Source organism: Pseudomonas sp. NEEL19 (genome assembly GCF_028751975.1).
GTDB lineage: Bacteria > Pseudomonadota > Gammaproteobacteria > Pseudomonadales > Pseudomonadaceae > Aquipseudomonas > Aquipseudomonas juntendi.
On the sequence record NZ_CP081491.1, the window covers coordinates 228,353 to 283,871 of the forward strand.

52 protein-coding genes, 2 tRNA genes and 2 pseudogenes (2 of these 56 cut by a window edge) are annotated in these 55,519 nt (G+C 62.9%); 24 read left to right on the forward strand and 32 right to left on the reverse strand.

Going from position 1 to position 55,519, the window contains the following annotated elements; genetic code table 11:
• From ssuE to K4A76_RS01000, 6 genes are all read left to right on the forward strand, one after another.
• Positions 1-5, forward strand: partial view of an NADPH-dependent FMN reductase gene (gene ssuE / locus K4A76_RS00975; protein WP_029884767.1) — the 3' end only. It extends 589 nt beyond the left edge of the window; the window shows 5 of its 594 coding nt (coding positions 590-594); its start codon lies beyond the left edge, outside the window; its stop codon occupies positions 3-5.
• Between the two features lie 84 nt (positions 6-89).
• Complete coding sequence (locus K4A76_RS00980; RefSeq protein ID WP_029884766.1) at positions 90-1,055, forward strand: sulfonate ABC transporter substrate-binding protein; 966 nt, start codon at positions 90-92, stop codon at positions 1,053-1,055.
• 59 nt (positions 1,056-1,114) lie between these two features.
• Entirely contained in the window at positions 1,115-2,263 is a 1,149-nt protein-coding gene (ssuD, locus tag K4A76_RS00985; protein ID WP_274411360.1) for an FMNH2-dependent alkanesulfonate monooxygenase, read from the forward strand.
• Positions 2,264-2,273: 10 nt separating this feature from the next.
• A complete protein-coding gene (gene ssuC, locus K4A76_RS00990; RefSeq protein ID WP_054913222.1) occupies positions 2,274-3,071 on the forward strand; it encodes an aliphatic sulfonate ABC transporter permease SsuC in 798 nt (265 codons plus the stop codon).
• Positions 3,068-3,880: an aliphatic sulfonates ABC transporter ATP-binding protein gene (ssuB, locus tag K4A76_RS00995; protein WP_274411361.1), complete on the forward strand. Its 813-nt coding sequence runs from the start codon at positions 3,068-3,070 to the stop codon at positions 3,878-3,880. The genes ssuC and ssuB overlap by 4 nt, the downstream gene beginning before the upstream one ends.
• A 27-nt stretch (positions 3,881-3,907) precedes the next feature.
• The gene (locus tag K4A76_RS01000; protein WP_003255829.1) at positions 3,908-4,123 is read left to right on the forward strand and encodes a TOBE domain-containing protein; all 216 of its coding nucleotides are present in this window, start codon (positions 3,908-3,910) and stop codon (positions 4,121-4,123) included.
• 114 nt (positions 4,124-4,237) lie between these two features.
• Here K4A76_RS01000 and K4A76_RS01005 read toward each other — a convergent pair whose 3' ends face one another.
• The 4 genes from K4A76_RS01005 to K4A76_RS01020 form a co-directional block, all read right to left on the reverse strand.
• Complete coding sequence (locus K4A76_RS01005) at positions 4,238-4,870, reverse strand: TetR/AcrR family transcriptional regulator (RefSeq protein WP_182390237.1); 633 nt, start codon at positions 4,868-4,870, stop codon at positions 4,238-4,240.
• Complete coding sequence (gene gshA / locus K4A76_RS01010) at positions 4,870-6,447, reverse strand: glutamate--cysteine ligase (RefSeq protein WP_009682246.1); 1,578 nt, start codon at positions 6,445-6,447, stop codon at positions 4,870-4,872. The genes K4A76_RS01005 and gshA overlap by 1 nt, the downstream gene beginning before the upstream one ends.
• A gap of 153 nt (positions 6,448-6,600) precedes the next feature.
• A complete protein-coding gene (locus K4A76_RS01015; protein WP_009682247.1) occupies positions 6,601-6,984 on the reverse strand; it encodes a PaaI family thioesterase in 384 nt (127 codons plus the stop codon).
• Positions 6,984-9,308, reverse strand: coding sequence for a Tex family protein (locus K4A76_RS01020; protein WP_274411362.1), 2,325 nt, complete (start codon positions 9,306-9,308; stop codon positions 6,984-6,986). The genes K4A76_RS01015 and K4A76_RS01020 overlap by 1 nt, the downstream gene beginning before the upstream one ends.
• Positions 9,309-9,524: 216 nt before the next feature.
• On the opposite strand from K4A76_RS01020, the gene ompR reads away from it, so the two are divergent.
• Entirely contained in the window at positions 9,525-10,265 is a 741-nt protein-coding gene (gene ompR / locus K4A76_RS01025) for an osmolarity response regulator transcription factor OmpR (protein ID WP_009682249.1), read from the forward strand.
• 13 nt (positions 10,266-10,278) lie between these two features.
• Positions 10,279-11,592, forward strand: a complete 1,314-nt coding sequence (locus K4A76_RS01030) for an ATP-binding protein (protein WP_029887604.1) — start codon at positions 10,279-10,281, stop codon at positions 11,590-11,592.
• A gap of 111 nt (positions 11,593-11,703) precedes the next feature.
• Here K4A76_RS01030 and rimK read toward each other — a convergent pair whose 3' ends face one another.
• The gene (gene rimK, locus K4A76_RS01035; protein ID WP_009681234.1) at positions 11,704-12,609 is read right to left on the reverse strand and encodes a 30S ribosomal protein S6--L-glutamate ligase; all 906 of its coding nucleotides are present in this window, start codon (positions 12,607-12,609) and stop codon (positions 11,704-11,706) included.
• Positions 12,606-13,088, reverse strand: coding sequence for a retropepsin-like aspartic endopeptidase RimB (gene rimB / locus K4A76_RS01040; RefSeq protein ID WP_009681235.1), 483 nt, complete (start codon positions 13,086-13,088; stop codon positions 12,606-12,608). The genes rimK and rimB overlap by 4 nt, the downstream gene beginning before the upstream one ends.
• A gap of 109 nt (positions 13,089-13,197) precedes the next feature.
• On the opposite strand from rimB, the gene K4A76_RS01045 reads away from it, so the two are divergent.
• Positions 13,198-13,599 (forward strand): RNA-binding S4 domain-containing protein, encoded by a 402-nt coding sequence (locus K4A76_RS01045; protein ID WP_054913217.1) that lies wholly within the window; start codon positions 13,198-13,200, stop codon positions 13,597-13,599.
• 83 nt (positions 13,600-13,682) lie between these two features.
• Here the strand turns inward: K4A76_RS01045 and K4A76_RS01050 are convergent, their stop codons facing one another.
• Entirely contained in the window at positions 13,683-14,477 is a 795-nt protein-coding gene (locus K4A76_RS01050) for a phosphatase PAP2 family protein (RefSeq protein ID WP_009681237.1), read from the reverse strand.
• Between the two features lie 109 nt (positions 14,478-14,586).
• On the opposite strand from K4A76_RS01050, the gene hslO reads away from it, so the two are divergent.
• From hslO to K4A76_RS01065, 3 genes are all read left to right on the forward strand, one after another.
• On the forward strand, positions 14,587-15,486 hold the full coding sequence (hslO, locus tag K4A76_RS01055) for an Hsp33 family molecular chaperone HslO (protein WP_054905720.1): 900 nt from the start codon (positions 14,587-14,589) through the stop codon (positions 15,484-15,486).
• Positions 15,487-15,665: 179 nt separating this feature from the next.
• Positions 15,666-17,207 carry a phosphoenolpyruvate carboxykinase gene (locus K4A76_RS01060; protein WP_182390236.1) on the forward strand — a complete coding sequence of 514 codons (1,542 nt, stop codon included), beginning with the start codon at positions 15,666-15,668 and terminating at the stop codon, positions 17,205-17,207.
• Between the two features lie 263 nt (positions 17,208-17,470).
• Positions 17,471-17,911, forward strand: coding sequence for an acyl-CoA thioesterase (locus K4A76_RS01065; protein WP_054890281.1), 441 nt, complete (start codon positions 17,471-17,473; stop codon positions 17,909-17,911).
• Positions 17,912-17,965: 54 nt separating this feature from the next.
• Here the strand turns inward: K4A76_RS01065 and K4A76_RS01070 are convergent, their stop codons facing one another.
• From K4A76_RS01070 to fdhD, 3 genes are all read right to left on the reverse strand, one after another.
• Positions 17,966-18,445 (reverse strand): glycine zipper domain-containing protein, encoded by a 480-nt coding sequence (locus K4A76_RS01070; RefSeq protein WP_054890280.1) that lies wholly within the window; start codon positions 18,443-18,445, stop codon positions 17,966-17,968.
• Between the two features lie 294 nt (positions 18,446-18,739).
• Entirely contained in the window at positions 18,740-21,085 is a 2,346-nt protein-coding gene (locus tag K4A76_RS01075; RefSeq protein WP_274411363.1) for an FdhF/YdeP family oxidoreductase, read from the reverse strand.
• Between the two features lie 5 nt (positions 21,086-21,090).
• The gene (fdhD, locus tag K4A76_RS01080) at positions 21,091-21,921 is read right to left on the reverse strand and encodes a formate dehydrogenase accessory sulfurtransferase FdhD (protein WP_047150096.1); all 831 of its coding nucleotides are present in this window, start codon (positions 21,919-21,921) and stop codon (positions 21,091-21,093) included.
• A 178-nt stretch (positions 21,922-22,099) separates the two neighbouring features.
• On the opposite strand from fdhD, the gene lysM reads away from it, so the two are divergent.
• The gene (lysM, locus tag K4A76_RS01085) at positions 22,100-22,540 is read left to right on the forward strand and encodes a peptidoglycan-binding protein LysM (RefSeq protein ID WP_054913526.1); all 441 of its coding nucleotides are present in this window, start codon (positions 22,100-22,102) and stop codon (positions 22,538-22,540) included.
• 130 nt (positions 22,541-22,670) lie between these two features.
• Here the strand turns inward: lysM and yrfG are convergent, their stop codons facing one another.
• On the reverse strand, positions 22,671-23,333 hold the full coding sequence (gene yrfG, locus K4A76_RS01090; RefSeq protein WP_054913525.1) for a GMP/IMP nucleotidase: 663 nt from the start codon (positions 23,331-23,333) through the stop codon (positions 22,671-22,673).
• 64 nt (positions 23,334-23,397) lie between these two features.
• Between yrfG and nudE the strand changes: the two genes are divergently transcribed.
• Both nudE and cysQ read left to right on the forward strand, forming a co-directional pair.
• Positions 23,398-23,964, forward strand: coding sequence for an ADP compounds hydrolase NudE (gene nudE, locus K4A76_RS01095; protein ID WP_029885608.1), 567 nt, complete (start codon positions 23,398-23,400; stop codon positions 23,962-23,964).
• Complete coding sequence (gene cysQ / locus K4A76_RS01100) at positions 23,961-24,779, forward strand: 3'(2'),5'-bisphosphate nucleotidase CysQ (protein ID WP_274411364.1); 819 nt, start codon at positions 23,961-23,963, stop codon at positions 24,777-24,779. The genes nudE and cysQ overlap by 4 nt, the downstream gene beginning before the upstream one ends.
• Before the next feature lie 147 nt (positions 24,780-24,926).
• Here cysQ and K4A76_RS01105 read toward each other — a convergent pair whose 3' ends face one another.
• From K4A76_RS01105 to rfbC, 4 genes are read right to left on the reverse strand one after another with little or no spacing between them, the layout of a single operon-like run.
• Positions 24,927-25,382 carry a YiiD C-terminal domain-containing protein gene (locus tag K4A76_RS01105; protein WP_274411365.1) on the reverse strand — a complete coding sequence of 152 codons (456 nt, stop codon included), beginning with the start codon at positions 25,380-25,382 and terminating at the stop codon, positions 24,927-24,929.
• Positions 25,382-26,788 (reverse strand): sigma-54-dependent transcriptional regulator, encoded by a 1,407-nt coding sequence (locus K4A76_RS01110; RefSeq protein WP_274411366.1) that lies wholly within the window; start codon positions 26,786-26,788, stop codon positions 25,382-25,384. The genes K4A76_RS01105 and K4A76_RS01110 overlap by 1 nt, the downstream gene beginning before the upstream one ends.
• A complete protein-coding gene (locus K4A76_RS01115) occupies positions 26,785-28,599 on the reverse strand; it encodes a sensor histidine kinase (RefSeq protein ID WP_009684783.1) in 1,815 nt (604 codons plus the stop codon). The genes K4A76_RS01110 and K4A76_RS01115 overlap by 4 nt, the downstream gene beginning before the upstream one ends.
• 42 nt (positions 28,600-28,641) lie before the next feature.
• The gene (gene rfbC, locus K4A76_RS01120) at positions 28,642-29,187 is read right to left on the reverse strand and encodes a dTDP-4-dehydrorhamnose 3,5-epimerase (RefSeq protein WP_274411367.1); all 546 of its coding nucleotides are present in this window, start codon (positions 29,185-29,187) and stop codon (positions 28,642-28,644) included.
• 278 nt (positions 29,188-29,465) lie between these two features.
• Here rfbC and aguA point away from each other — a divergent pair, with 278 nt between their 5' ends.
• From aguA to K4A76_RS01135, 3 genes are all read left to right on the forward strand, one after another.
• A complete protein-coding gene (gene aguA, locus K4A76_RS01125) occupies positions 29,466-30,572 on the forward strand; it encodes an agmatine deiminase (RefSeq protein WP_009684781.1) in 1,107 nt (368 codons plus the stop codon).
• Between the two features lie 185 nt (positions 30,573-30,757).
• Positions 30,758-30,955, forward strand: a complete 198-nt coding sequence (locus K4A76_RS01130; RefSeq protein WP_082416218.1) for a hypothetical protein — start codon at positions 30,758-30,760, stop codon at positions 30,953-30,955.
• A 419-nt stretch (positions 30,956-31,374) separates the two neighbouring features.
• On the forward strand, positions 31,375-32,694 hold the full coding sequence (locus tag K4A76_RS01135) for an OprD family porin (RefSeq protein ID WP_029885603.1): 1,320 nt from the start codon (positions 31,375-31,377) through the stop codon (positions 32,692-32,694).
• Positions 32,695-32,881: 187 nt separating this feature from the next.
• On the opposite strand, the gene K4A76_RS01140 is transcribed toward K4A76_RS01135, so the two are convergent.
• Positions 32,882-34,258 (reverse strand): ATP-binding protein, encoded by a 1,377-nt coding sequence (locus tag K4A76_RS01140; protein ID WP_274411368.1) that lies wholly within the window; start codon positions 34,256-34,258, stop codon positions 32,882-32,884.
• On the reverse strand, positions 34,251-34,973 hold the full coding sequence (locus K4A76_RS01145) for a response regulator (RefSeq protein ID WP_274411369.1): 723 nt from the start codon (positions 34,971-34,973) through the stop codon (positions 34,251-34,253). Before K4A76_RS01145 ends, K4A76_RS01140 begins: the two co-directional genes overlap by 8 nt.
• Before the next feature lie 139 nt (positions 34,974-35,112).
• Here K4A76_RS01145 and K4A76_RS01150 point away from each other — a divergent pair, with 139 nt between their 5' ends.
• Complete coding sequence (locus tag K4A76_RS01150; protein ID WP_009684777.1) at positions 35,113-37,410, forward strand: TonB-dependent siderophore receptor; 2,298 nt, start codon at positions 35,113-35,115, stop codon at positions 37,408-37,410.
• Positions 37,411-37,574: 164 nt separating this feature from the next.
• Here K4A76_RS01150 and K4A76_RS01155 read toward each other — a convergent pair whose 3' ends face one another.
• From K4A76_RS01155 to K4A76_RS01165, 3 genes are all read right to left on the reverse strand, one after another.
• Positions 37,575-40,091: a TonB-dependent siderophore receptor gene (locus K4A76_RS01155; RefSeq protein ID WP_443218408.1), complete on the reverse strand. Its 2,517-nt coding sequence runs from the start codon at positions 40,089-40,091 to the stop codon at positions 37,575-37,577.
• A 98-nt stretch (positions 40,092-40,189) separates the two neighbouring features.
• Positions 40,190-41,173: a FecR domain-containing protein gene (locus K4A76_RS01160; protein WP_054914075.1), complete on the reverse strand. Its 984-nt coding sequence runs from the start codon at positions 41,171-41,173 to the stop codon at positions 40,190-40,192.
• Positions 41,170-41,685, reverse strand: coding sequence for a sigma-70 family RNA polymerase sigma factor (locus tag K4A76_RS01165; RefSeq protein WP_274411371.1), 516 nt, complete (start codon positions 41,683-41,685; stop codon positions 41,170-41,172). Before K4A76_RS01165 ends, K4A76_RS01160 begins: the two co-directional genes overlap by 4 nt.
• A 104-nt stretch (positions 41,686-41,789) precedes the next feature.
• Between K4A76_RS01165 and K4A76_RS01170 the strand changes: the two are divergent.
• Positions 41,790-41,912: pseudogene (locus K4A76_RS01170) on the forward strand (type II toxin-antitoxin system RelE family toxin); the annotation flags it as partial.
• A 1,351-nt stretch (positions 41,913-43,263) separates the two neighbouring features.
• Here K4A76_RS01170 and K4A76_RS01175 read toward each other — a convergent pair.
• Both K4A76_RS01175 and K4A76_RS01180 read right to left on the reverse strand, forming a co-directional pair.
• Positions 43,264-43,339 (reverse strand) — tRNA-Thr (locus tag K4A76_RS01175).
• A 98-nt stretch (positions 43,340-43,437) separates the two neighbouring features.
• Positions 43,438-43,686 carry a hypothetical protein gene (locus tag K4A76_RS01180; protein WP_009682865.1) on the reverse strand — a complete coding sequence of 83 codons (249 nt, stop codon included), beginning with the start codon at positions 43,684-43,686 and terminating at the stop codon, positions 43,438-43,440.
• A 503-nt stretch (positions 43,687-44,189) separates the two neighbouring features.
• On the opposite strand from K4A76_RS01180, the gene K4A76_RS01185 reads away from it, so the two are divergent.
• Positions 44,190-44,450, forward strand: a complete 261-nt coding sequence (locus K4A76_RS01185; protein WP_212623615.1) for a DUF3077 domain-containing protein — start codon at positions 44,190-44,192, stop codon at positions 44,448-44,450.
• Between the two features lie 230 nt (positions 44,451-44,680).
• Here K4A76_RS01185 and K4A76_RS01190 read toward each other — a convergent pair whose 3' ends face one another.
• From K4A76_RS01190 to K4A76_RS01210, 5 genes are all read right to left on the reverse strand, one after another.
• Positions 44,681-45,886, reverse strand: coding sequence for a methyltransferase (locus K4A76_RS01190; protein WP_274411372.1), 1,206 nt, complete (start codon positions 45,884-45,886; stop codon positions 44,681-44,683).
• Between the two features lie 128 nt (positions 45,887-46,014).
• Positions 46,015-46,704: an ABC transporter permease gene (locus K4A76_RS01195; RefSeq protein WP_054905008.1), complete on the reverse strand. Its 690-nt coding sequence runs from the start codon at positions 46,702-46,704 to the stop codon at positions 46,015-46,017.
• The gene (locus K4A76_RS01200) at positions 46,704-47,396 is read right to left on the reverse strand and encodes an ABC transporter permease (RefSeq protein WP_274411373.1); all 693 of its coding nucleotides are present in this window, start codon (positions 47,394-47,396) and stop codon (positions 46,704-46,706) included. The genes K4A76_RS01195 and K4A76_RS01200 overlap by 1 nt, the downstream gene beginning before the upstream one ends.
• 54 nt (positions 47,397-47,450) lie before the next feature.
• The gene (locus tag K4A76_RS01205; RefSeq protein ID WP_009682871.1) at positions 47,451-48,203 is read right to left on the reverse strand and encodes an ABC transporter substrate-binding protein; all 753 of its coding nucleotides are present in this window, start codon (positions 48,201-48,203) and stop codon (positions 47,451-47,453) included.
• Between the two features lie 11 nt (positions 48,204-48,214).
• Positions 48,215-48,988, reverse strand: coding sequence for an ABC transporter ATP-binding protein (locus tag K4A76_RS01210; protein ID WP_009682872.1), 774 nt, complete (start codon positions 48,986-48,988; stop codon positions 48,215-48,217).
• Between the two features lie 641 nt (positions 48,989-49,629).
• On the opposite strand from K4A76_RS01210, the gene gabP reads away from it, so the two are divergent.
• Positions 49,630-51,015: a GABA permease gene (gene gabP, locus K4A76_RS01215; protein ID WP_274411374.1), complete on the forward strand. Its 1,386-nt coding sequence runs from the start codon at positions 49,630-49,632 to the stop codon at positions 51,013-51,015.
• 179 nt (positions 51,016-51,194) lie between these two features.
• On the opposite strand, the gene K4A76_RS01220 is transcribed toward gabP, so the two are convergent.
• A complete protein-coding gene (locus K4A76_RS01220) occupies positions 51,195-51,635 on the reverse strand; it encodes a hypothetical protein (RefSeq protein WP_009682874.1) in 441 nt (146 codons plus the stop codon).
• Between the two features lie 164 nt (positions 51,636-51,799).
• Here K4A76_RS01220 and K4A76_RS01225 point away from each other — a divergent pair.
• Positions 51,800-52,089, forward strand: a pseudogene (locus tag K4A76_RS01225) (type II toxin-antitoxin system RelE/ParE family toxin).
• A gap of 9 nt (positions 52,090-52,098) precedes the next feature.
• The gene (locus K4A76_RS01230; protein WP_274411375.1) at positions 52,099-52,401 is read left to right on the forward strand and encodes an addiction module antidote protein; all 303 of its coding nucleotides are present in this window, start codon (positions 52,099-52,101) and stop codon (positions 52,399-52,401) included.
• 135 nt (positions 52,402-52,536) lie between these two features.
• Here K4A76_RS01230 and K4A76_RS01235 read toward each other — a convergent pair.
• The 4 genes from K4A76_RS01235 to K4A76_RS01250 all read right to left on the reverse strand — a co-directional run.
• Positions 52,537-52,612 (reverse strand) — tRNA-Phe (locus tag K4A76_RS01235).
• A gap of 90 nt (positions 52,613-52,702) precedes the next feature.
• Complete coding sequence (locus tag K4A76_RS01240) at positions 52,703-52,975, reverse strand: oxidative damage protection protein (protein ID WP_009682876.1); 273 nt, start codon at positions 52,973-52,975, stop codon at positions 52,703-52,705.
• The gene (gene mutY, locus K4A76_RS01245; protein WP_009682877.1) at positions 52,975-54,039 is read right to left on the reverse strand and encodes an A/G-specific adenine glycosylase; all 1,065 of its coding nucleotides are present in this window, start codon (positions 54,037-54,039) and stop codon (positions 52,975-52,977) included. The genes K4A76_RS01240 and mutY overlap by 1 nt, the downstream gene beginning before the upstream one ends.
• Positions 54,036-55,519, reverse strand: the 3' portion of a protein-coding gene (locus tag K4A76_RS01250; RefSeq protein WP_274411376.1) for an AsmA family protein. 763 nt of this gene lie beyond the right edge of the window; 1,484 of the gene's 2,247 nt are visible here — the last part of the coding sequence; its start codon lies beyond the right edge, outside the window — the gene reads right to left on this strand; its stop codon occupies positions 54,036-54,038. Before K4A76_RS01250 ends, mutY begins: the two co-directional genes overlap by 4 nt.

Genomic DNA, 55,519 nt, shown 5'->3' on the forward strand with positions numbered 1-55,519 from the left:
TCTGACCGGTTTTATCCGCTTCACCACCTTACTCGCCCGTCAACGAGGCAAGCAGGTGCAACCCGAACCCTATCGCACAGGAGAGCGCCATGCGCACAGTCTTCTTGCGTCGCGGTCTGGTCGCCCTGTTCGCGGCGGCTGTGTCCTTCGGCGCCATTACCCAAGCCCAGGCCGAGAGCCTGCGTATCGGTTATCAGAAATACGGCACCCTGGTGCTGCTCAAGGCCAAGGGCACGCTGGAGAAGCGCCTGGCCGAGCAGGGCGTACAGGTGCAGTGGACCGAGTTTCCCGGCGGCCCGCAGCTGCTTGAAGGGCTGAACGTCGGCTCGATCGATTTCGGCGTCACCGGTGAAACACCACCGGTATTCGCCCAGGCCGCCGGCGCCGACCTGCTCTATGTGGCCTATGAACCGCCCGCGCCGCACAGCGAAGCGATTCTCGTGCCCAAGGGTTCGCCGGTGCAGTCGGTGAAGGACCTCAAAGGCAAGAAAGTCGCCCTCAACAAAGGCTCCAATGTGCACTACCTGCTGGTGCGTGCACTGCAAGACGCAGGCCTTCAATACAGCGACATCCAGCCGGTTTACCTGCCGCCGGCCGACGCCCGCGCAGCCTTCGAGCGCGGCAGTGTCGACGCCTGGGTGATCTGGGACCCGTACCAGGCCGCCGCCGAGCAACAGCTGCAGGCGCGCACCCTGCGTGACGGCAAGGGCCTGGTCGACAACCATCAGTTCTATCTCGCTACCCGCAACTACGCGACCGAGCACCCAGCGGTGATCAACACCGTTATCGAGCAAGTGCGCGCCGTGGGCGAATGGTCGCAGGCCAACCCGCAGGAAGTCACCGACCAGGTGGCGCCGCTGCTCGGCTTGCCTGCCGACATCACACTTACCTCGGTCAAACGCCAAGGCTACGGCGCCGCGCCCCTGACCCCGCAGGTAGTGGCGGCGCAGCAGAAGATCGCCGACACCTTCCAGGCGCTCAAGCTGATACCCAAGCCGTTGAGCATCAAGGATGTGATCTGGACACCCCCGGCCAAGGTCGCTAGCGCGCCTTGAATGATGCGCCATGCCGGGGCACCGCCCCGGCTCGTGCCCCCCTTGAGGAGACAACTCCAATGAGTCTGAACATTTTCTGGTTCCTGCCCACCCACGGTGACGGCAAGTACCTGGGCACTGCCGATGGCGCCCGCGCGGTCGACCACGGCTACCTGCAACAGATCGCGCAAGCTGCCGACCGGCTTGGTTTTGGTGGGGTATTGATCCCGACCGGGCGCTCCTGCGAGGACTCCTGGCTGGTCGCGGCCTCGCTGATCCCCGTGACCCAGCGCCTGAAGTTTCTGGTGGCCCTGCGCCCCGGCATCATCTCGCCAACCGTGGCTGCTCGGCAGGCAGCCACCCTCGATCGCCTGTCCAATGGCCGGGCGCTGTTCAACCTGGTCACCGGCGGCGACCCTGACGAGCTGGCCGGTGACGGCCTGCACCTGAACCACCAGCAGCGCTACGAGGCGTCGGTCGAGTTCACCCGTATCTGGCGCAAGGTGCTGGAAGGCGAAAACGTCGATTATGACGGCAAGCACATTCAGGTGAAGGGCGCCAAGCTGCTCTATCCGCCGATTCAGCAGCCCCGCCCGCCGCTGTATTTCGGCGGTTCTTCAGAAGCTGCCCAAGACCTGGCGGCTGAACAGGTCGAGTTGTACCTGACGTGGGGTGAGCCAGCGGCAGCCGTGGCCGAGAAGATCGCCCAAGTGCGCAAAAAGGCCGCTGCTCAAGGCCGCGAAGTACGTTTCGGTATCCGCCTGCACGTGATCGTGCGCGAAACCAACGAAGAAGCCTGGGCCGCCGCCGACCGCCTGATTTCGCACCTGGACGATGACACCATTGCCCGTGCGCAGGCCTCGCTGGCGCGCTTCGACTCGGTGGGCCAGCAGCGCATGGCCGCCCTGCACGGCGGTAACCGCGACAACCTGGAAGTCAGCCCCAACCTGTGGGCGGGTGTTGGCCTGGTGCGTGGCGGTGCGGGTACCGCGCTGGTAGGTGATGGCCCGACCGTGGCCGCACGGGTCAAGGAATACGCCGAGCTGGGCATCGATACCTTCATCTTCTCCGGCTACCCGCACCTGGAAGAGTCGTACCGAGTGGCCGAGCTGCTGTTCCCGCACATTGACGTGAACCGCCCGGAACAACCCAAGACGGGTGGCTACGTGAGCCCGTTCGGCGAGATGGTAGCCAACGACATCCTGCCCAAGTCTGTCGCGCAGAGCTGAGGGCCAGGCCATGAGTCGTGCAACTTCCAATAACCTTGCCCAGCGGCTGGCGCCATGGGCGCTGCCGGTGCTGCTGCTGGCCGCCTGGCAGCTGGCGGTCAGCGCTGGCTGGCTGTCGACGCGCATCCTGCCGGCGCCTAGCGCCGTGGTCAGTGCTGGCGTCGAGCTGGTGCGCAGCGGTGATATCTGGACCCACCTGGCCATCAGTGGCTGGCGTGCCGGGCTGGGCTTCGTCATCGGCGGCAGCATCGGCCTGGTGCTGGGCTTCATCACGGGCCTTTCGAACTGGGGCGAGCGCCTGCTCGACAGCTCGGTGCAGATGATACGCAACGTGCCGCACCTGGCACTGATCCCGCTGGTGATCCTCTGGTTTGGTATCGATGAGTCGGCGAAGATCTTCCTGGTCGCGCTGGGCACGTTGTTCCCGATCTACCTGAACACCTACCACGGCATTCGCAATGTGGACCCGGCGCTGGTGGAAATGGCCCGCAGTTATGGGTTGTCCGGCTTCAGCCTGTTCCGCCAGGTGATCCTGCCGGGTGCGCTGCCGTCGATCCTGGTGGGCGTGCGCTTTGCCCTGGGCTTCATGTGGCTGACCCTGATCGTTGCCGAAACCATCTCGGCCAACGCCGGCATCGGCTACCTGGCCATGAACGCCCGTGAATTCCTGCAGACCGACGTGGTGGTGCTGGCCATCGTTTTGTACGCCGTGCTCGGCAAGCTCGCCGACCTGGCCGCCCGTGGCCTGGAGCGTGTGTGGTTGCGCTGGCACCCAGCCTATCAAGTGGCGAAGAAGGAGGGCGCATGACCGTGCTCAAGGAACAGCCGCCACGCCTGCTGCGTGGCATACCGCTGGCCGCCAACGGCTTGCGCAAGGCCTTTGGCCAGCGCGAAGTATTGAAAGGTATCGACCTGCACATTCCGGCGGGCCAGTTCGTGGCTATTGTCGGCCGCAGCGGCTGCGGCAAGAGCACCTTGCTGCGTTTGCTGGCCGGGCTCGACCAGCCCTCTGCCGGGCAGTTGCTGGCCGGTGCCGCGCCGCTGGACGAAGCGCGCGAAGAAACCCGCCTGATGTTCCAGGACGCACGCCTGCTGCCTTGGAAGAAGGTGATCGACAACGTGGGCCTGGGTCTGTCTGGCGACTGGCGCTCGCGAGCGCTGGATGCCCTGGAGGCGGTTGGCCTGGCCGACCGCGCCAATGAGTGGCCGGCAGCGCTCTCGGGTGGCCAGAAGCAGCGTGTGGCGCTGGCCCGGGCGCTGATCCACCAGCCGCGCCTGCTATTGCTGGACGAGCCGTTGGGCGCGCTGGATGCCCTGACCCGTATCGAGATGCAGCAACTGATCGAACGCCTGTGGCGTCAGCACGGGTTCACCGTGCTGCTGGTTACCCACGATGTCAGCGAGGCGGTTGCCGTGGCTGACCGGGTGATCCTGATCGAAGACGGCGAGGTCGGGCTCGACCTCACTGTCGACCTGGCACGGCCTCGGGCGCGTGGTTCGCACCGCCTGGCTGCGCTGGAAAGCAAAGTGCTCAACCGTGTGCTGTCGGCCCCGGGCGCTGCGCCCGAGCCGGATCCTGTAGCCCCTCTGCCCACGCAACTGCGTTGGGCGCACTGAACCCCAGAAGCCAAAAGGAAGCCAATCATGACTATCAAAGCCATCAACGTGCGCAACCAGTTCAAAGGCACTGTGAAAGAAATCCTCGAAGGGCCGGTACTGTCGGAAATCGACGTGCAGACGGCTTCGGGCATCGTCACTTCGGTGATCACTACCCGCTCCGTGCGTGAGCTGGAGCTGCAGGTGGGCAGTGAAGTGATTGCCTTTGTGAAGTCGACGGAAGTGTCTATTGCCAAGCTGTAATGGGGCTGCTTTGCAGCCCTTCGCGGGTAAACCCGCTCCTACATTAGTCCGCAAACGCAGGCCAATGTAGGAGCGGGTTTACCCGCGAAGGGCCGCAGCGCGGCCCCAAGATCTTCAGCTGGAACGCTTGGCCAGAAACGGCGGCAGATACAACCCCAGATACGCCTCGAACACCCGCTTGCCTTCCTCGGCCATACGCGGGGTGATCGCCTCATGCAGCTGCACCGAGCGCGCATACACCCGGTCGCTCAGCTCCATGGCCAGGGCAAACACATCCACATCCAGCGGCATCACCGGCAGGTGGAAATGCTGGTCGAACAACTTGTACATCAGGTCGCCCAGTTCCATGTCGTGCTGCCGATCGGCTTGCACCACTTCACTCAGCCCGTGCTGGGCCAGAATCAGTTGCCGCGCTGCTGCATCCTGGTTGTAGATATCCAGCATGCGCTGCTCGATCAGCCGTGACAGCTCATGCCAGGTACTGAACGCCTGGCTGTCGATCGGTGCCCTCAGAGCCTCACGGAAAGCCCGGTGCACGTCGGCGGTCAACGCCTCGAGCAACGCCGGCACGCTGGCGAAGAAGTGATAGACCGACGACGGCGGAATCTGCGCACGCTCGGCCACGCTGTAGATCGACATTGCCGCCACCCCCACCTCGGCCAGCAGTTCGCGGGCAGCCGCCAGGATCGCTTCGATCCTGGCCTGGCTGCTGGCACGCGGTTTGCGCGGGGTAGCGGTACGCGTCATCAGTTGCTGATCGCCAGGATGCTGGCTTGATAGGCACCCACGAACAGGTCGAAATCACCGACTTCTTCCTGCTCCAGCTCGGCCTGCCTGGCCAGCGACTCGCGGGCCAGCGTCTCGTAGGTTTGTTGCTGCTCCTGGCTCAGCGGCTGTTCACGGAAGGTCTCGGCGTGAATACGGCTCTGGCGCAGCGAAAACTGCACGAAGCTTTCGTCATGCTCGGTCATGCGCGCCAGCACCTGGGCCGAAGGCGTCAGCGAGGCGTCATCGACCTTGGCCTGTTGCGCATCCAGCGCCTTGCTGTGGGCGTCGGTATCTTCGGCTTGGTCCAGTAGCTCGGCCAACTGTCGAATACGCTCGATCAGCTCGCCGGCCCACACCTTCAGGCTGACCGGCTGGCCGTTGCGCTGCAATTCCAGGCCCGGGCGGCGACCTTCCTTGACCACGGCCAGGAAGTTGCTGGTGCACTGGCCACACTCGGCATTGCCCAGTTGCGGGCTTTCTTCCAGGGCACAGAACAGCAGGAATGCATCGAGGAAGCGCGCCTCGGTCAGGTCGATGCCAACGGGCAGGAACGGGTTGATGTCCAGGCAGCGTACTTCCACATACTGCACGCCGCGCGAAGTCAGGGCCTGGATCGGCCGCTCGCCGGTATAGGTGACGCGCTTGGGGCGTATGTTCGAGTAGTACTCGTTTTCGATCTGCAGGATGTTGGTATTCAGTTGTACCCACTCACCGTCGACGTGCGTGCCGACCTCGACATAGGGCGGGTAGGGCGTGCCCACCGCCTTGCGCAGGCTGTCGGTGTAGCTGGCCAGGTTGTTGTAGCAAGGCGTGAGGCCCGCCTGGGCGTTGCTCTGGTAGCCCAGGTCGCTCATGCGCAGGCTGGTGGCGTAGGGCAGGTACAGGGTTTCGGCGTCCAGCTCTTCGAGCTGGTGCGGGCGGCCACGCATGAAGCCTTTGTCCAGGGCCGGCGAGGCGCCAAACAGGTACATCAACAACCAGCTGTAGCGGCGGAAGTTGCGGATCAGCGCAATGTAGGCCGACGACTGATAGTCGCGGTCGGGCTCGCTGCTGCCTTCGGCAGCACGCAGCAAAGGCCACAGAGCCTCTGGCAGCGAGAAATTGTAATGGATGCCGGCGATGCACTGCATGGTGCGGCCATAGCGCAAGGCCAGGCCTTTGCGGTAGACGTGCTTGAGCTTGCCGATGTTCGAGCTGCCGTACTCGGCGATCGGGATGTCCTCTTCGGCCGGCAACGTGCATGGCATCGATGGGCTCCACAGGTACTCGTCGCCCAGCTTGCTGTAGACGAAACGGTGGGTCTGTTCGAGGCTTTCGAGCACTTTCGCCGGGTCGGCCAACGCGGGGGTGATGAATTCCAGCAGCGACTCGGAATAGTCAGTGGTGATCTGCTCGTTGGTCAGCGCCGATCCCAGTGCATCCGGGTGCGGGGTCTGGGCCAGGCGACCTTCGTCGGTCACGCGCAGGCATTCGCGCTCAATACCGTGCAGGCACTGCTTGAGCAGGGGAAGATTGGCGCCGAGCAGGCTCAGGCGGCGGTTGAGGAGTTCGCTCAAGATGTATTCCTTCACGCGTCAGTCGCCCCAATATGGGGGTAGAGATAACGGTCTACAAGGGTAGGGAGAAAGGAACTGGCGTTGTCGCCTGGTTTACGCGGATCCAGCAGTGCCAGCGCACTGCTGAAAATACCGCAGATACTGCTTGGTGAGCTAGAGAACCGCAAAGGTTCCTTGCGCCTTGGCCACCAGTTTGTCGCCCTGGACTACGTCGGCGTCGACCACCAGGGTACGCCGCCCGGCATGCAGCACGCGGGCGGTGCACAGGACCTCGCCGTCACTGACGGCGCGCATGTAGTTGATCTTGCATTCGATGGTGACGCTTTGCTGGTCAAAGCCATGGTTGGCCGAACAGGCCAGGCCCATGGCGATATCCACCAGGCTGAAAATAGCCCCGCCGTGCAGCTTCTGGCCACGGTTGCGCAACTGCGGCTGCAGCGCCAGGGCGACCTCGGCAACGCCGGGCTCCAGGCGTTGCAGGCGGCAGCCAAGGAGCTGGCTGAAGGCGCTTTCGACATATTCGCGTGGTATGTCCATCACTTCTTCTTCAGTTGCTTGGCGTTGGCGAACAGCGCGGCCATGGCGTTGTTGGCCGGGGCCGCGGTAGCGGTTTCACGTTGGCGCGGCGCCTGTTGCTGGCGGTTGCCTGCCGGGCCACGGTTACCGCCGCGGTTGCCGTCGACTTTTTCGCCCGGGGTGTCGCTCATGCGCATCGACAAGCCCACGCGCTTGCGCGGGATGTCCACCTCCATGACCTTGACCTTGACCACGTCGCCGGCCTTGACCGCCTCGCGCGGGTCCTTGACGAACTTCTCCGACAGCGCCGAGATATGCACCAGGCCGTCCTGGTGTACGCCGATATCGACGAAGGCACCGAAGTTGGTGACGTTGGTCACCACGCCTTCGAGGATCATGCCTGGCTCCAGGTCCTTGAGGTCTTCGACGCCATCCTGGAAGGTGGCGGTCTTGAATTCCGGGCGGGGGTCGCGGCCGGGTTTGTCCAGCTCCTGCAGGATGTCGGTCACGGTCGGCAGGCCGAAGGTTTCGTCGGTGAAACGCTTGGGGTCCAGGCGCTTGAGGAAGCTGCTGTCGCCGATCAGCGAGCGAATGTCGCGGTCGGTATCGGCGGCGATGCGCTGTACCAGGGGGTAGGCTTCGGGGTGAACCGCCGAGGCGTCCAGCGGGTTGTCGCCGTTCATCACCCGCAGGAAGCCGGCAGCCTGCTCGAAGGTTTTCTCGCCCAGGCGGCTGACCTTTTTCAGCGCCGCGCGGGTGGCGAACGGGCCGTTGGCGTCGCGGTGCGCGACAATGTTCTGTGCCAGCGTGGCGTTAAGCCCGGAGATGCGCGTCAGCAGCGCCACCGAGGCGGTATTCACATCCACGCCCACGGCGTTCACGCAGTCCTCGACCACGGCGTCCAGGCCACGGGCCAGCTTCAACTGCGAGACGTCGTGCTGGTACTGGCCGACGCCGATGGATTTCGGGTCGATCTTCACCAGTTCAGCCAACGGATCCTGCAGGCGGCGGGCAATCGATACGGCGCCGCGGATCGATACGTCCAGGTCCGGGAATTCGCGGGCGGCCAGTTCCGATGCCGAGTACACCGACGCGCCGGCTTCGGAAACCATGACCTTGGTGATTTTCAGGGCTGGATATTTCTTGACCAGTTCGGCGACCAGCTTGTCGCTTTCGCGGCTGGCGGTACCGTTGCCGATGGCAATCAGCTCTACCGAGTGTTTGGCGCACAGCGCGGCCATGATGGCGATGGTCCGGTCCCAGTCGTTTTTCGGGGCGTGCGGGTAGACCGTGGTGTGGTCCAGCAGCTTGCCGGTGGCGTCGACCACGGCGATCTTGCAGCCAGTGCGCAGGCCAGGGTCGAAGCCCAGGGTGGCGCGCGGGCCGGCCGGGGCCGCCAGCAGCAGGTCATGCAGGTTGTGGGCGAACACGTTGATCGCCTCGCCTTCGGCGTTGTCGCGCAGTTCGCCGAACAGGTCGGTTTCCAGGTGGGTGTAGAGCTTGACCTTCCAGGTCCAGCGCACCACTTCAGCCAGCCATTTGTCGGCCGGGCGGCTGCGGTTCTCGATGCCGACGTGGTTGCTGATCATCAGCTCGCACGGGTGCAGGGTACCCGGCAGTTCTTCGCCGACTTTCAGCGAAGCGCTCAGCACGCCCTCGTTGCGCCCGCGGAAAATTGCCAGGGCGCGGTGCGAAGGGGCGGTGCGCAACAGCTCGTCATGGGCGAAGTAGTCGCGGAACTTGGCGCCTTCCTCTTCCTTGCCGGCCACCACGCGGGCACTGAGCACGGCTTCCTGCTTGAGGAAGCTGCGCAGTTTGTCGAGCAACGCGGCGTCCTCGGCAAAGCGCTCCATGAGGATGTACTTGGCGCCTTCCAGGGCGGCCTTCACGTCGGCCACGCCCTTGTCGGCATCGACGAAGCGTGCCGCTTCGCTTTCCGGGGTCAGTGACGGGTCGTTGAACAGGCCGTCGGCCAGCTCGCCGAGGCCGGCTTCGAGGGCGATCTGGCCCTTGGTGCGGCGCTTTTGCTTATACGGCAGGTACAGGTCTTCGAGGCGGGTCTTGGTGTCGGCCAGCTTGATTTCGCGGGCCAGTTCCGGGGTCAGCTTGCCCTGTTCCTCGATGCTGGAGAGGATGCTGGCGCGGCGTTCGTCGAGTTCGCGCAGGTAGCGCAGGCGCTCTTCCAGATGGCGCAGCTGGGTGTCGTCCAGGCTACCGGTCACTTCCTTGCGGTAACGGGCGATGAAAGGCACGGTCGAGCCTTCGTCCAACAGGCCCACGGCCGCCTCGACCTGCTGGGGGCGTACGCCCAGTTCCTCGGCGATACGGCTGTTGATGCTGTCCATGTAAACCACCTGACATTTGTGAATACGGGGGTCGCCTATGGGCTTTCGCCCGGCGGCGCAGGATGAAAGCGGCGCATTATACCCATCGCAAACCGCTTGCGGTGATGGCGCCCGGCCAGTCGGAACTGGCGCCCGGGGAAAAATCTGCTAACAATGCTCACGGCACGCGTTGCAATGGCTACGCCATAATGCGCGGCGATCTCAGAGGAGTTATTCATGACCGGCACGCCGAACACCGCAGAAGGTGAAAAGATTCTCATCGTCGACGACGATCCAGGGCTGAGCAGCCTGCTGGAACGTTTCTTCACCAGCAAAGGCTACCGAGCCCGCGCGGTGCCCAACACCGAACAGATGGACCGCCTGCTGTCCCGCGAGGTCTTCAACCTGGTGGTGCTGGACCTGATGCTGCCGGGCGAAGACGGCCTGTCGGCGTGCAAGCGCCTGCGCCAGCACAACAACCAGATCCCGATCATCATGCTCACTGCCAAGGGTGACGAGCTCAGCCGCATCAAGGGCCTGGAGCTGGGTGCCGATGACTACCTGGGCAAGCCGTTCAACCCGGACGAGCTGATGGCCCGGGTCAAGGCCGTGCTGCGCCGCCAGGCACCCACCGTGCCAGGGGCACCGGGTAGCGAAGACGAGTCGGTCACCTTCGGCGACTACGAGTTGTCGCTGGCCACCCGCGAACTCAAGCGTGGCGACGAAGTGCACATGCTCACGACCGGTGAGTTCGCCGTGCTCAAGGCGCTGGTCATGCATGCCCGCGAGCCGCTGACCCGCGACAAGCTGATGAACCTGGCCCGTGGCCGTGAATGGGATGCCCTGGAGCGCTCCATCGACGTTCAGATTTCGCGCCTGCGGCGCATGATCGAGCCCGACCCGTCCAAGCCCCGCTACATCCAGACCGTGTGGGGCGTCGGCTACGTGTTCGTGCCGGACGGAAACGCCGGAAAGTGATGCCTGACCGTCGATGAAAACACCGCTCTGGTTTCCGCAAAGCTTCTTCGCCCGCACCCTGTGGCTGGTGTTGATCGTTGTCCTGTTCTCCAAGGCCCTGACCCTGGTCTACCTGCTGATGAACGAGGACGTACTGGTCGACCGGCAGTACAGCCACGGTGTGGCGCTGACTTTGCGCGCGTATTGGGCTGCCGACGAAGAAAACCGCGACAAGATCGCCGAGGCGGCAGGCCTCATTCGTGTGACCGGCTCGGGTGTGCCCGAAGGCGAGCAGCACTGGCCCTACAGCGAAATCTACCAACGCCAGATGCAGGCTGAGCTGGGCGAGGACACCGAAGTACGCCTGCGCATTCATGCGCCGCCGGCGCTGTGGGTAAATGCGCCGAGCCTGGGCCCGGGCTGGTTGAAGGTGCCGTTGTACCCGCACCCGCTACGCGGGCAGAAAATCTGGAACGTGCTGGGCTGGTTCCTGGCCATTGGCCTGTTGTCCACCGCTTCGGCGTGGATCTTCGTGCGGCAGTTGAACCAGCCGCTCAAGCGTCTGGTGTTCGCCGCCCGCCAGTTGGGCCAGGGGCGCAGCGTGCGGTTGCCGATCAGCGACACCCCCAGCGAGATGACCGAGGTGTACAGGGCCTTCAACCAGATGGCCGAAGACGTCGAGCAGGCTGGGCGCGAACGCGAGCTGATGCTGGCCGGGGTTTCGCATGACTTGCGTACACCGCTCACGCGCCTGCGTTTATCGTTGTCGTTGCTCAACAGTGACAACGACCTGAGCGACGATATGGTCCGTGATATCGAAGACATGGACGCGATTCTCGACCAGTTCCTGGCGTTCATCCGTGATGGCCGAGACGAGCCGGTCGAAGAGGTCGACCTGGCGGACCTGGTGCGTGAGGTGGTCGCCCCCTACAACCAGCCGGAAGAACGTGTGCGCCTGTGCCTGGAGCCGATCCCGCCGTTCCCGCTGCGCCGCGTGTCGCTCAAGCGCATGTTGGGCAACCTGATCGGCAACGCCTTGCACCACGCAGGCAAAGGGGTCGAGGTGGCAGCCTATGTCTCGGGTGACGAAAGTGCGCCGTACGTGGTGCTGAGCGTGCTGGACCGCGGTACCGGCATTGACGAGTCGGAGCTGGAAACCATCTTCAACCCGTTCATCCGGGGTGACCGGGCGCGGGGTGGCAAGGGGACCGGGTTGGGGTTGGCCATCGTCAAGCGTATTGCGGCGCAGCATGGCGGCAATGTCGAGCTACGCAACCGGTCCGGGGGCGGTATCGAGGCGCGGGTGCGGTTGCCGTTGGGGCTGTTGCTGCCGCGTAACGCCGTTTGAGTTTGGTTGGCTGTGCCGGCCCTGTCGCCGGCAAGCCAGCTCCCACAGGTCATGCACAAGGTCTGAAAATGTGCAGTACCTGTGGGCTTGTCGGCGCTAGGGCCGGGTGAATCAGCCTTTCCCTTTGGTCCGGGTCTGATTCGGCCCGCCATTCTTCTCCAGGTGCTCGATGATCATCCCGGCCACGTTCTTGCCAGTGGTCACTTCAATGCCTTCCAGGCCTGGCGATGAGTTCACCTCCATCACCAACGGCCCATGGTTGGAGCGCAGGATATCCACGCCCGCGACACTCAAACCCATCACCTTGGCTGCGCGAATCGCGGTGATGCGCTCTTCGGGGGTGATCTTGATCAGGCTGGCGACCCCGCCACGGTGCAGATTGGAACGAAACTCACCGGGCTTGGCCTGGCGTTTCATCGAGGCAATCACCTTGTCCCCCACCACGAAGCAGCGGATGTCCGCACCGCCGGCCTCCTTGATGTACTCCTGCACCATGATGTTCTGCTTCAGGCCCATGAACGCCTCGATCACCGACTCGGCTGCCTGCGGGGTTTCGCACAGCACCACGCCGATACCCTGCGTGCCTTCCAGCACCTTGATCACCAAGGGGGCACCGTTGACCATGCGGATCAGGTCGGGAATATCATCGGGCGAATGGGCGAAACCGGTGATCGGCAGGCCAATGCCGCGCCGTGACAACAGCTGCAGCGAGCGCAGCTTGTCGCGCGAGCGGGCGATAGCCACCGACTCGTTGAGCGGGTACACGCCCATCATTTCGAACTGGCGCAGCACCGCACAGCCGTAGAAGGTTACCGAGGCGCCAATACGCGGGATCACGGCATCGAAACCTTCCAGCGGCTTGCCGCGGTAGTGGATCTGCGGCTTGTGGCTGGCAATGTTCATGTAGGCCCGCAAGGTATCGATCACCACCATTTCGTGGCCACGCTGAGTACCGGCTTCGACCAGGCGGCGGGTGGAATACAGACGCGGATTGCGCGACAGCACAGCGATCTTCATGCAGCACCTGTGACAGGGGAAAGGGTGGCCGGGAAGGCCGGTTTGTCTTGCACGTACTTTACGCCTGGGTTGACCACCAGCTGGCCCTGCACCAGGGCCTTCGAGCCGAGCAGCAGGCGGTAGCGCATGCTCTTGCGGCAGGCCAGGGTGAATTCCACCTCCCACACACGGTCACCCAACGCCAGTGGCGTGCGAATGACATAACGGGTCTGGGCATGCCCGTTAGAGCTGCGGATGATCTTTCTGTTCACCAAAGGTGCTTCGCAGCGGCGATGGCGCAACTGCACCACCGTGCCCAGGTGCGCGGTGAAGCGCACCCAGGGTTGGCCATTACGCTCGAAGGGTTCGATATCGGTGGCGTGCAGGCTGGAGGTACTGGCGCCGGTGTCGATCTTGGCGCGCAGCCCGGCCACACCGAGATCGGGCAAGGCGACCCACTCACGCAGGCCGATCACAGTCAAATGGTCAAATGTCTTCACTAAGCACACCCTGCGAATGAGGTGGTGAACTGTAAGCACGGCGGGGACTTTTTGCATCCGTAAGTGAAGGTAGTACAGTTCGATGAAAGACAGAATCCGAGGTAACGCAATGGCACAAAAAGCCGAAGACGACGATAAGGTGCGCCTGGACAAATGGCTGTGGGCGGCGCGTTTCTACAAGACGCGGGCGTTGGCCAAGGCTGCGATCGAGAGCGGCAAGGTGCATTGCCGGGGCGAGCGTTGCAAGCCGGGCAAGGAGCCGCGCGTGGGCGACGAATTCGTGCTGCGTACCGGCTTCGATGAGCGCACCGTGGTGGTGAAGGCGTTGTCGGTGGTGCGGCGTGGGGCGCCCGAGGCGCAGACGCTGTATGAAGAGACTGAAGAGAGTGTGCGGCGCAGGGAGCAGGCAGCCGAAATGCGCAAGGCAGGGGCGATGGGGGTAACTACCGATGGCCGGCCGAACAAGAAGCAGCGGCGGCAGATTCACCAGCTGCATGGGAATTTCGAATAGCCGAGGCCGCTCCTACAAGGGTGCAGGCAGTGCTGTAGGAGCGGCCTCGTGTCGCGATGGGCTGCGCAGCAGCCCCCAGGGGGCTAGCGGACTACCGCCAACCGCCCGACCAACGGCAATTTCGCAGCAATCGAGAACAACGGCGCCGTCCAGCGCATCAGTGCCGCGCTACCCTTGGCCGCCAACGGCGTGTAATAGCTCCAGCCCAACGCCAGCACTGCCATCAGCAACCCGCCGATGTAGTCATCCTGGCCCCAGTGCGCGCCGGCCACCAGGCGCGGCAGCATGAACAGCACCGCCAGCGCCCAGATCACCACGAACTGCATCAGGCGGCGGCTGAACACGCTCATGAACAATGCCCAGATCAACAACACCGAGGCGTGGTCGCCGGGGAAACTCTTGCTGGAGCGGTCCTTCAGCTCCCACTTGGCTTCCAGGTGGGGGTAGTAGTCGCTCAGGTGCACCACGTCGTCGAACATCATCGAGGGGCTCTTGTGTTGCCAGCCCGCGGCATCCACCCACTTGGAAAACAGCGCGCGAATCACCACTAAGAGAAGCAGCGTGACCAGAAAGCCGAAAAACGCCTGGCGAACCTGCGCTGCCTTGAACACCCAATCACCGCGGATCAGCAGTGCCAGCAGGATCAGGCCGACCACGATGTCGAACGGGCGCATGCTGCCCACGGTCCAGATATAGCGCCAGGTGGTGTTGTCAGCCAACGGTGCATTGAGGCTGTGGAACAGCCACTCGTCGAAAGTCAGGCACAGGATCTGGCCAAAAGGCCATAACCAGAAACACAGTAGAGCGATCGGCAGCAGCGTGCAGGCTGCCAGCGGTCCCCAGGACCACCTTGCTTGGAACAGTGGTCGATTATCCATAAGATACCTCTATCTCCTATAAGGGAAACGAGCGCCTGAAGGCGCTCTTCGATGGGATTACTGATTCCCTTTCATTATTTTGTCATCATTTTCAGATAGCCAGACAACCATGAGCGACTTGCCAGAAAAAGATTTCACCCAACGTTTCATCTTCGACGAGCGCGATGTGCGCGGCGAGTGGGTGTCTCTCGATGACAGCTACGCTGCAGTGCTGGCGCGTCATGAATACCCGCAGCCGGTGCAAACCCTGCTTGGCGAGCTGATGGCCGCCACCGCTTTGCTGGTCGGTGCCTTGAAGTTCGACGGCCTGCTGATACTGCAGGCGCGCTCCGCCGGGCCGATCCCGCTGCTGATGGTCGAGTGCTCCGGTGACCGTGATATCCGCGGCATGGCCCGATACGAGGCGGATCAGATCCCGGCCGACGCCAGCCTGGCGCAGCTGATGCCCGACGGCCACCTGACCCTGACCATCGACCCGGTCAAGGGCCAGCGTTATCAGGGGACCGTCGACCTCGATGGTGCCAACCTCTCGGAGTGCTTCACCAACTACTTCGTTCAGTCCCAGCAGTTGAACACGCGGTTCTGGCTGAATGCCGAAGCTGGCAAGGCGCGCGGCCTGCTGCTGCAGCAACTGCCACGCGATCGCCAGCCGGACGATGAAGAGCGCGAAGACAGCTGGCAGCACGTGGTTGCCCTGGCTCAGACCCTCAAGCCGCAAGAGTGGGCAGAAGCCAATGAAACCCTGCTGCACCGCCTGTACCACGAAGATGCCGTGCGCCTGTTCGATGAGCAGCCGCTGCGCTTCAAATGCAGCTGCTCACGCGAACGTTCCGGCAATGCCCTGGTCAGCCTGGGTGAGCATGACGCCAAGGCACTGGTGCAAGAGTGCGGCGGGCAGGTAGAGATCGATTGCCAGTTCTGCAACCAGCGCTATTTCTTCGACGCCAGCGATGTGGCGCAACTGTTTGCCGGTGGCGGCACGGACGTGGCCTCAGAAACTCGCCACTGAAACGTTTAAGCTCAGGAAAATCTCCTGTCGAATTGCGCAAAAACGCAGTTCTGACAGGAGGGGCCTACTTTTTTTGGGCTTTTCTGGCATAATCCGGCCACTTTTTTCGCTGTAGTAGTTTTTTCGGAACAACTACAAAACGTTTGGAGCACTCGGCCTCGGGCCGGATGGGGTATCTCATGACGCAAGCCAATAACACCGTGTACACCGACCTGAGCGTCGATGAGCTGGTAAAAGAAGCGCTGCAACGCGGTGAAGGTGTACTAGCCGATACCGGCGCGCTGGTCGTGGAGACCGGTCACCGTACTGGCCGTTCGCCGGCTGACCGTTTCATCGTCGAAGAGCCTTCCACCCAGGACGCCATCGCCTGGGGCCCGATCAACCGCAAGTTCCCGGCCGACAAGTTCGATGCCCTGTGGGACCGCGTCGAGGCGTTCAACAACGCCCAGGATCACTTCGTTTCCTACGTTCACGTAGGGGCTGCCGCCGAGCACTACCTGCCGGTGAAAATGACCACCCAGACTGCTTGGCAAAACCTGTTCGGCCGTTGCCTGTTCATCAACCCTGAGCAGTACAACCCGGCGGGTCGCGACGAGTGGCAGGTGCTCAACGTGGCCAACTTCGAGTGCGTACCTGAGCGTGATGGCACCAACTCCGACGGTTGCGTGATCATCAACTTCGCGCAGAAGAAAGTGCTGATCGCCGGCATGCGCTACGCCGGTGAAATGAAGAAAGCCATGTTCTCGGTGCAGAACTTCCTGCTGCCGGCTGCCGACGTGCTGCCAATGCACTGCGCGGCCAACATCGGCGAAGCAGGCGATGTAACCCTGTTCTTCGGCCTGTCCGGCACCGGCAAAACCACCCTGTCGGCCGACGAAAGCCGTTACCTGATCGGTGACGACGAGCACGGTTGGGGCGAAGGCGTTGTCTTCAACATCGAAGGCGGCTGCTATGCCAAGTGCATCGACCTGTCCGAGAAGAACGAGCCGGTCATCTGGAAAGCCATCAAGCACGGTGCGGTGCTGGAAAACGTCGTTCTCGACGCCAACCAGCACGCCGACTACGCCGATGTCAGCCTGACCCAGAACAGCCGTGCAGCCTACCCGCTGGAGCACGTTGCCAAGCGTTCGGAAAAGAACCTGGGCGGTGAGCCAAACGCGGTGATCTTCCTGACCTGCGACCTGACCGGTGTTCTGCCTCCGGTGTCGATCCTGAACAACGAGCAGGCTGCCTACCACTTCCTGTCCGGTTACACCGCGCTGGTCGGCTCCACCGAAATGGGCTCGGGCGGCGGCATCAAGTCGACCTTCTCGACCTGCTTCGGTGCACCGTTCTTCCCACGCCCGGCTGGCGAGTACGCCGAGCTGCTGATCAAGCGTATCAACGGCTTCAACTCCAAGGTCTACCTGGTCAACACCGGCTGGACCGGTGGTGGCTACGGCGTTGGCAAACGCTTCAGCATTCCGACCACCCGCGCGGTGATCGCTGCCATCCAGAGCGGCGCGCTGGTCGGTGCCGAAACCGAGCACCTGGACATCATCAACCTAGACGTACCGAAGGCTGTCCCAGGCGTTGATACCGAACTGCTCAACCCGCGTACTAACTGGGCTGACAAAGCTGCCTACGACGAGGCCGCCAAAGGCCTGGCCAAGCTGTTCATCGAGAACTTCAAGAAGTTTGAAGTTTCCGACGCCATCAAGGCCGCTGGTCCGCAACTGTAACCTGCAACCAGCCGCAATGAGAAAGCCGCCAGCATTGGCGGCTTTTTTGTTATCCGGCTGATGCAATGACTTGTAGGAGCGGCCTTGTGTCGCGATGGGCCGCATAGCGGCCCCTGGGTTTTAGCGTCACTGCATAAATTGTCGGGGCCGCTTTGCGGCCCATCGCGACACAAGGCTGCTCCTACAGGGTGAGGTGCAGGCAGCGGGAACCTGGTTTTTCTGTTTCACTGTCAGCATCCATTGCGAAGACAAGAGTCAGCCAGATGACCGAATCCCCTCAGCGCACTGCCTTCTCCCACTTTCACCCGATTCTCACCCGCCCGCAGGACAACGACCTCAATGGCCATATCGCCGGGGCCACGGTGCACGGCTTCTTCGAAACGGCGATCCAGGCGTTTCTCGTCGAGCAGGCCGAGTTGGACCTGCGTGACGGCGAGCTGGCGGCTTTCGTGGTCAGTTCGGCAGCAGATTTCTATGCATTGCCGGGCTTCCCGGACGTGCTGGAAGTTGGGCTGGGCGTAACGCGCCTGGCGGGCAGTACGGTGGAGTACCGCCTGGCGTTGTATCGCCCAGGTGAGCCCGAGGCCTGCGCGGCCGGCACGGTGGTGCAAGTCTTCATCGAGCGTGTCAGTGGCCGACCTGTGGCGTTACCAGAGGCGCTGCAGGTGATTCTTTCCGGCTTGGTGCTGGAACAACACGCATAAAAAACCCCGCCGTAAGGGGCGGGGTTTTTGTTGCCGGGGCAGGGCCCTCAGGCGTTAGTCGCGCCAGTGGCGCTTGTGCTTGCGGTGGCCGTAGTGATGGCCACGGTCGTAGTGGCGACGGTCATCGTAGCCACGGCGGTAGCGACGGTCGTCATGGCGCTCATCGGCGTCGGCCTTGTTGCCCAAGTAGTTACCCAACGCACCGCCAGCACCGCCGCCGGCGGCTGCACCGATGTAGCTACCGGTAGTGCCGCCTACCGAGCGACCCACCACGTTACCGCCTGCCGCGCCCAGGGCACCGCCAATAGCGGCTTCACCGCGCTGGCGCTTGTCGGCACCCAGCGCACCGCCGGCCGCACCGCCCAGGCCGGCACCAATGGCGCCGCCAGTGCTACCGCCGATGGAGTTACCGACAACGGAGCCCAGTACCCCACCCAATGCGCCGCCAATGCCGGCCTCGGTGGTGCCGCCTGCCATGGCAACGCCGCTGAGCAAGCTGAAAGACAACAACAAAATCGAGGAGTACTTCTTCATCAAGAGAGCCTCATAAGGATGACGAGGCGAATTTGAGGGTAAGCGAGGTGGCTGGCAACGGAAATCCGACGAGTAACACGAGTTGTACACAATTCTCTAAGTCACTGTATTTGTTGTGAAACTTAAACCATTTTCGGCTGTCTGAGGTCTTTATGGCAAAAGCCCTGAACCTTGCGGAACAGGGCTTTTTTCGTTTTTGGCGCTTCTGGCCTCTTCTCGGCTGAAGCCGCTCCTACAGGGTTTTGCTCCAGCCTGTAGAAACGGTTTTAGCCGCGAACACGGCTGGGACCTCCATTACAGGATACGCCCGTCATCCCGCGCCCGCTCCAGCTTGATGGCGATGAACTTCGAGGTTGGCGTATGGCTGCCATCGCCAATGCTCTCCAGCGGCACCAGCGGGTTCACCTCCGGGTAATACGCCGCCGCCTGCCCGGCCGGAATATCGAATGCCAGCAGGGTAAAGCCGTGCACCCGGCGGACGTGTTCGTCCCCCCACAACGATACGATGTCGACCTTCTGCCCCGGCTGGAAGCCCAGGCGGATGATGTCGGCTTCGTTGGCGAACAGCACCTCGCGTTGGCCGCGCACGCCACGGTAGCGGTCGTCCAGGCCGTAGATGGTGGTGTTGTACTGATCGTGCGAGCGCATCGACTGCATGATCAGGTCCGGCACCTGGCCGCTGGCACGCACACGCTCGTCGAGCAGCGTATCGGGCAGCAGGTTGGCCTTGAAGTTGGCGCGGCCGGTGTTGGTCTTCCATGTGCGGCTGGCGGCGTTATTGCCCAGGTAGAAGCCGCCTGGGTGTTGCAGGCGTTGGTTGAAGCCGCTGAAGCCTGTGATGGTGTCGGCGATCAGGTCGCGAATGCGCGCATAGTCGGCGACCAGCCAGTGCCAGTCCACGGGTTTCTTGCCCAGCGTAGCGGCGGCGATGCCAGCAATGACCGCCGGCTCCGAGCGCATCTGCGAAGACAGCGGTTTGAGCTGGCCGTTGGATGCGTGCACCATGCTGAACGAGTCTTCGACCGTTACCGCTTGCGGCCCGTCGGCCTGCAGGTCGATGTCGGTACGGCCCAGGCACGGCAAAATCAGCGCTTGCTTGCCATGAACCAGGTGGCTGCGGTTGAGCTTGGTGCTGATGTGCACGGTCAGCTCGCAGTTGCGCAGCGCCTGCGCAGTGCGCTCGGTGTCCGGTGTGGCCTGGGCGAAATTGCCGCCCAGGCCGATGAACACCTTGGCCCGGCCGTCGAGCATGGCGTGAATCGCTTCGACCGTGTTGTGGCCGTTGTGCCGTGGCACGGGGAAGCCGAAGCGCTTTTCCATGGCATCGAGCAGCGCCATGGGTGGGCGCTCGTTGATGCCCATGGTGCGGTCGCCCTGCACGTTGCTGTGGCCACGTACCGGGCACAGGCCTGCGCCTGGTGCGCCGATATTGCCGCGCAGCATCTGCAGGTTGACGATTTCCTGAATGGTCGGCACCGAGTGGCGGTGTTGGGTGATACCCATCGCCCAGCACATGATGACCCGCTTGGCGCGGCAGTACATGCGCGCCGCCAGTTCGATGTCGGCCATGGGCAGGCCGGATTGCGCCTGGATGTGGTCCCATGGCGTGGCATCTACCACGGCCAGGTAATCGTCCACGCCATGGCCGTGCTCGGCGATGAAGGCATGGTCGAACACCGCCGGTTCACCCTTGGACTGGGCTTCACGCTCCCACTGCAGGGCGAACTTGGCCATGCCACGCAGCAGCGCCATGTCGCCACCCAGCGCCGGGCGGAAGAATGCCGTGTTGGTTGGGCGGTCGCTGTTGGTCAGCATTTCCAGCGGGTTCTGCGGGTGCTGGAAGCGCTCCAGGCCCCGCTCCTTGAGCGGGTTGATGCAAACTACCTGAGCGCCACGTTTCACCGCGTCGCGCAGCGGGTCGAGCATGCGCGGGTGGTTGGTGCCGGGGTTCTGGCCCCAGACAAAAATCGCGTCGGCATGTTCGAAGTCGTCAAACGTGACCGTGCCTTTGCCCACCCCGATGCTTTGCCCCAACGCCACGCCGCTGGCCTCGTGGCACATGTTCGAGCAGTCGGGAAAGTTGTTGGTACCGAAGGCGCGCACGAACAGCTGGTACAGGTAGGCTGCTTCGTTGCTGGCCCGCCCCGAGGTATAGAACTCGGCCTGGTCAGGGGTGGCCAACTTGTTCAGCTCGCGGGCAACCAGGGCAAAAGCGGCGTCCCAGCTGATCGGCTGATAGCGGTCGCTGGTCGCGTCGTAGACCATCGGCTCGGTGAGGCGGCCCTGGTACTCCAGCCAGTAGTCGCTTTGCTGCAGCAGGGCGGTGACGCTGTAACGGGCGAAGAAGGCAGCATCGACACGCCGCTTGGTGGCCTCCCAGTTCACGGCCTTGGCGCCGTTCTCGCAGAACTTGACCATGCCGCTTTCTGGCGAATCGCCCCAGGCGCAGCCTGGGCAGTCGAAACCGCCGTTCTGGTTGGTTTTGAGCAGGGCGCGAATGTTCTTCAGCGCGTTATCGCTGCCGACCCAGGCCTTGGCCACGCTGCGCAGCGCACCCCAGCCACCGGCAGGGCCGTGGTAGGGCTTGTAGCGAGGGGTTGAGGCTGGGGCATTGTCCGGTAGGTGTTGGTACGAGGTCACGACTGTTACGACTCCGCCGCCGGGCTGTAGACCCGCGGTGCGCTGTGCTTGGGTAGATGAATGAGGTTGAGGTTGTGCTTGCGCGCCCATTGCAGGGCAAGCCCGGTGGGGGCGGACAGGCTGACCAAGGTCTGGATGCCGGCGCGCAGCACCTTCTGTATCAATTCCAGGCTGCAGCGGCTGGTGACGATCGCAAGGCCGCCCTGGCTGTCGATGCCCTGGCGCAGCAGCGCGCCGATCAGCTTGTCGAGGGCGTTGTGCCGGCCAATGTCTTCACGGCCCAGCAGCAGTTCGCCGTGGCGGTCCATGAACAGCGCGGCATGCACCGCCCCGCAGTGCTGGCCCAGCGGCTGAAATGCATCGATGCGCTCGCGCAGGCCCACCAGCCACGCTGCCGGTGGCAGCGGCGCACCGGGCAGCACGGCCAGTTCTGGCAACGCCTGCTCCAGCGCCTCGACCCCGCACAGGCCGCAGCCGCTGGTGCCGGCCAGCTGCCGGCGCTGGTTTTTCAGGTTCCAGAAGGCTCGGCTGGATATTTCCAGGTCTGCATACAGGGCCGAGCCACTGCCCGAGAGCTTCAGGTCGTAGATTTCCGAGGTGCCTTCGACGATGCCGCTGCCCACGCTGAAACCGACGGCGAAATCTTCCAGGTCGGTCGGGCTGACCAGCATCACTGCCTGGTTGAGGCCGTTGTAGACGATGGCCAACGCAACCTCTTCGGCCAGCGGCGTGCTGTCACCTTTACCGTCGCTGAGCTGGACGTATGCGTAGGTGTTGCTGGCGGCCGGCAGGGACAAGGGCGATGAGGCCGTGCAGACCGGAGGTTTGCTGTTCATCGGGGCAGGCTGTTCATTCGGCGGCTTGGTGTAGCACAAGCCTAGGCGCGTGGGCCTGTGGCGTCTAATCGCTAGCCTCTATCCCTTGATAGAGCGCGTCGATTGGTCGCAGGCGGGCGGCATGAGCAAAGCTGGCCTAGACTGCTGGGTTCGAGGTTTCGTGAACAAGGAGAGTGCTATGAGCTTGATCAGTTTCGTGAAGGAAGCAGGCGAGAAGTTGATCGACCTGCTGACCCCGGGCAATGCCAAAGCCGAAGAGCAGTTGAAGAAACACGTGGAGAATGTCGGCCTCGGCAACCCGAACATCACGGCGACCGTGGAGGGCGACAAAGTGATCCTCAAGGGTGAAGTCGCCAGCCAGGAAGAGAAGGAGAAGATTGTGCTGGCGGCGGGCAACATCGAGGGTGTGGCCAGCGTCGATGACCAGATCACTGTGACCGGGCCGGTCGTGACCGCCGCACGCCTGGTCACGGTCAAGAAGGGTGACACGCTGTCGGCGATTGCCCTGGTGGTGTATGGCAATGCCAATCAGTACAACAAGATCTTCGAGGCCAACAAGCCGATGCTCAAGCACCCGGACAAGATCTATCCGGGGCAGGTACTGCGTATTCCTGACTGATTTTTGCAGGCTTTATTGGCCCTATCGCCGGCAAGCCGGCTCCCACAAGGTTGCTGCAAGGCGTGAGGCCGGTGGTCACCTGTGGGAGCGGGCGTGCCCGCGAACACCGGCGTAGCCGGTGCCAGGGCGCTTACAGGCCAATCAATAGCTCCCGGTAATCCTCGACCGCAGCAAACTCTTCGGTATCGCGCGGCTGCGCCTGGCTATCGGGCTGGCGCACGGCCAGCAGGTGCGCCACACCAAAGCGCCGTGCGCTGCGCAGTATCGCCAGGGTGTCATCGATGAACAGGCTACGCCCCGGCTCAAAACCGATGTCCGCCTGCAAGGCGTGCCAGAACTGTGGGCTTTCCTTCGGGTAACCATAGTCATGCGAGCTGATCAGCCGCTCGAAATACGGTGCCAGCTCCACCCGTTCGAGCTTCAGCGACAGCGAATCACGGTGGGCATTGGTGATCATCACCACGCGCTTGCCGGCATTTCGAATCGCCGCCAGGAACGTGTCGGCATCCGGGCGCAACGCGATCAGGTCGGCAATTTCCCGCTTCAGCTCCCGGATCGGCAGGCGCAGTTCGCGGCTCCAGAAGTCCAGGCAGTACCAATTCAGCGTGCCGGCATTACGCTCGAACAGCGGCTGCAGCTCCATTTCCGCCATGGCCCGGCTCACCCCATGCAGCTCTGCATAGCGCTGGGGCAGGTGGTCGAGCCAGAAGCGGTTGTCGTAATGCAGGTCGAGCAGGGTGCCGTCCATATCCAGCAGGACGGTATCGATGGCAGACCAGGGAAGAACAGGCATGGGAAACTCTCGATCAGTCGGCAAGCCACGGTATAGTAACCCGTTCACGCCAAGGAGCCGCCCCATGCGCCAGAAACCCACCGTCCTCAGCCGCGAAATCGTCGCCAGCAGCCGCCTGTTCCGCGTAGAGGCTGTGCAATTGCGCTTCAGCAATGGTGCCGAGCGCACCTATGAGCGCCTGGTAGGCCGGGGTAACGGCTATGGCGCGGTGATGATCGTGGCCATGCTCGACGCCGAGCATGCCGTGCTGGTGGAAGAGTATTGCGGTGGTACCGACGAGTACGAGCTGTCGCTGCCCAAGGGCCTGATCGAGCCCGGCGAAGATGTGCTGGCAGCCGCCAACCGCGAGCTTAAGGAAGAGGCCGGGCTTGGCGCGCGCCAGCTTGAGCACCTGACCGAGCTGTCGCTTTCGCCGGGCTACATGAGCCAGAAAATTCAGGTGGTGCTGGCCACCGATCTGTACGAAGAGCGCCTGGAGGGCGATGAGCCGGAGCCGATGCGGGTCGACAAGGTCAACCTGCGCGAGCTGTCGGCCTTGGCCATGCACCCGCAGTTCACCGAAGGCCGCGCCCTGGCGGCGCTGTACCTGGCGCGTGACCTGATGATTCAGCGGGGGCTGTTGGCGCTATGAACGACAATCAACTGATGGGTGAAGTGGTCAAGTTGGCGTTGACTGCGGGCGAGGCGATCCTGCCGTACTGGCGTGCCGATGTGGCAGTGACCAACAAGGCCGATGATTCGCCGGTGACTGCCGCCGACCTGGCAGCGCACCGGGTAATTGCCGATGGCCTGCTGGCGCTGGCGCCGCAGATTCCGGTGTTGTCCGAAGAGGACTGCAACATTGCGCTGGCCGAGCGCCAGGGCTGGAGCCGCTGGTGGCTGGTGGACCCGCTGGATGGCACCAAGGAATTCATTGCCGGCAGCGAGGAATTCACAGTCAATATCGCCTTGATCGAAAAAGGCGAAGTGGTGTTTGGCGTGGTATCGATGCCCACGAATGGCCGCTGCTACTTTGGGGGCCGCGAATTGGGGGCTTGGCGGGCAGACGCGGGTGAGGCAGCCCGGCCGATCCAGGTGCGCAACGCTCCGCCAGTGGGTGAGCGGTTTACCGTGGTTGCCAGCCGCCGGCACTCCAGCCCCGAACAGGAAGCATTGTTGGCGGGCCTGGGTGCGGCAGTGGGTGAACTGGAGCTGGCCAACATTGGTAGCTCGTTGAAGTTCTGCCTGTTGGCCGAGGGCAGCGCCGATTGTTATCCACGCCTGGCGCCGACTTCGCAGTGGGATACGGCGGCGGCCCAGGGTGTGGTGGAAGGGGCGGGGGGTGAAGTGATCGGGCTGGACGGGTTGCCGTTCCGTTACCCGGCGCGCGAGTCTTTGCTCAACCCGTATTTCCTGGCGTTGCCGGCCAAGGCAGCGTGGCGCCAGGCCTTTCTTGAGCTGATCTAGCGGGCCTGGCCTGTAGGAGCGGCCTTGTGTCGCGATGGGCTGCAAAGCAGCCCCGGCAATTTGTGCATCATGCCCAAACCCTGGGGCTGCTTTGCAGCCCATCGCGACACAAGGCCGCTCCTACAGGGGGCGCGACAGCCTTCGTTCTCAGCGGTGCAGCACGTACTGGCCGCTGAAGGTGACGGCCGGCTCATCACTCCCGGCATTGCTTACCGTGGTCTGCAGCGTCAAGCGCGCCCGCCCACGACGCTGGTACATGTTGAGGAAGCGTTCCCAGGCTTTCCCTTCCGGCGCCGGGCAACGGGCTATTGCCGCCCCGGTAACCGGCAGCGGGTAGCTGATTTGCCCTTCCTGGATGACGATATGCCCGTCATCTATCCCCAGTTCGCGCAGCCGCAGGTGCAACCAGCCCCAGCCCACCAGCACTGCTGCACAGTACAGGCTGCCGCCGAACATGGTGCTCTTGTGGTTGACGTTGGCCGCCAGCGGCAATTGCAGGCGCAGGGTGTGGTGTTGCCAATCAATGACCTCCAGGCCCATTTCGCGGGTCAGCGGGATGTCGCCATGCAGTACGGACTGCAGGTACTGGCTATCGGTGCTCATCAACGGTTGTCCTCATGGTCGTCGTGCCCGCCACTACCGCCCTCGAAGCTCAAGCCATGCTTGCGCAGCTTGTCGTGCAAGGTTTTGCGCGGGATGCCCAGCGCCTCTGCCAGGCTGCGCATGGAGCTGTGGGGCTGGGCCAGCTCGGCGGCGATCAGCGAGCGCTCGAATTGCTCTACCTGTTCGCTCAGGTTGCCACTCAACACCGAAGGCGCCGCAGCCGCAGCCGCTGGCAGCTGGCCATCCAGCGCCAGTTCAAGGCCCAGGGCGAAACGCTCGGCGGCGTTCTGCAATTCACGCACGTTGCCTGGCCAGGTGTGGCGCAGCAGCATCGCCCGCTGCGCCGGCAGCAAGGCGTGTGGCGCCAGGCTGTGGCGCTGGCTGGCAGCGTCGGCAAAATGCTGGAACAGCACCAGGATGTCGTCGCCGCGGTCCCGCAGCGGCGGAATACGCAGTGGCGCTACGTTTAGCCGGTAGTACAGGTCGGCCCGGAAGCGGCCTTGGTCGGCGGCCTGGCGCAGGTCTTCCTTGGTGGCGGCGATAATGCGGATATCCAGCGGGATCAACTGGTTGCCGCCCAGGCGTTCCACCACCCGCTCCTGCAACATGCGCAGCAGCTTGACCTGCACGTCCAGGCTCATGCTCTCGATTTCGTCGAGGAACAGCGTGCCGCCGTTGGCGAACTCGAATTTGCCGATGCGCCGTTTTTGCGCCCCGGTGAACGCGCCGGGCTCATGGCCGAACAGTTCGCTTTCGACCACCGATTCGGCCAGCGCCCCGGCGTTGATCGCCACGAACGGCCCATCACGGCGGCTGGACAGGTCATGCAGCGCACGGGCGACCACCTCCTTGCCGGCACCGGTTTCACCCAGGATCAGCACATCGGCGCGGGTTCCGGCCAAGGCGCCGATCTGCTCGCGTAGGCGCTGCATGGCCGGCGAATGGCCGACCAGGCGCGTGGCCAGTTGCTGGCGGTCGCTCAGTGCCAGGCGCAGGCTGCGGTTGTCCAGCACCAGGCGGCGCAGGGCCAAGGCACGGCGCACGCTGTCGAGCAGGGCGTCGCTGGCGAAAGGCTTTTCCAGAAAGTCATAGGCACCGGCGCGCATTGCCTGTACCGCCAGGGGCACATCCCCATGGCCGGTAATCAACAGCACGGGCAGTTCGCTGTCGCGGCCGTGCAGTTGCTCCAGCAACTGCAGGCCATCGATGCCGGGCATGCGGATGTCGCTGACCACCACGCCGGGCCAGTCGGTCTCGATACGCTCAGCCAGACCTTGGGCATCGCCCAGCGCGACCACTTTCAGCCCGGCCAGGTCCAAGGTCTGGCTCAGGGCCTGGCGCAGGTGCGGGTCATCGTCGACCAGGATGACCTGGGCTTGGCTGTCGATCTGTGTCTCGGGGGTCATGCCGAGGGGTCCTCCGAATTGGGCAAGGTTGCGCCAGGCGCAGCCTTGCGTAGCTGCAGGGTCAGCAGAGCACCACCTTCCGGGTGGTTGGCCAGCAGCAGTTCACCCCCCAGGGCGCGCATCAGGCTTTCGCAGATGGCCAACCCCAGGCCCAGGCCCTGGGTGCGGGTCTTGGTGGTGAAGAACGGCTCCTTGGCATGCTCCAGGGCCTGGCGGCTGAAGCCGGGGCCATTGTCGCGGATGTACAGGTAGACGCAGTCATCACGCTGTTCGGCACTTAGCCACAGGCGGCGCGGGTTGGCTTTTTCGGTCAGGGCGTCCAGGGCATTGGCCAACAGGTTGCCCAGCACCTGGCGCAGGCGGGTTTCACCGGCCTGTACCCACAAGGTGGCTTCCGGCAGGTCGCGGATCAGCTCCACGGCCATTGCCCGGCGGCGCTTGGCCAGCAGCGCCAGGGCATCGTCCAGGGCAGGCTGCAGGGCCACGCTTTCCGGCGCATGCCGATCACGGCGAGCGAAGGCCCGCAAGTGGGCGATGATCGACGCCATACGCCCGGTCAGCTCGCCAATCAGCTTGAGGTTGCCGCGGGCGTCCTCGGTGCGTTGGTGGTCGAGCAGGATCTCGGCATTTTCTGCGTAGCTGCGAATCGCCGCCAGCGGCTGGTTGAGTTCGTGGCTGATACTGGCCGACATGGTGCCAAGCACCGACAGCTTGCCGGCCTGCACCAGCTCGTCCTGGGCGCGCACCGCCTCTTGCTGGGCATTTTCGCGCTCCAGTACGGCGCGCTTGAGGCGGGTGTTGAGGCCCTCGAGGTCGGCGGTGCGTTCGGCTACGCGCTTTTCCAGCTCCTGACGGGCGCGGGCTTCGAAGTCGATGCGGTCGATGTAGTGGCGGCGCCGTTGCATCACCAGCCCGGCCAGCAGCATTGCTACCAGCAGGGTGCCGGCGCCAATGGCCATTACCGTTTGCACCGAACGGTCTACCAGCATGCGCGGGGCAAGGATGCTGACTTGCCAGCCGGTCTCCTTGATGTCGCGGGTCTGGGTGATCCAGGCATCCGGGGCGAGCACCAGCGGTTGCGGGGCCTGGGTGGGGTAGGGCTGGATGGCGATGATGGCCTGGCGCTCGGCATCGCTCAGTGCGCGGGTGGCACGGAAGCGCCAATCGGGCCGCGAAGTGAGGATGACCACGCCATTGTGATCGGTCAGCAACAGCTGCTCCGGTGTGCGGCCCCACAGGGTTTCGGTGTGGTCGAGGTCGACCTTGACCACCAGCACGCCCACGATGCGCTCGCGATCGCGCACGGCGGCGGCAAAGAAGTAGCCGCGTTTGGCCGACGTTGTGCCCTGGCCGAAGAAGCGGCCCAGGTGGCCGGCCATGGCTTCGTTGAAGTACGGGCGGAAGGCGAAGTTGCGGCCCACGAAGCTGTCGTGCTTGTCCCAGTTGGACGCCGCCAGGGTGTTGCCGCTGACATCCATCAGGTACATCACCTCGGCGCCGGTCTGTTGCACGATGCCCTTGAGCAGGCGGTTGGCGTTGGTCACCGCCTCCAGGCGGAACGGGTCGGCCAGTACGCTGCGCAGTGCCGGCAGGTCGCCGAGGATCTGCGGCAGGGTTTCATAGCGGTGCAGGGTGCCGAGCAGGTTGGCCACGTACAGGTCCAGGGTCTGGCGGTTCTGCGAGGCCAGTTCCTGCTGGTAGTAACGTTCGGCCAGGTGATGCAGGGGCCACAGTAACGGCGCCAGGCACAGGGCCAGCAAGGCCAGGCTGCGCCAGCGGGGACGGCGTGGGGGCGTGGGTTTAGCAATCATCACGTAAATGCGCCAGAAAGGTCTGGCGCAATTATGCGCTAGTTACGGCAGCAGTTCCGCCTCTGCCCATGCCAGGCCAAGCTTGTCCTTGTCTGATAGCAGCGGTAGTTGCTGCAGCCCCCAGTCGATGGCCAGGTGCGGATCGTCCCAGCGGATGCAGCGATCGGCGCCGGGGTTGTAGTAATCGGTGGTCTTGTAGAGGAACTCGGCCGACTCGCTCAGCACCGCAAAGCCATGGGCGAAGCCTGCCGGTATCCATAACTGGCGGTAGTTGGCTGCCGACAGATTCACCGCGACCCACTGCCCGAAGGTTGGCGAGCTTTTGCGCACATCCACGGCGACATCGCGGATTTCGCCCTGAACCACGCGCACCAGCTTGCCTTGGGTATTCTCCACCTGAAAATGCAGCCCGCGGAGCACGCCCTTGACCGAGCGCGAGTGGTTATCCTGGACGAATTCGACATTCACCTCGGTCTGCTTTGCGAACTCGCGGGCGTTGAACGCTTCGAAGAAAAAGCCACGGCTATCACCGTAGACCTTTGGCTCGATGATCAGTACTTCGGGGATTGCAGTCGGGATGATTTTCATGGCGGTTCGCTTGCCGTTCGTTAACTATTGACCCTAGTCGCCCTTTTGGGAAATTTCCGCATGCAGCAGTGACAGGATGCGTACGATATGGCCAGGGTAGGCGGTCAAGCGATGGGTGCTAACGGGTGAATCCGCATTAAATTCGATTTCTATCGATATAAGGCTGGGCGTATCGTCTGAAAATCCGGCGTATCAGGCTTTAAATATCGATATGTATCGGTTATAAATAGATCAACGTCTCACCGCAATCCGGCCCCGGGCCATCACAGAGGTCAACCATGAAAACCCTCAACTCCACGCCACGTGCCGATGGTTTCCACATGCCCGCCGAGTGGGCCCCGCAAACCCAGGTATGGATGGTTTGGCCGGAGCGTTCGGACAACTGGCGCCTGGGTGGCAAACCGGCGCAGGCAGCCCATGTAGCCCTGGCCAAGGCCATTGCCCGTTTTGAGCCGGTTACCGTTGCGGTTTCCGCTGGCCAGTACGAGAACGCGCGTCGCCAGCTCGACCAGCCGAACATTCGGGTGGTCGAAATCAGCAACGACGACGCCTGGGTGCGTGACACCGGCCCGACCTTCGTCATCAACGACCAAGGCGAAGTGCGCGGTGTGGACTGGGGCTTCAACGCCTGGGGCGGCTTCGATGGTGGCCTGTATGCGCCATGGAACCGCGACGAGGAGCTGGCGGCCAAAGTGCTGGAAATGGAGCGCTGCCAGCGCTACCACACCGAAGGCTTCGTGCTCGAGGGCGGTTCGATCCACGTGGACGGTGAAGGCACGCTGATCACCACCGAGGAATGCCTGCTCAACCGCAACCGCAACCCACACCTGACCCGCGAGCAGATCGAAGCGGTGCTGCGCGACCACCTGGCGGTGGATACCGTGGTGTGGTTGCCCGATGGCCTGTACAACGATGAAACCGACGGCCACGTCGACAATTTCTGCTGTTACGTGCGCCCGGGCGAAGTGTTACTAGCCTGGACCGATGATTCCAACGACCCCAATTACGCCCGTTGCCATGCCGCCATGGAGGTGTTGCAGAACACCCGTGACGCCAAGGGCCGAGCACTAATCGTGCACAAAATGCCCATTCCCGGGCCGCTGTACGCCACGGCTGAAGAATGTGCCGGTGTCGACCACGTTGCCGGCAGCCAGGAGCGTGACCCATCGGTGCGCCTGGCCGGCTCCTACGTGAACTTCCTGATCGTCAACGGCGGCATCATTGCGCCAAGCTTCGATGACCCGGCAGATGCCGAAGCCAGAGCGATCCTTGCGCGGATATTCCCCGACCACGAAGTGGTGATGATTCCCGGGCGCGAGCTGCTGTTGGGCGGTGGCAATATCCACTGCCTGACCCAGCAGCAGCCGGCACCGGTGACGCGCTGAGTGCCAGCTCGGTGACAAAGAGGCCCGTCAATAGACGGGCCTTTTTTTCGGGCGACGCCCGGCGGCTGGTTTGGCATAGGTTTTGTATTGTTTTTCAAGGAGATAGCTTGGCTCTGCCAGGTTATCCGAGCTGTAACATTACCTACGTAGATTAGCCGCTCACGGGTTAGGGAGTACGTGTAGACATGAACGCAGCAAGTGAGTCGGCTTTGCGCCCATTGGCAGTTGGTCACCCATCGCTCAAGCGGGTCGCGGCGTGGTTGAAACACCATGGAAGCATCAGGGTCAGGACGACCGACCCACGACGTCTGCTTGCCGGACGCTACCCGCAAGGTTTGCTCAGCGACGCTGAAATGCAGGCGCTGATGGCGGTGTGGCACTAATCGATTACAGCTGTGCCGACCTCTTGGCGGCGATAGCCGCGAAGAGGCCGGTACCTGCCACACGCCCCTCCCCACACGCACCCGGTAAATTGTCGGTGCAGTCAAGATGCCGTTTCTGACAAAAAGATAAAATCCCCGCCTATAGCGCCGACATGCATTGAAATGCCTCGTATCACGGGATGATCTTGGTTATATCAACCTGCATTTCACGACTTTTTGACATTTGTAATCGCACGCGGCTAGGATTCGGCCCAACGCCTGCTGGCCACCTCCGTTGGCCATGCTGCTGCCAGAGGCCGCCCGTGCAGTTACCGGCCGGCCTTCAAGTCTGGATCCGCATAGCGTCGAACCTACGTAGGGGCGTTGGTTCCTGGCGTTGTATTGCAGAGCGTTTTTGATTAAGCGATAAGGAAAACAACATGTTGAAAACCAGGATCAGCCTGGTCGCCCTGGCGATGATCGCCGCGACCCAGGCACAGGCCAATGATCAGGCCGAGAGCAAGGGCTTCATCGAGGACAGCCACGCCAACGTCCTTCTGCGCAACGCTTACATCAACCGTGACAAGAAGCACGGCACCGACGACCAGATCGAATGGGGCCAGGCAGTCATCGGCAACTTCTCCTCCGGTTTCACCCAAGGCACTGTCGGTGTCGGCGTCGACGCATTCGGCCTGTATGCCCTGCGCCTCGATGGCGGCAAAGGCCATAACGGTGGCGCGGGTGTCGACTTCTTCAAACCGCACGAAACCACCAACGCCGATGGCAACGCCAGCTCGCCGCACAACCTGGCACGTGGTGGCGCAGCCGTGAAGTTCCGCATTTCCAATACCGTGCTCAAGTACGGTGACCAGATGCCGGCACTGCCAGTGCTGCAGTACGACGACGCACGTCTGCTGCCAGAAAGCTTCACCGGCACCCTGATCACCTCCAAGGAAATCAAGGGCCTGGAGCTGAACGCCGGCCGCTTCACCCAGGAAGCGCGCAAAAGCGCCGAGCGTCGTGATGGTGGTGGCCTGAAGTCGATCAACGTGCTGGGTGGTAGCTACAAGTTCAGCGACAACTTCACCGGCTCGCTGTACACCGCAGACAACGAAGACGTTATGCGCAAGCACTACCTGGGCTTGAACTACGTCTTCCCGATCGCCAGCGACCAGTCCCTGACCCTGGACTTCAACGGCTACAAGTCGGACATCAACAACAAGTACGTCAAGGCCGCCGGCCTGAACGGCGACTCCAACACCATCTGGAGCCTGGCGGCCACCTACGCGTATGGTGCGCACTCGTTCACCCTCGCCCACCAGCGCAGCACTGGCAGCACCGGCTACAACTACGGCTGGTACCAGAACCAGGGCGGCGTGGGTGACGGTGGTTCGACCATCTACCTGGCCAACTCGTACTGGTCCGACTTCAACGCCGAGGACGAGCGTTCCTGGCAGCTGGGCTACGGCCTGGACTTCGGTGCCTACGGCATCCCTGGCCTGACCTACAAGCTGGCCTACGTAGTGGGTGACAACATCAACACCCGCAACAACGCCAACCCGCAGGGCTTCGGCGAAGGCAAGGAACGCGAGATCTTCAACCAGGTCCGTTACGTGGTGCAGGACGGCCCGGCCAAAGACCTGTCCATCAAGCTGCGTAGCTCGTTCGTGCGTACCAACAACGCCGTACAGCAGAACGGCTACAACGACGATGGCAACGAAGTACGCGTATTCGTCGAGTACCCGATCAGCATCTTCTGATGCTGAGCTGAGGGTGCTGGGGGCTGCTTTGCAGCCCATCGCGACGCAAGGCCGCTCCTACAGGAATGCCCCGAACCGGGCCCCTTGTGGGAGCGGCCTTGTGTCGCGAAAGGGCCGCACCGCGGCCCCGGCGATCTGCGCCCCAACCCCAAAAATCGAGCTGCCACGCCGCCCCTAGCGGCACGGCTCAACCCGGTAGCAGCACGCTAACCCGCAATCCACCCCCTTCGCGGTTCATCAGCAGCAGCTCACCGCCATGGCTGCCAGCGATGCGTTGCGCAATGCTCAACCCCAACCCGTATCCCCCGGAGGACTGGTTGCGCGACCCTTCGCCGCGTACGAACGGGTCGGTAATGGTCGCCAGCAGCCCCGGCGCAATCCCCGGGCCACGGTCGTCGATATGGATCAGCACCCCGCTGTTCGCCCGTTCCAGCGTGACCGAAACCTCCTTGGCATAACGCAGTGCATTGACCAGCAGGTTCTGCAGGCAACGCTGCAACAGCAACGCATCCACACGCACGCCGCCTGCCTGGCCATGCACCGGCAATGGCTCTTTTTCGGTTGTCAGGTCGGCGCACAGGCGTGCCACCAGTCGGTCCAGGTCCACCTGCTGCAAGTTCTGCTGTTCCCCGGCGCGCAGGTAGTCGAGCACCTGGCCGATCATGTCGTCCATCTGCCTGATGTTCTGCCGCAGGCGCTGGTGGTGTTCATCGTCCGGCAAGCGCTCCAGGCGCAGGCGCATGCGGGTCAAGGGGGTGCGCAGGTCATGGGACACAGCGGCGAGGAAGTAGGCCTTGTCGTTGACCATGGCAATCAGGCGCTGCTGCATGGCGTTGAACGCCTGGGCAGCCTGGCGTACCTCCTGCGGGCCATCCAGCACCAGTGGCGGCTGCTCAAGATTGGTGCCCAGGCCGCGGGCAGCATCGGCCAGGCGCTGCAACGGGCGCAGGCACAGGCGCACGGCAATCAGGCAGACCAACAGCACCGCGACAATGCGCAGGGCATACACCCGCAACAGGTAATCGCTGATCAGCACCCAGGCCGACTCGCCGCTCCAGCCCTGCAGCTCCTGGCCCTCGATGATAAGCCAGTGGCCATCGGCTAATGGCACCGCAAACTGCATATGGGCCTGGGCCGTGCGCAAACCGAACAGGCTGCGCCAGACTATCGGTTGGCCCGACGCGTCGGTCAGTTGCACATTCATCAGGCGTACCGCCTGAGCATGGCCCAGCTCGTACTTGAGGGCCTGGCGCAGCAGCAATTCGACCCGCCGGCGCTCACGGCGCTGATCATGCGTTGGCTCGGGCAGGTGCTCGGCACAGCGCACCTGGTAATGAGCCGGCACTGGCAGCGCGGCATCGTGGCAGTCGGCGCGGGCGATCAGGGGCGCACTGCGCGCCGCAATCAACCGCACAGGGGCTTCGAACACCTGGGCGAAGCGCACATCGAACCAGATGCTGCTCGACATCAGCTGCACCACCAGCGTGCCGCTGACCATGATCAGCAATAGCTGGCCGAACAGGGTGCGCGGCCACAGCCGGCGAAGCCAGCGCACCTCAGGCATTGGCCTGGTGCTGGCCGATGGTCAGCAAGTAGCCTTCGTTGCGGATGGTGAGGATTTGCGCGGCCCCGTCCGGTGCGCGCCGCAGGTGCTGGCGCAGGCGGCTGACGCACATGTCCACCGAGCGGTCATCAGGCAGGTGGTCGCGGCCAAATGCGCTGCGCGTCAGCTGGTCGCGGGAGACCACGCGGTTGTTGGCCTCCAGCAACTCGCGCAGCACCCGGTAGTCGGAGCGTGGCAGGGGCAGGGTCTGGCCATCGGGGCGCGTGAGCAGGCGCTTGACGTGCTCCAGGCGGAAGCCGGCGAACAGTTGTGCATCGACCCCTGCAGTGCCCTGCGCCTGGGTTTCCAGGCGTTGCGGGCGACGCAGCACCGCCTTGATCCGGGCAATCAGCTCGCGTGGCTCGAAAGGCTTGGCCAGGTAATCGTCGGCACCCACCTCCAGGCCGATGATGCGGTCCAGCGTGCTGCCTTTGGCCGACAACATGATCACCGCCAGCCCGGGCGTGGCCTGCAATTGGCGACAAAGGCTGAGCCCGTCTTCGCCGGGCAGCATCAAGTCGAGTACCACCAGATCCACCGTGTGCCTGGCCATTTGCGCGCGCATCTGCTCGCCGTCGGGCGCCTCCAGCACGTTGTAACCGGCGTCGGCCAGGTAATCACAAAGAAGTTCGCGGATCTCGTCGTCATCGTCGACGACCAGCAGGGTCGTGCTCATGCGGAAAACACCTGTCGGGTGAGGCCCAGGGGCGCTCATTACATTCAATTACATCCCCGTACATGTCGGGTCTGGCGCCGGGAGGGCCGATCCCTAGAATCCTAACAAAAAATCATCTGCAAATACGAAGCCTTCCCAAATGAATCCCTACAGCATTCCGAACGCGCTCACCCCCACCCTTGCAAACGGCAACCGCCTCAAGCCGCTGGCCTTCTGCATTGCCGTTGCCATCAGTGGTGGTGCCATGGCCGCCGACAGCCAACCCCTGGAGCTGGACGCCACGCAAATCGAAGACAGCGCGCTGCTGCCCGCCGACGCTGCAGGCCAGCTGGGCTACACCGTCGAGAGCACACGCAGCTCCACCGGCCTGAACCTGACGCCACGGCAGACCCCGCAGTCAGTCACCACCATCACCCGCCAGCAGATGGAAGACCGTGGTATCCACACCATCGAACAGGCCTTGGAAACCACCCCAGGGGTAACGGCCAACAAGTCCGAAGTGGGCGGGCGTACCGATTACCGCGCCCGTGGCTATTCGATCAGCAACTGGAAGGTCGATGGCCTGCAGACCCAAGGCGGCTCTGACTTCAGCGGCAGCGGCAATGCCCTGAACATGGACCTGTACGAGCGCATCGACATCGTGCGCGGTGCCAACGGCCTGCTTGGCGGCACCGGTGACCCTTCGGCCACCGTCAACCTGATCCGCAAGGCGCCGACCAAGACCTTTGGCGGTAGCGCCTATGCCACCTACGGCAGCTGGGACAAACGCCGCCTGGGTGCCGACCTCAACCTGCCACTGTCCGAGGACGGGCGCCTGCGCTCGCGCTTCGTGATGACCCAGCAGGACGCCAACTCGTTCCGCGACAACCAGTCCGACCGCTCCCGCGCGGCGCTGGCCAATTTCGAGTTCGACCTGGACGACGCCACCACCCTCGGTGCCGGCTACCAGTACGAGTACAACAAGGTGGTGGGTGGCGGCTGGGGCGCGAACATTCCGCTGTGGTACCGCGACGGCAGCAAGACCGACCTGCCACGCAGCACCAACGTGGTGCCCAGCTGGAGCTTTGGCGAGTACACCACGCGCACCGCTTTCGGCTCGCTGCAGCACCGCTTCGACAACGACTGGACGCTGGACCTGAAGGCCTCCCAGGCCACCACCGAAGCCCTCAACCACCGCGGCCTGGCCAAGGTCAACTCGGCAGGGCGCGGCACCTATGGCGGCTACTGGGACCAGGATGGCAGCGGCGCCGTACTGAACGGCCTGCACAGCTCCACCGACACCACCCAGCAATCGGCGCAGATCGACCTGTCTGGCCCATTCCAGCTGTTCGGCCGCACCCACCAGGCCATGGTGGGCTATAACGACAGCCGCACCGTGGGTTGGTCGCCGCAGTACACCTGCACCATGGTGGGCGACGGCATGGCCAGTGCACCGGCGTTGGGGTGCCAGTTTCGCGCCAACAACGGTTTCCCGGTCACCGATTGGCACAACGGCGTGGATGACGACTACGGCCTCATCGCCTCGCGCACCGGCCTGCACAGCAAGACCACCACGCGCTTGCAGGGCATGTACGCCGCTACCCGCCTGAGCATTACCGACCCGCTGTCGGTGATTGTCGGCGTGCGCACCAGCAACTACGCGTCGGTGACCCGTAGCGTGGCCGGCGAGCGCAGCAGCCAGGAAGAGAACGGCATCGTCACCCCATACCTGGGCGCGGTGTACGACCTCAACGACACCTACTCGCTGTACGCCAGCTACACCGACATCTTCACCCCGCAAACATCGGAAACCGTGAGCGGCAGCAAAGTCGAGCCGATTCGTGGGCAAAGCTATGAAACGGGTATCAAGGGTGAATGGTTCGACGGCCGCCTGAATGCCTCGGCAGCGTACTTCCGCACCAAGCAGGAAAACAAAGCCGTGCTCGATGGCGACCTGACCACCCCGACCGGTGCCAGCGCCTACAAGGCCGGCTCAGGTGTGGAAACCGACGGTATCGACCTGGAAGTGGCAGGCGCGTTGACGCCTGAATGGAACGTGTACGCCGGCTATACCTACCTGCACTTCCGCCGTGTCGACAGCGACGGCCGCAGCGACCCGTCGCACCTGTTCAAGGCCTCCACCACCTACCGCCTGAGCGGCCCGCTCGACCGCCTGACCGTAGGTGCCGGTGTAACAGCGCAGAGCAACATCCGCGCTATTTCCAGCCCTGCAGGCCAGCCGGTCAACGGCGTGAGCAGCGGTGCAACCGATGTGAACTGGTCGGGTTATGCCATCTGGAACGCCATGGCCAAGTACCAGGTAACCGATGCCACCAGCGTTACCCTTAACGCCAACAACCTGTTCGACAAGCACTACTACACCCAGTACGGGTTCTATGCCGGCGGCATCTACGGTGACCCGCGCAACCTGTCGCTGACGGTAAGCACTGCCTTCTAACATGCAGGGGCGGCCTTGCGTCGCGGTGGGGCACGCAGCGCCCCACCGGCTTCAGGCCCAGCTTCAAGCAATACCGGGGCTGCACCGCAGCCCTGTCGCGCCTCGAAGGTGAAGAGGTGCAGGAGAGATCCGCATGCATGACCCTGGGTGTTCCATGCCGAAAACTAGAATTCGCCCCTGAGCGTCAGCATGTAGTTGCGTGGGTCGCCATAGAAGTTGCCATTCGCTGCACTGGAAACCGTCTGGTAGTAGCTTTTGTCGAACAGGTTGTTGGCATTCAGCGACACCGTCCAGTGATCGTCCACGCGGTACTTCAGCAGGGCATTCCACACCGCGTAACCACTTTGCTTGTAATCGAAGGGAATTCCGGTTTCGACCACTGTGCCAGCGCCATTTACCCGCACGGTTTCACCGCTGATATAGGTGGCGCTTTGCAGATCGACCCCTCCGCCGACGGTCCAGTCCGAAAACTCCCCGGGAAGCTGGTAGGTTGTCCACAATTTGAATTGGTGCTTGGGCGTGATAGTGCTCAACGCCGTGCTGTCGGTCCGGTTCTTGTTGTAGTTGTATACATAGCTGGCCATCAGATTCCAGTCCTTGCGGATTTCGCCTGTTGCCTCCAGCTCGATCCCCTTGCTGACGACCTCACCCTCGTTCACGTAGCAGCAGCTGCCGCCATACAACACTGATTCCCTCGGGTAGTTGGTGTCCTCTACCGCGCCGTTCTCGCGCTTGGTGTAGAACACGGCAAGGCTGGTATTCAGGCGGCCGTCCAGCAGTTCGCCCTTGATGCCCAGCTCGGAAGTCTTGCCTACCAGCGGTTCCAGCACCTGGTTACTGCCCAACGGCCCACTCAGGTAGCTTTGCTGGGGCTTGAATATCTTCGAATAGCTGCCGTACAGCGACCATTGGTCATCAAGGTCATAGATGGCACCAAAGTACGGGACGAAGCGCGTAGGTTCGCGCATGTCGATGTCGCTTTGCACCACGCCCGCGTTGGTGTACACCTGTTCGAAGTGGTAGCGGGCCGCCCGGCCACCCAGGATCACCTTCAGCGGGTCGGTCACCTGCAGCGTCAAGCGCCCGTACAAGCCGTACTGCTCCTGGGTGTTGGGGCTGTAGTCGCGCGGGGTTTCCAGCGAAATAGTGGTGGGTTTCCAGTAACCCGGGTCGAACACGTTGATCGGCACGCCGGTACCGGTGAATACACCCGAGCCCTGCCAGCGGCTGGTCACGCGTTGGTAATCTGCGCCCAGCACGAACTGGTGCTCGCGACCAAAGGCATCGAAATGGCCAGATAGATTGCTGTCGATCAGGTCCTGGCTGGTGGAATAGACGTTGTAACTGGCGCGCCACACAGGCCCTGCCAATGTCACCGGGTTGACCGCGTTGCCCGATACCGCAGCCAGTGCCTCACCGGCATCGCGGGTATTGGTGTACGACACGTTCAGCTTCCAGTCGTTGTCGAAATAGTGGTCGACCTTGGTGAAGATCTCCTGGGAGATATTGTCCATGTAGGACCAGTTCTGCCCGAGGTTGGTGTGCCGCGCCAGCCCGATGTCAGCACCGGTGGTGTAACGTGGCAGGCCCAGCGACGAGTTGGAGTGAGTGCTTTCGTACATGCCGCCCAAGGTGAAGATGGTCTGCGGGCCTAGGTCCACCTCGACCACGCCGTACACCGTGGGCTTCTGCGTCGCCAGTTTGTCGGTAAAGTACTGGCGGTCGGTATACGCCGTGACCAGGCGGCCGCGTACGTTGCCGCTGTCGGTCAACGGGCCGGTGAGGTCGACTTGCGAACGGTAGTTGTCCCACGAGCCGGCGGCGGCCTCGAATTTCAACTGGAAGTCCGACAGTGGGCGCTTGCGCACCAGGTTGATGACGCCACCCGGGTCACCCACACCACCGAACAGTGCACCGGCGCCACGCAGCACCTCGACATGGTCGAATTCGACCAGGTTGTACAGCCGTCGCGAGTAGAAGCTGGTGGCTACCGAAGACAGGGCCATGGGGGCGGCGCCGTCGATCTGGATGCTGTCGATGTTGAAACCGCGCGAGTAGAACTCGTAAGTGTCGCTGGTGGTTTTCTGCACCGTCACCCCAGGGGCCATCTTCAGGGCATCCTGCAGGCTGGTCACGCTGCGGTCCTCGATCAGTTGGCTGGACAATACCGAGACCGCCTGTGGCGTGTCGCGCAGGCTGGTTGGGGTTTTGGAGCCTACGCTCACCGCCCCCGAGGTGTACGACCCGGTGTTCTCGGTCATTTCGCCCATGCCCTGGCCGCTTACCAGCGTGCTGCCCAGCTCCAGCGCCGTGCCGCCGGTGATGACTACCGGGTTCAGCATCCAGTTGCCGTTGGCCGTCCGGCTTGCACCCAGGCCCGAGCCCAGTAGCAGCTGGTTCAGGCCCTGCTCGACGGTGTAACCGCCGTGCAGGGCGGTTGCGTACTTGCCACGGACCAACGCAGGGTCAAACGACAAATTGATCGAAGCCGCCTGTGCGAACGCATTAAGCGATTGCTCCAGCGCGCTTGCCGGGAGGTCGTATTGGTGTACTGCGTTCTGTTCGGCGTATACCGAGCAAATCGGCAGCGCAACGCAGGTAGCGCTGGCAAGCAATGCGCCATGCAGCGCAATCGCAAGGCGAGCCCTGGGTACAGGGCGGGGTGTGAACGCAGATGACATGTAAATCGAGCTCCATTCGTTGGCAGGGTCTTTTCCCTGTTAGCCGAAGTGCTCGGAAAAACCCGTAGCGTGAAACGCGCTTTTCTTGCAGAAAATGCTCAACGCGCCACGACGCGACGCCATAGCCTGGTCACGCCCTCGACTTTGACAGGCATCGAGCCCGCCAGCGCATCCAGGGCCAGGTCGATATTATCGAGCTGGAACACCCCGGAAACTTTCAGCCCGGCCACCTCTGGCGCACAGCCCAACCAGCCCCGCTGATAACGCCCCAGTTCGCTGACCAGCGCTTGCATCGACAGGCTGCGTGCGACCAGTTGGCCACGTGTCCAGGCGCTGGCATCCATTTCGCCAGGTGGCAGCTTCATGCAGCGCCCGGCGCTGATCGCGTACTGCTCGCCTGCCGAAACCACTTGCTGCTGCGTGGCCAGATGGATGGCCACTTTGCTGTGTTCGACCGCAAGCCGCGTAGTGGAGGCGTCCTGGCGCACTGCGAAGGCAGTGCCCAGCGCCTGTAACCGCGCCTGCGCGGTGTGCACCCAGAAGCTGCGCCGGCCGCTCGGCGAGCCTTCGTCAGGGCCTGTGTCGATGAATATCTCGCCCTGCAACAGCCTGATCAGCCGCTGGCTGTTGCTGAACACCACATCGACGGCGCTATTGGTATTGAGCTGCAACCGGGTGCCGTCGGCGAGCACCACCTTTCGCCGCTGGCCCACGGCGGTGCTGTAGTCCGCGCCCCAGCGCCTGACCGTGTCCTGGCCGTGCCAGCCCGTCGCGCCAATGATCAGGCCGGCACCCAACACTTGAAGCAGCCGCCTGCGGCCTACCTGCCGATGTTGCATGCGCTCCAGGGTGTCGTGGGCAACGCCCCCGGGTACTCCTGACAGGCTGGCGAGGTTACTGAGCGTTGATTCATTGCTCTGCAGCGCCTGCCAGGCCACTTCATGCAACGGATGCAGCTTGCGCCAGTGCAGGCAACCCTGCATTACCTGTGCGTCGGCGTAGCCGGAATGCAGGCGCACCAGCCACATGATCGCCTGATCGAGCACTTCGTCCGGCAAGTCGGGGCGGGCAGCGCTGGTCATGAAGCGGCGAAATAGCAGTGGCGGATGGCCTTGGCCATGTAGCTTTCCACCGACCGCAGGCTGACACCCAGTTGCAGGGCGATTTCCTTGTAGCCCAGGCCGTCCAGGGGTGACAGCAGGAACGCCTTGCGCACTTTGGGTGGCAAACCGTCGAGCAGGGCATCCACCTTGGCCAGTGTCTCCAGCAGGATCATCTGTGCTTCAGGGGAGGGCACCAAGGGTTCAGGCAGATGGGCAATGGCGTCCAGGTAGGCCCTTTCCACCCGGTCACGGCGGGCGCGGTCTATCACCAGGGCCCGGGCGATGGTGCTCAGCCATGCGCGGGGCTGATGCACGTCCTTGAGGCGGTCGGGCTTACCCAGGACATTGACAAAGGTGTCCTGGGCCAGGTCTGCAGCATTGTCACCTTGGCGCAAGCGCTTGCGCAGCCAGTCGACGAGCCAAGCGTGGTGCTCGGCGTAGAGGGACTGGATATCTGTTGGCGCGGTAGGCGAAGCGGGTGGTGAGGACACTGCGGACCTTGGGCTCAAATAAGAATGCGGATGAGAATTCATCGCATCTTAGCTGGGGTTGGCTGGGAATGACAAGGTGTGGTGAGGACTGAGAGTTTCGCTGGATGACCTATAGCCTTGAGTTCGATGCGCGAGCGTTCAAGGAATGGCAAAAGCTGGGGGATACGGTCCGGCAGCAACTCAAGAAAAAACTCGCCTCGGTTTTGCTGAACCCCAGGGTTGAGGCGTGTGGGGACTTTTCTTGATGGTCAGAGAGTGCGCCAATTGAGATTGCTGGGGATGCTGCGCAGCCCATCGCGAGGCAAGGCTCCTGCATTGGTCGGTGGTTGGCACCTATCTGCGGCTCGACACCGCCCGACAAGGAGCGGGTTCACCCGCGAAGGGGCCGGGCCTGCTGGCGTGATTTCCTGGGGATTCAACGTTGCAGCCACCACCGCATTCGCGGCTGAAGCCGCTCCTACATCGGGCGAGTTGGGCGGGGCTCTGGGGCGTGGGCTGGAAACAAAAAAGGCCCACCTTTCGGTGGTCGGCACATATGTGCGGCTCGACACCGCCCGACGTAGGAGCGGGTTCACCCGCGAAGGGGCCGGGCCTGCTGGCGTGATTTCCTGGGGATTCAACGTTGCAGCCACCACCGCATTCGCGGCTGAAGCCGCTCCTACATCGGGCGCGTTGAGCGGGGCTCTGGGGCGAGGGCTGGAAACAAAAAAGACCCACCTTTCGGTGGTCGGTGGTCGGCACATATCTGCGGCTCGACACCGCCCGACGTAGGAGCGGGTTCACCCGCGAAGGGGCCGGGCCTGCTGGCGTGATTTCCTGGGGATTCAACGTTGCAGCCACCACCGCATTCGCGGCTGAAGCCGCTCCTACATCGGGCGAGTTGGGCGGGGCTCTGGGGCGAGGGCTGGAAACAAAAAAGACCCACCTTTCGGTGGTCGGTGGTCGGCACATATCTGCGGCTCGACACCGCCCGACGTAGGAGCGGGTTCACCCGCGAAGGGGCCGGGCCTGCTGGCGTGATTTCCTGGGGATTCAACGTTGCAGCCACCACCGCATTCGCGGCTGAAGCCGCTCCTACATCGGGCGAGTTGGGCGGGGCTCTGGGGCGAGGGCTGGAAACAAAAAAGGCCCACCTTCCGGTGGTCGGTGGTCGGCACATATCTGCGGCTCGACACCGCCCGACGTAGGAGCGGGTTCACCCGCGAAGGGGCCGGGCCTGCTGGCGTGATTTCCTGGGGATTCAACGTTGCAGCCACCACCGCATTCGCGGCTGAAGCCGCTCCTACATCGGGCGCGTTGAGCGGGGCTCTGGGGCGAGGGCTGGAAACAAAAAAGGCCCACCTTTCGGTGGTCGGTGGTCGGCACATATCTGTGGCTCGACACTGCCCGACGTAGGAGCGGGTTCACCCGCGAAGGGGCCGGGCCTGCTGGCGTGATTTCCTGGGGATTCAACGTTGCAGCCACCACCGCATTCGCGGCTGAAGCCGCTCCTACATCGGGCGAGTTGGGCGGGGCTCTGGGGCGAGGGCTGGAAACAAAAAAGGCCCACCTTGCGGTGAGCCTTTTGAGTACTGCGTATGGTGCCGGCACCAGGAATCGAACCCGGGACCTACTGATTACAAGTCAGTTGCTCTACCATCTGAGCTATACCGGCAATGGGGCGTCATTATAGCGATCGGTTGGCGCCTGTAAACCACTTCGTTGCGATTGTTCGCAAAAGAGCTAAGTCACCGACCCAAAAGAAGAAATTTCTTACCAGCCGCGGTGCAGGGTGGTGACGCTTGGCTCGCTTTTACCTGGGTTGAAAAACAGCTTGTCGTTGTCGCAGCCGCGCTTGCGGCAGGGGCTTTCGGTGCGCATGGGCAGGCCGTTGTCACCGCCCAGTTGCATGCCGGGGTGGTTCCAGCCCAGGTTGTCGCTGGGGTGGGACGCTGGGTGTTGGGAGCAGGCGGTCAGGGCCAGGGCGAAGCTGAGCAGGGCGAGGGGCTTGGTTAGCGGCATGGGTGGGTCCAATGTCGAATCTGGCGCAATGCCAGAAGATCGCAGGGCCGCAGGGCAGCGCGCGATTCACTTTTTAATGATTTGGGGCGCGGATGATACACCGATGTGGGTGGATTTAGCATGGGATTGCCTGGCAGGGCCTCTTCGCGGGTGAACCCGCTCCTACACTTATCGATTAGCCTGCAGGTACGAAAATTCTGAACCTGAGACCTGAAGGCTTCAGGATCTGTAGGCTTCAGACGTATCCTACGCGCGCCGCCGAAGTATCGCTGTTGTCGGGGAAATGGCTCACGGATAACGTTTCCGGGTCGCTCAGGCGACCGGGTGTGAGAACCCGATTACGAATCTAGCGGCCCGTAATGGCGACCGTGCGCGGGCAGACTTCGGTCTGGCCGAGGCTTCCTATATTCACTCGGTTTCTCACCCTGCGCACGGTTGCCGCCTTTCAATCCGTGAGAAAGACTGAAGGCGGTAACTCCTTGAGGAATATAGGAGTTTGAAACTTGAAAATTATCACCACCGCAGGCGTAGAAACCTTCCTCCCCGCCGGCAACCCCTCCCTCAATCTGCTCCGCGTCGAGCCCGGTATCCCGGTCGATGCCGCCTATGAGCATGTCTCCATCCTGATGGGCTACATCAAGCACTTGGTCCGTGAGGGCGATATGGAAGACGACCATAAATTCCTGGGTGCTGCCGATTACCTGTGCGACATGGCCAAGGCGCTGATGAACGATATCGAGATCGCCAAGAACAAGGCGCACTAGGGCCCCGCAAACGCTCCCTGTGCTAACCACAAGAAATGTTTATGCACAAGTGGCATTCGCAGCTTTAGCGAAAGCCATGCCGCATCGCTACACCGCTTGTCTTTGCGCAAATGCCTGTTTTTGCTGGGCTGCAGGTGCGCGGCGGAATAAGCCAAGCGTTTGAAATAGCGCTTGGCTCCAACAGGTAATCACAAGCTTGTTCACAGAGTTATCCACAGGTTGTGCTGCGGCTAACGGTCGCGTTCAGCGAGGATCAGCAGGTTGCGTGGGGTCAGTGGATAGTCGCAGAAAAGCCCCAGCCGCACTTCGAAACCCTGCTCTTTCAGAAAGAGGGCGCGATCGAGCACCAGCCACAGCTCTAACGGCCGGCGGAACAGGTTACGCACCCGCTCCAGGTTGCGTACCTCGGCGAGGCGTTGCCAGCCTGCGGCTTCCAGCGCTGGCCAATCAGGGTTGCCGCTTAGCGGCAGGTTTTTGAGCTGCGCCAGGTCACGGCAGTAGTGCTCGAAGGGCTTCTCCAGCCAGGCCACTGGCAGGGAAGGTGTGGGCAGGTATTGGTCATGTTGCCGTTGCTGGCGTTGCAGCAAGTCGAAACCGAGGCGGCGGGCCATGGAGGCGTCGCGCTGGCGCCGTACGCGGGCGCCAGCGGTCACGGTTTCGCTCAGGGGCAGGCCAAGGTCGTCCAGCGACAGTTGCAGACGGGAGGTTTGCGCGGCTGTGGATAACGCCTGGTACTGCTGCTGCGCGATCCGGTTGTAGCAGCACGGCGCCACGGCCAGTTGCCGGCAACCTTGCTGGCTGGCCAGCTGCAACAGGCGTACATGCAGGTCGCCACAGGCGTGCAGGGCAACCACGCTTTTTGCACCATCAAGGTGGCTGGCGCTGTCGCCGGCCATCACGTCCTGGTGTACGTGCACGGCTGGCAGGTGATGATGCGCACTCAGGGCTTGGCCAGCGGCGACCAGCTCGGCATCGTATTCCAGGCAGGTCAGCTGCTGGCCGGGTTGCAGCAGGCGGCGGCCGAGGTGGCCTTTGCCCGAGCACCAGTCCAGCCAGTGGCGGGGCTGGTTGCGGAAGGCCAGGTGGCTGGCGAAGGCTTCGATCTGCTGCCATTTGCGGCCGGGGACCGCTACGTCCAAGCGGTGGGCGGCGGGGGGCAGGTCGGTTGCCGGGAGGTTGCCCAGGGCGGATAGCTGTTCGGCTTGCCGGGCCAGTTGCGGGAACGGGGCCGGCAACAAATCGGCAGCGTCGGGGTGTTCTGCATCTGCCAGGGAGGACTGGCGCAAGTGGGCGGCGAGCTCGGGGTGGGTGGTTTCCCAGTCCAGTTGCAGGGTGGTGAAGGGGCGCGGTTTCCACAGCTGTTGGTGCTCGATCAGGAACTGGTCGAGGGCCTGGAAGCGGGTGCTTAGCTGGTCGCTGTGGAGGTAGTTGGCCATGGGTAGATGTGTGTAGGTTTCAAGGGCCTCTTCGCGGGCACGCCCGCTCCCACAAGTACAGCGCCAGCCTTGAATATGGCGCTATACCTTGTGGGAGCGGGCGTGCCCGCGAAGCAGTCAGTGAGCGATCAGCGGCCCTGGCTGGCATCCACGCGCAGCCAGCGCTCCAGCAGCTTGAAGCCCTGCACCAGCAAGAACGAGATCGCCAGGTAGAACACCCCGGCCGCGAAGAAAATCTCCACTGGCAGGTAGGTGCGCGCGATGATGGTGCGGGCCATGCCGGTCAGTTCCAGCAGGGTCACGGTACTGGCCAGGGCACTGGCCTTGAGCATCAGGATCACTTCGTTGCTGTACGCCGGCAGGCCGATGCGCGCAGCGCGCGGCAGCATGATGTAGAACAGCGTTTTGCCACGCGACATGCCCAGGGCCCGTGCCGCCTCGATCTCGCCCTTGGGTATCGATTGCAGGGCGCCACGCAGGATCTCGGCAATGTAGGCCGCCGTGTGCAGGGTCATGGTCAGCACCGTGCACCAGAACGGATCGCGCAGGTACGGCCACAGCGCGCTGGAGCGCACGGCATCGAACTGCGCCAGGCCGTAGTACACCAGGAACAGCTGTACCAGCAGCGGCGTGCCACGGAAGAAGAAAATATAGCTGAACGGCACTGCGCGCACATACCAGCGGCGCGAGGAACGGGCAATGCCCAAGGGGATGGCCAGAATCAACCCGGCAACCACCGCAATGGCCACCAGCTCCAAGGTCAGCACGGCGCCTTCAGCCAGGCGTGGCAGCCATTTGAAGATGACTTCCCAGTTCATTATTCGGCCCTCGCAAAGCCGCGAGCGGCGCGTTTTTCCAGGAAGTACATGCCGGTCATGGCGATGACCGTCAAGCTCAGGTAGATGCAGGCCGCGACCATGTAGAAGGTGAACGGTGCCTTGGTCACGGTCACGCCGATTTGCGCGTGGCGCATGATTTCTTCCAGGCCGATCACCGACACCAGGGCGGTGTCTTTCATCAGGATCATGAACAGGTTGCCCAGGCCGGGCAGGGCGATGCGCCACATCTGCGGCAAAATGATCCGCGACAGGATGCGGCCTTTGGACAGGCCCAGCGCCATGCCGGCTTCACGGTGGCCCTTGGGGATCGCCAGGATCGCCCCGCGGAACACTTCGGTGGCGTAGGCGCCGAAGCACAGGCCCAGGGCTATCACCCCCGCAGCGAAGGCGCTGAGCTCAAGGCCCGGCATGTTCAGGGCTTCCCCGAGGGTGTTCATCAGCCCGACGGTGCCGAAATAGATAAGCAGTACCCACAGCAGCTCGGGCACGCCGCGCACCAGGGTCGAGTAGAAACCGCCAAGCCATTGCAGCGGCTTGATCGAAGAGGTCTTGGCCAGGGCGCCAAGCAGGCCCAAAACCAGGCCCAGCAGCAAGGCGCATAGCGCCAGTTTTACGGTCATCAGGGTGCCGGCCATCATGGCCGGACCGAATCCGTGCAGGTCGATATTCATGGGCAGGTCATTCTAGGGACTTGCGCGCCGCGGGGGCGCGCAGGTCAGGGCGGATCATTCGATGCTGAACGGGAAGTACTTGTCGTTGATCTTCTTGTACGTGCCGTCGGCCTTGATTTCTGCCAGGGCCTTGTTCAGGTTGTCGCGCAGCTGGGTGTCACCCTTGCGCACGGCAATGCCGATCTTGTCGCTGTCCATCACCGGCTCGCCCTTGAACTCGAAGTTGGAGCCGTCTTTGCTTTTCAGCCACTCGTACTGCACGTACTTGTCGGCCAGGATGCCGTCGATGCGGCCGGACACCAGGTCCAGGTAGGCGTTTTCCTGGGTGTCGTAGAGTTTGACGTCTACGCCCGGGTAGTTGTCTTCAAGGTAGGTGCCGGCCAGGGTGGCGCGCTGGGTGCCGATGACCTTGCCCTTGAGCGAGGCCTTGTCGGTCTTGAAGTCGACGTTCTTCGGTGCGATGAACTGCAGCTTGTTGGAGTAGTACGGGTCGGTGAAATCGACAGCCTGCTTGCGCTCGTCGGTAATCGACAACGACGACACCAGGAAGTCGAACTTCTTGGCGTTCAGGGCCGGAATGATACCGTCCCAGTCGGAGGTCACGACCGAGCACTCGACCTTCATCTTGGCGCACAGGGCGTCGCCGATGTCCTTGTCGAAGCCGACCACATTACCGCTGGCATCCTTGTTGTTGAACGGTGGGTAGGCGGCTTCGATACCCATGCGCAGTTTTTCTGCGGCCATGGCGTTCGCCGACATCACCAGCGTGGCAGCAGCTGCCAGGAGAAACTTCTTGTAGGTGTGCATGTATTGCTCCGTTAGCGGTGGCTGGACATGAATTGCTTGCAACGCGCCGAGGTCGGGTTTTCGAAGACCTGTTGCGGCGATCCCTGCTCTTCTACCAGGCCCTGGTGCAGGAAGACGACTTCACTGGACACATGGCGGGCGAAGCTCATCTCGTGCGTCACCAGCAGCATGGTACGGCCTTCTTCGGCCAGTGCGCGGATAACGTTAAGCACTTCCTGGACCATTTCCGGATCGAGCGCCGAGGTTGGCTCGTCGAACAGGATGACCTTAGGCTTCATGGCCAGGGTACGGGCAATGGCGGCGCGCTGTTGCTGGCCACCGGAAAGCTGGGCGGGGTAGCTGTGGCGTTTGTCGTAGATGCCAACCTTGTTCAGCAGCGCTTCGGCGGCTTCCACAGCCTCGGCCTTGCTTTGGCCGAGTACACGGCGTGGCGCCTCGATGATGTTGTCGAGGATCGACATGTGCGGCCACAGGTTGAAGTTCTGGAAGACAAAGCCGATTTCGCTGCGCAGGCGGTTGATCTGGCGGTTGTCGGCGGCGATCAGGTCGCCGTTTTTGGCGGCCTTGAGCTTGAGGCTTTCGCCAGCGACCAGGATTTCGCCCTGGTGCGGGTTTTCGAGCAGGTTGATGCAGCGCAGCAGGGTGGACTTGCCGGAGCCTGACGACCCCAGGATGGAGATCACGTCACCGTCGCGAGCGGTCAGCGAAATACCCTTGAGAATTTCCTGCTCGCCGTAGCGTTTGTGCAGATTGCGGATTTCCAGCGCGGGCGTGGCCTGAGCCATGTGCGGTCCTCATGTGTACGGGTGCGTTCCCAGCTGTTGGCGGCCTTCCTGGCGTGCGCCAAGCTAGCATAGCGGCATTATGACGGCCAACAGGGTCGCCGGGGACTGTGGGCGCTGGTGGGGCAGTTTGTCGCATCGCTACAGCGTAACGTCGCGCAGATGTCTGCGAAGGTGTCGCCCAGCACCAGTGCCTTGATGAAAAAAGGCGCGATGGTGCCAGCTTTGGCCAGCTCATGGAAGCGGTTTTAGACCATTCGTCGGTAAACCCGACGTTCCAGGTTGCGCGCCGCTCGCAGCAGCGGGTTTGACCGCGAAGACCTGTCCGGCGTTTCTGGTTGTACCTGTAGGTTGCACTTTTTTGCATTGCAGCGGTGCACGGGTGTTACCGAGGGGCACCTTTGGTGCGTTTGTAAGTGGGTATTTCAGTAATCTGCCTTATTAACGGCCTTTTGGTCACTTCCTGGCCGAATGCCCTCCAAACCACGCCGTGCAAGGCCCTGCGAGCATTCTGACGAATGCAGTGCGCACCTGGCGCGCTTATTGCCAGCAGGAAACCGCCGATTGCAGCGACGCCTAGTCCAACCCCAGGCGCGCTCCGTAACCGCAGTCGGAGTGGTCCACTCCTTACAAAGGTAGTTTCAATGAGCGGTAACAATTCCAATGACCTCGCTCAGGGGCTCAAACAACGGCATGTGACCATGCTGTCCATTGCTGGCGTCATCGGTGCTGGCCTGTTCGTAGGCTCTGGCCACGCTATCGCGGCCGCCGGCCCGGCCGTGCTGCTGGCCTATGCCGCCGCCGGTACGCTGGTGGTGCTGGTGATGCGCATGCTGGGTGAAATGGCGGTCGCCTCGCCTGACACCGGTTCGTTCTCTACTTATGCCGACCGTGCCATCGGGCGCTGGGCCGGCTTCACCATTGGCTGGCTGTATTGGTGGTTCTGGGTGCTGGTAATCCCGCTTGAGGCCAACGCCGCTGCGGCCATTCTGCATGCCTGGTTCCCTGCCGTAGACCTGTGGGCGTTCTCCCTGGTCATCACCCTGGCGCTGACCCTGACCAACCTGTGCAGCGTAAAGAACTACGGTGAGTTCGAGTTCTGGTTCGCCCTGTTGAAAGTGCTGGCGATCATCGGGTTCATTGCTGTGGGTTGCGCGGCCATGTTCGGCTTTGTGCCCAATAGCCAGGTCAGCGGTGCCAGCCACCTTTTCGATACCCAGGGCTTCATGCCGAACGGCCTGGGTGCCGTGCTGGCGGCCATGCTCACCACCATGTTCTCGTTCATGGGTACGGAAATCGTCACTATCGCCGCTGCCGAATCGAAAGACCCAGGCAAGCAGATCAGCCGCGCGACCAATTCGGTGATCTGGCGTATCTGCCTGTTCTACCTGGTGTCGATCTTCCTGGTGGTGGCTCTGGTGCCGTGGAACGACCCGGCGCTGGCTGAAACCGGCTCCTACCAGACCGTGCTCAGCCGCATCGGCGTGCCGAATGCCAAGCTGATCGTCGACATCGTGGTGCTGGTTGCGGTGACCAGCTGTCTGAACTCGGCGCTGTACACCTCTTCGCGCATGCTGTTCTCGCTGAGCAAGCGCGGTGATGCCCCGGCTGTTGCCCAGCGCACCACCAAGGCCGCTACCCCGCATGTGGCGGTATTGCTGTCCACGGCTGCGGCGTTCCTGTGCGTGTTCGCCAACTTCGTGGCCCCGGCCCAGGTGTTCGAGTTCCTGCTGGCAAGTTCAGGTGCCATTGCGCTGCTGGTGTACTTGGTGATTGCCGTGTCGCAACTGCGCATGCGCGCACAGCGTGAGGCCCGTGGTGAGAAGATCACCTTCAAGATGTGGCTGTTCCCGGGCCTGACCTGGGCGACCATTGCCTTCATCGTGGCGATTCTGGTGGTGATGGCCATGCGCGAGGACCACCGTGCCGAGATTATCGCAACGGCGCTGCTGAGCATTGGTGTGGTGGCGGCTGGCTTGCTGGTGCACCGCAAGCGTGAAGCTGCCGGGCGGGTGGCGCTGGATAACTGATCCACGCTGGCTGCACTGAAAAGGCCGTGTCCTGAGAGGGGTGCGGTCTTTTTTGTTGCCTGTGCCGGCCCTTTCGCGGGCATGCCCGCTCCCACAGGGTGGTGTTGCTCTCGGGCTTGTGCTTGACCTGTGGGAGCGGGCGAGCCCGCGAAAAGGCCGGTACAGGCTACATGACCCTGTTAGCCAAACTGTTTTTGCTGCTGCTTGGCCACCAGCTCGGAGGCCGCTACATAGGCCGCCTGGAACTCATCGCTCTCCAGCCAGGCCATGGTCGCCTCTTCATCGGCGCCGTCGAGCCACGCGCGGTAGGCGGTGAACACCAGCACGATATAGTCGGTGGCGTGTTCTTCCTTGTGCCCCTTGAGAACCAGCGCCAGAAGCGGGTCTACCAGGAATACCGAAATCATCGGCACCAGGCCGCCGCTCTCCTGTGCTTCCTTCATTTTGGTGAACATGGCGTCGTAGCTGCCCGACTCCATCGCCTTGTTGTACACCTGCTCGACGCTGGCGCTGTCACCGGCACTGGCCTTGACCGCCTGCCCGCTGCGTACCATGCGGTTCTGCTTGGCCTTGCTGGCGGCACGCTTGGCGCGTTTTTGTTGCTTGGTAGGGGTGGCCATGAGGCTTGAATCCTTGGGTGTGTTCGGTAGGTGCGCGTATTGAAGCGCAGTTGCCCAGGAAACCCAAGTGCAGCTGCTGGAGGGGGCAGGGCAGGCCCCCCGCACAAACAGTTTGAAACAGCTACACATTGTCTGTAGTGTGAACTGTGGTTTACATTTCCTTCATGCATACATTTATCCAGACCGAAACCTACCGAAGGTGGTTCGTAGCACTGCGGGATCCGCGGGCGAAAGCTCGCATAAACGCCCGGTTGCGGCGGTTGGAGCTCGGAGTGAAGGGTGACTGTAAGCGAGTTGCTGAGGGGGGTCCGAGCTTCGGGTCGATTATGGTCCGGGCTATCGGGTGTATTTCGTTCAGCGAGGTTATGAAGTGATCATCCTTCTGGCAGGCGGCGACAAATCTAGCCAAGCCAGGGATATCAAACCTGCGCTCAAGCTGGCTCGCGACCTCTAGGAGACCATCATGACAAACATCAAACTGACCAAATGGGACGCTGTGGACCATTTGAAAACTGAAGAGGACATGGCCTTGTACCTTGAGGCCTGTCTGGAGGAAAACGACCCTGCACTGCTCGCTGCTGCCTTGGGTGATATCGCTCGCGCTCGTGGTATGGCTCAGTTGGCACGTGATACTGGGCTCACGCGGGAAGGGTTGTACAAGGCCTTGTCTGCTGAAGGTAATCCGAGCCTGGCGACCATCATGAAGGTAATGGCGGCGCTTGGCGTTCGGCTCCATGCCGAAGTGCTGCCACGCTCAGCGGTGTAAAGCTTATGGGGCCTTGGCGGCGAAATGCTTTAGCTGCCAAAGCTTGAGCAAAAACCGCAGACAACAAAAAACCCGCACTTGGCGGGTTTCTTGTTGTCGCTTCGGGTAACTTTGCAACCACCAGAAGCTTGAAGGTGGTGCCCAGAGACGGAGTCGAACCGCCGACACGAGGATTTTCAATCCTCTGCTCTACCGACTGAGCTATCTGGGCGACGAGGTGAATTAAATAGATTTTCTCCCGGGCCGTCAACGACTTTTTTAAAAAATTTTAAATTAATTCCGTCGCTTACGGTTCGTGGGGTCATTCCGAGGGTGGCACGTAGCCTTCCGCCTGGGCGTATTCCTCACCGGCGAAAAACTTGTCCATTTCAGCCTGGAGGAATTTGCGGTCCTCGGCGTTCATCATGTTCAGGCGCTTCTCGTTGATCAGCATGGTCTGGTGCTTCTGCCAGTCGGCCCAGGCTTTCTGCGAGATGTGTTCGAAGATGTCCTGGCCCTTGGCGCCGGGGTAGGGCGGGCGTTCCAGGCCTGGCAGTTCTTCTTGGTATTTGCGGCACATCACGGTGCGGGTCATCAGGCATCTCCTGCAATCAGTTCGTCGGCCGCGCGCTTAAGCAGTTTTTTCACCGGGGCGGCAAGGCCCAGGCGCGGCGGGGTGGCGAGGTTATACCAGAGCCAGTCAGCCTCGGCCACGTGCTCGCCAAGCGGCGCGACACGCACCAGCCAGGGCTCGATCGCCAGCTGGAAGTGGCTGAAGGTGTGGGTCAGGCCATCCATGGCCTGGCTGCCGGCCAGGCGCAAACCGTGCTGGTAGGCCAGGTCGTCGAGTTGGGCGATGTCGTCCAGCTCTGGCAGGCTCCACAAGCCACCCCACAGGCCGCTGGACGGGCGCCGATAAAGCAGAATGGCGCCCTCGTGGTTGGCCAGCAGTGGCATCAGCGTGCGGCGCTGCGGCAGCGCCTTGCGCGGTTTGGGTTCGGGGTAGCGGGTTTCTTCACCGTGCAGGTGGGCTTCGCAGCCACGTTGCAGCGGGCAGATCAGGCAACTGGGCTTGCTGCGCGTGCACAGCGTGGCACCCATGTCCATCATGGCCTGGGTGTAGTGGTTGGCGCGCTGCTGCGGGGTAAAACGCTCGGCCGTGGCCCACAGCTGGTTGGCCACCTTCGGTTCGCCCGGGTAGCCGCCCTGGGCGGTGAAGCGGGCCAGCACGCGCTTGACGTTGCCGTCGAGGATCGGCGCGCGAATGCCCATGCTGATGCTGGCGATGGCACCGGCCGTGGAGCGGCCGATACCGGGCAGCTCGGTGAGCTGCTCGACACTGCGCGGGAACTCGCCACCATGTTGCGCCACGACGATCTTCGCGGCTTTTTGCAGGTTGCGGGCGCGGGTGTAGTAACCCAGCCCGGTCCACAGGTGCAGCACTTCGTCTTCAGGCGCTTCGGCCAGCGCCTGCACGGTCGGCAGCGCCTGCATGAAGCGGTCGAAGTAGTTCAGTACGGTGCTGACCTGGGTTTGCTGCAACATGATTTCCGACACCCACACCCGGTACGGGGTTATGCCCTGTTGCCAGGGCAGGTCGTGGCGGCCGTGTTCGTCGTACCAGTCCAGCACAGCGCTGGAGAACTGCTCTGGGGTCATCGCTTGAACAGCCCCTTGAGCGCGTCTTTCAATTCCGGGCTCACTTTGTCTCCGAGTTTTTCATCGAGCTTTTCGTCGATCTTGTCTTTGAGGCGGTCACCGGCCAGCTTGGCTGCGACCTTGCCCAGGCCGTTCTGGTCCAGGCGGCAGGCCTTGGCGCCCAGCTCCAGCGGGCCGCGGCAATGCAGCGGTACTTCAACCCCCACATAGCGCTCGTTGACCTGGCAGGCAGGGTCCGGCATGGCACGCTGGTCGCCTTCGACGATCACGCCGATGTTGTAGTCCATACCCAGTACACGCAGGTCGAGGTCGCCATGGCCGTTCACGGTCAGGCCCGGGATGCGTGCCTTGAGGTCCGGGTTGCTGGCAACGCCATTGCGCACCACCAGGCTGCCACGCAGTTCCTGGAACGGGGTGTCCTTGCCGCGTGGCTCGCCGGTGAGGGTTTTGCGGTTGAGGGTGGCGATGGCCTGGCACAGTTGCTGCTCAAGGTTGGCATTGACCAGCACACCGTCGTTGATGGTGAAGTTTGCACTGCCATTGAGCGTGTCTACCAGTGCCTTCTGGCTGTTGCCGGTGGCGGTCAGATCACTGGTCAGGGTCAGCAGGCCCTTGACCGGTGGTGCCTGCTCCTTGCCATCGGCCTTGATGAAGTGCTCCACCGGCACCCGTTGGATGCGGGTGCTGACCCCCAGCTGTGGCACGGCAGGGCGCACATCGACCGTACCCTTGGCGTCGAAGGTGCCGTTGTACAGGCCACCGCGCAGGGTTTGCAGGGTCAGCAGGCCGCCCTGGCCGCTGGCCTTGAGCTGGGCGTCGACGATCGGCAGTTTGTCGAGGGTCAGCGAGCCAAAGGCCAGCTCGGCCTGCAGGTCCAGGGTACGCAGGCGGTCGACCGGCAGCAGCTTGTCATCGCTCCAGGCTACCTGGGTCGGTGCGTTGGGCAGCGGTGTGGTGCCGGCACCGGCAACCGCGCTGGCTTCCTGTTGCTTGACCTCGGCCTGGCGCGCAGCCGTGGCGCCTTTGGCTTGTTCGCTCTTGGCCGGCAGGTAGCGGTCGGCGTCGAAGCTGTCGCCTTTAAGCTGCAGGCGCAGGGCTTGCCTGGCGAAGTCTTCGATGGCTACGCGCCCGCTGAACGTGCTGTCGTCCAGCTTCACTGCCAAGTCATCCATGCTCAGGCTGCTGGGTGTGCCTTGCAGGCGGGTCACCAGCTCCAGCTTGCCGAAGGCTGCCGGGTCGTTGGTTGCCGGCAGCGGGTGGCCGATGCCGTCCAGGAAGGTGCGCAGGTCGAACTGGGCAATGGACAGGCCGCCGCTCAACTGGGGGGTCGTGTTCAGGTCGCGCAGGTTCAGTTCACCCAGGGCGCGCAGTTGGTTGGCCGAGACTTTCAGGCCGTTCCAGGAGGCGACGTTGGCGGCCATGTCGACCAGCAACTGGCCCTGGGCAACGAAGGCCACCGTTTTGCCGCCGGTCGGTTCAC

What these genes read in the sequence shown, in the direction of transcription:
- K4A76_RS00980 (WP_029884766.1), top strand. Translation starts at nt 90, where the DNA reads ATGCGCACAGTCTTCTTGCGTCGCGGTCTGGTCGCCCTGTTCGCGGCG.
- ssuD (WP_274411360.1), top strand. Translation starts at nt 1,115, where the DNA reads ATGAGTCTGAACATTTTCTGGTTCCTGCCCACCCACGGTGACGGCAAG.
- ssuC (WP_054913222.1), top strand. Translation starts at nt 2,274, where the DNA reads ATGAGTCGTGCAACTTCCAATAACCTTGCCCAGCGGCTGGCGCCATGG.
- ssuB (WP_274411361.1), top strand. Translation starts at nt 3,068, where the DNA reads ATGACCGTGCTCAAGGAACAGCCGCCACGCCTGCTGCGTGGCATACCG.
- K4A76_RS01000 (WP_003255829.1), top strand. Translation starts at nt 3,908, where the DNA reads ATGACTATCAAAGCCATCAACGTGCGCAACCAGTTCAAAGGCACTGTG.
- K4A76_RS01005 (WP_182390237.1), bottom strand. Translation starts at nt 4,870, where the DNA reads ATGACGCGTACCGCTACCCCGCGCAAACCGCGTGCCAGCAGCCAGGCC.
- K4A76_RS01015 (WP_009682247.1), bottom strand. Translation starts at nt 6,984, where the DNA reads ATGGACATACCACGCGAATATGTCGAAAGCGCCTTCAGCCAGCTCCTT.
- K4A76_RS01020 (WP_274411362.1), bottom strand. Translation starts at nt 9,308, where the DNA reads ATGGACAGCATCAACAGCCGTATCGCCGAGGAACTGGGCGTACGCCCC.
- ompR (WP_009682249.1), top strand. Translation starts at nt 9,525, where the DNA reads ATGACCGGCACGCCGAACACCGCAGAAGGTGAAAAGATTCTCATCGTC.
- K4A76_RS01030 (WP_029887604.1), top strand. Translation starts at nt 10,279, where the DNA reads ATGAAAACACCGCTCTGGTTTCCGCAAAGCTTCTTCGCCCGCACCCTG.
- rimK (WP_009681234.1), bottom strand. Translation starts at nt 12,609, where the DNA reads ATGAAGATCGCTGTGCTGTCGCGCAATCCGCGTCTGTATTCCACCCGC.
- K4A76_RS01045 (WP_054913217.1), top strand. Translation starts at nt 13,198, where the DNA reads ATGGCACAAAAAGCCGAAGACGACGATAAGGTGCGCCTGGACAAATGG.
- K4A76_RS01050 (WP_009681237.1), bottom strand. Translation starts at nt 14,477, where the DNA reads ATGGATAATCGACCACTGTTCCAAGCAAGGTGGTCCTGGGGACCGCTG.
- hslO (WP_054905720.1), top strand. Translation starts at nt 14,587, where the DNA reads ATGAGCGACTTGCCAGAAAAAGATTTCACCCAACGTTTCATCTTCGAC.
- K4A76_RS01060 (WP_182390236.1), top strand. Translation starts at nt 15,666, where the DNA reads ATGACGCAAGCCAATAACACCGTGTACACCGACCTGAGCGTCGATGAG.
- K4A76_RS01065 (WP_054890281.1), top strand. Translation starts at nt 17,471, where the DNA reads ATGACCGAATCCCCTCAGCGCACTGCCTTCTCCCACTTTCACCCGATT.
- K4A76_RS01070 (WP_054890280.1), bottom strand. Translation starts at nt 18,445, where the DNA reads ATGAAGAAGTACTCCTCGATTTTGTTGTTGTCTTTCAGCTTGCTCAGC.
- fdhD (WP_047150096.1), bottom strand. Translation starts at nt 21,921, where the DNA reads ATGAACAGCAAACCTCCGGTCTGCACGGCCTCATCGCCCTTGTCCCTG.
- lysM (WP_054913526.1), top strand. Translation starts at nt 22,100, where the DNA reads ATGAGCTTGATCAGTTTCGTGAAGGAAGCAGGCGAGAAGTTGATCGAC.
- yrfG (WP_054913525.1), bottom strand. Translation starts at nt 23,333, where the DNA reads ATGCCTGTTCTTCCCTGGTCTGCCATCGATACCGTCCTGCTGGATATG.
- nudE (WP_029885608.1), top strand. Translation starts at nt 23,398, where the DNA reads ATGCGCCAGAAACCCACCGTCCTCAGCCGCGAAATCGTCGCCAGCAGC.
- cysQ (WP_274411364.1), top strand. Translation starts at nt 23,961, where the DNA reads ATGAACGACAATCAACTGATGGGTGAAGTGGTCAAGTTGGCGTTGACT.
- K4A76_RS01105 (WP_274411365.1), bottom strand. Translation starts at nt 25,382, where the DNA reads ATGAGCACCGATAGCCAGTACCTGCAGTCCGTACTGCATGGCGACATC.
- K4A76_RS01110 (WP_274411366.1), bottom strand. Translation starts at nt 26,788, where the DNA reads ATGACCCCCGAGACACAGATCGACAGCCAAGCCCAGGTCATCCTGGTC.
- K4A76_RS01115 (WP_009684783.1), bottom strand. Translation starts at nt 28,599, where the DNA reads ATGATTGCTAAACCCACGCCCCCACGCCGTCCCCGCTGGCGCAGCCTG.
- rfbC (WP_274411367.1), bottom strand. Translation starts at nt 29,187, where the DNA reads ATGAAAATCATCCCGACTGCAATCCCCGAAGTACTGATCATCGAGCCA.
- aguA (WP_009684781.1), top strand. Translation starts at nt 29,466, where the DNA reads ATGAAAACCCTCAACTCCACGCCACGTGCCGATGGTTTCCACATGCCC.
- K4A76_RS01130 (WP_082416218.1), top strand. Translation starts at nt 30,758, where the DNA reads ATGAACGCAGCAAGTGAGTCGGCTTTGCGCCCATTGGCAGTTGGTCAC.
- K4A76_RS01135 (WP_029885603.1), top strand. Translation starts at nt 31,375, where the DNA reads ATGTTGAAAACCAGGATCAGCCTGGTCGCCCTGGCGATGATCGCCGCG.
- K4A76_RS01140 (WP_274411368.1), bottom strand. Translation starts at nt 34,258, where the DNA reads ATGCCTGAGGTGCGCTGGCTTCGCCGGCTGTGGCCGCGCACCCTGTTC.
- K4A76_RS01145 (WP_274411369.1), bottom strand. Translation starts at nt 34,973, where the DNA reads ATGAGCACGACCCTGCTGGTCGTCGACGATGACGACGAGATCCGCGAA.
- K4A76_RS01150 (WP_009684777.1), top strand. Translation starts at nt 35,113, where the DNA reads ATGAATCCCTACAGCATTCCGAACGCGCTCACCCCCACCCTTGCAAAC.
- K4A76_RS01155 (WP_443218408.1), bottom strand. Translation starts at nt 40,091, where the DNA reads ATGTCATCTGCGTTCACACCCCGCCCTGTACCCAGGGCTCGCCTTGCG.
- K4A76_RS01160 (WP_054914075.1), bottom strand. Translation starts at nt 41,173, where the DNA reads ATGACCAGCGCTGCCCGCCCCGACTTGCCGGACGAAGTGCTCGATCAG.
- K4A76_RS01180 (WP_009682865.1), bottom strand. Translation starts at nt 43,686, where the DNA reads ATGCCGCTAACCAAGCCCCTCGCCCTGCTCAGCTTCGCCCTGGCCCTG.
- K4A76_RS01190 (WP_274411372.1), bottom strand. Translation starts at nt 45,886, where the DNA reads ATGGCCAACTACCTCCACAGCGACCAGCTAAGCACCCGCTTCCAGGCC.
- K4A76_RS01195 (WP_054905008.1), bottom strand. Translation starts at nt 46,704, where the DNA reads ATGAACTGGGAAGTCATCTTCAAATGGCTGCCACGCCTGGCTGAAGGC.
- K4A76_RS01200 (WP_274411373.1), bottom strand. Translation starts at nt 47,396, where the DNA reads ATGAATATCGACCTGCACGGATTCGGTCCGGCCATGATGGCCGGCACC.
- K4A76_RS01205 (WP_009682871.1), bottom strand. Translation starts at nt 48,203, where the DNA reads ATGCACACCTACAAGAAGTTTCTCCTGGCAGCTGCTGCCACGCTGGTG.
- K4A76_RS01210 (WP_009682872.1), bottom strand. Translation starts at nt 48,988, where the DNA reads ATGGCTCAGGCCACGCCCGCGCTGGAAATCCGCAATCTGCACAAACGC.
- gabP (WP_274411374.1), top strand. Translation starts at nt 49,630, where the DNA reads ATGAGCGGTAACAATTCCAATGACCTCGCTCAGGGGCTCAAACAACGG.
- K4A76_RS01220 (WP_009682874.1), bottom strand. Translation starts at nt 51,635, where the DNA reads ATGGCCACCCCTACCAAGCAACAAAAACGCGCCAAGCGTGCCGCCAGC.
- K4A76_RS01230 (WP_274411375.1), top strand. Translation starts at nt 52,099, where the DNA reads ATGACAAACATCAAACTGACCAAATGGGACGCTGTGGACCATTTGAAA.
- K4A76_RS01240 (WP_009682876.1), bottom strand. Translation starts at nt 52,975, where the DNA reads ATGACCCGCACCGTGATGTGCCGCAAATACCAAGAAGAACTGCCAGGC.
- mutY (WP_009682877.1), bottom strand. Translation starts at nt 54,039, where the DNA reads ATGACCCCAGAGCAGTTCTCCAGCGCTGTGCTGGACTGGTACGACGAA.